General features: G+C 36.8%; 58 protein-coding genes, 1 tRNA gene, 1 other RNA gene, 1 riboswitch and 1 other annotated feature (1 of these 62 running past the window's edge). Of the genes, 14 read left to right on the forward strand and 46 right to left on the reverse strand.

The annotated features are described in order from the left end of the window. Positions 1-196: 196 nt before the first annotated feature. A complete protein-coding gene (locus tag J2R98_RS11425; RefSeq protein WP_307069101.1) occupies positions 197-1,804 on the reverse strand; it encodes an ABC-F family ATP-binding cassette domain-containing protein in 1,608 nt (535 codons plus the stop codon). Between the two features lie 184 nt (positions 1,805-1,988). On the opposite strand from J2R98_RS11425, the gene J2R98_RS11430 reads away from it, so the two are divergent. From J2R98_RS11430 to J2R98_RS11440, 3 genes are all read left to right on the forward strand, one after another. Next, positions 1,989-2,858 carry a DMT family transporter gene (locus tag J2R98_RS11430; protein WP_307069103.1) on the forward strand — a complete coding sequence of 290 codons (870 nt, stop codon included), beginning with the start codon at positions 1,989-1,991 and terminating at the stop codon, positions 2,856-2,858. 109 nt (positions 2,859-2,967) lie between these two features. After that, complete coding sequence (locus J2R98_RS11435) at positions 2,968-4,188, forward strand: MFS transporter (RefSeq protein WP_307069105.1); 1,221 nt, start codon at positions 2,968-2,970, stop codon at positions 4,186-4,188. A 98-nt stretch (positions 4,189-4,286) separates the two neighbouring features. After that, positions 4,287-4,556, forward strand: coding sequence for a YqhV family protein (locus tag J2R98_RS11440; RefSeq protein WP_307069107.1), 270 nt, complete (start codon positions 4,287-4,289; stop codon positions 4,554-4,556). A 2-nt stretch (positions 4,557-4,558) separates the two neighbouring features. On the opposite strand, the gene J2R98_RS11445 is transcribed toward J2R98_RS11440, so the two are convergent. The 6 genes from J2R98_RS11445 to J2R98_RS11470 all read right to left on the reverse strand — a co-directional run bounded on the left by J2R98_RS11445 (position 4,559) and on the right by J2R98_RS11470 (position 8,250). Continuing rightward, a complete protein-coding gene (locus J2R98_RS11445) occupies positions 4,559-5,014 on the reverse strand; it encodes a DUF2512 family protein (RefSeq protein WP_307069109.1) in 456 nt (151 codons plus the stop codon). Between the two features lie 115 nt (positions 5,015-5,129). Beyond that, on the reverse strand, positions 5,130-5,948 hold the full coding sequence (locus J2R98_RS11450; RefSeq protein WP_307069111.1) for an alpha/beta fold hydrolase: 819 nt from the start codon (positions 5,946-5,948) through the stop codon (positions 5,130-5,132). A 215-nt stretch (positions 5,949-6,163) separates the two neighbouring features. Beyond that, a complete protein-coding gene (locus J2R98_RS11455) occupies positions 6,164-6,679 on the reverse strand; it encodes a GrpB family protein (RefSeq protein ID WP_307069112.1) in 516 nt (171 codons plus the stop codon). 21 nt (positions 6,680-6,700) lie between these two features. Further along, positions 6,701-6,961, reverse strand: coding sequence for a hypothetical protein (locus J2R98_RS11460; RefSeq protein ID WP_307069114.1), 261 nt, complete (start codon positions 6,959-6,961; stop codon positions 6,701-6,703). Between the two features lie 17 nt (positions 6,962-6,978). Then, on the reverse strand, positions 6,979-7,470 hold the full coding sequence (locus J2R98_RS11465) for a phosphotransferase (protein ID WP_307069116.1): 492 nt from the start codon (positions 7,468-7,470) through the stop codon (positions 6,979-6,981). Between the two features lie 24 nt (positions 7,471-7,494). After that, the gene (locus J2R98_RS11470) at positions 7,495-8,250 is read right to left on the reverse strand and encodes a hypothetical protein (RefSeq protein ID WP_307069118.1); all 756 of its coding nucleotides are present in this window, start codon (positions 8,248-8,250) and stop codon (positions 7,495-7,497) included. A 112-nt stretch (positions 8,251-8,362) separates the two neighbouring features. On the opposite strand from J2R98_RS11470, the gene J2R98_RS11475 reads away from it, so the two are divergent. Further along, the gene (locus J2R98_RS11475; RefSeq protein ID WP_307069120.1) at positions 8,363-9,397 is read left to right on the forward strand and encodes a DUF2332 domain-containing protein; all 1,035 of its coding nucleotides are present in this window, start codon (positions 8,363-8,365) and stop codon (positions 9,395-9,397) included. 20 nt (positions 9,398-9,417) lie between these two features. Here J2R98_RS11475 and J2R98_RS11480 read toward each other — a convergent pair whose 3' ends face one another. The 3 genes from J2R98_RS11480 to J2R98_RS11490 form a co-directional block, all read right to left on the reverse strand. Further along, positions 9,418-9,786 (reverse strand): nuclear transport factor 2 family protein, encoded by a 369-nt coding sequence (locus tag J2R98_RS11480; RefSeq protein WP_307069122.1) that lies wholly within the window; start codon positions 9,784-9,786, stop codon positions 9,418-9,420. A 51-nt stretch (positions 9,787-9,837) separates the two neighbouring features. Then, a complete protein-coding gene (locus J2R98_RS11485) occupies positions 9,838-12,375 on the reverse strand; it encodes a DUF2339 domain-containing protein (RefSeq protein WP_307069124.1) in 2,538 nt (845 codons plus the stop codon). Between the two features lie 545 nt (positions 12,376-12,920). Then, positions 12,921-13,295, reverse strand: coding sequence for an IolE/MocC family protein (locus J2R98_RS11490; protein WP_307069126.1), 375 nt, complete (start codon positions 13,293-13,295; stop codon positions 12,921-12,923). A 179-nt stretch (positions 13,296-13,474) separates the two neighbouring features. Beyond that, positions 13,475-13,738, forward strand: a binding site (T-box leader). Positions 13,739-13,796: 58 nt separating this feature from the next. On the opposite strand from J2R98_RS11490, the gene metG reads away from it, so the two are divergent. Next, on the forward strand, positions 13,797-15,431 hold the full coding sequence (gene metG / locus J2R98_RS11495; protein WP_307069128.1) for a methionine--tRNA ligase: 1,635 nt from the start codon (positions 13,797-13,799) through the stop codon (positions 15,429-15,431). 99 nt (positions 15,432-15,530) lie between these two features. Here metG and ssrA read toward each other — a convergent pair. Together ssrA and smpB are read right to left on the reverse strand one after the other, a co-directional pair. Further along, positions 15,531-15,890: a transfer-messenger RNA gene (gene ssrA / locus J2R98_RS11500) on the reverse strand. Between the two features lie 87 nt (positions 15,891-15,977). Beyond that, the gene (gene smpB, locus J2R98_RS11505) at positions 15,978-16,436 is read right to left on the reverse strand and encodes an SsrA-binding protein SmpB (RefSeq protein WP_146817742.1); all 459 of its coding nucleotides are present in this window, start codon (positions 16,434-16,436) and stop codon (positions 15,978-15,980) included. A 185-nt stretch (positions 16,437-16,621) separates the two neighbouring features. Between smpB and J2R98_RS11510 the strand changes: the two genes are divergently transcribed. Continuing rightward, positions 16,622-17,488: a GNAT family N-acetyltransferase gene (locus J2R98_RS11510; RefSeq protein WP_307069131.1), complete on the forward strand. Its 867-nt coding sequence runs from the start codon at positions 16,622-16,624 to the stop codon at positions 17,486-17,488. A 54-nt stretch (positions 17,489-17,542) separates the two neighbouring features. On the opposite strand, the gene J2R98_RS11515 is transcribed toward J2R98_RS11510, so the two are convergent. Together J2R98_RS11515 and J2R98_RS11520 are read right to left on the reverse strand one after the other, a co-directional pair. Further along, entirely contained in the window at positions 17,543-17,728 is a 186-nt protein-coding gene (locus J2R98_RS11515) for a short-chain dehydrogenase (RefSeq protein WP_307069133.1), read from the reverse strand. A gap of 27 nt (positions 17,729-17,755) precedes the next feature. After that, positions 17,756-18,178 (reverse strand): GNAT family N-acetyltransferase, encoded by a 423-nt coding sequence (locus J2R98_RS11520; protein WP_307069135.1) that lies wholly within the window; start codon positions 18,176-18,178, stop codon positions 17,756-17,758. Positions 18,179-18,249: 71 nt separating this feature from the next. Here J2R98_RS11520 and J2R98_RS11525 point away from each other — a divergent pair, with 71 nt between their 5' ends. Continuing rightward, positions 18,250-18,705, forward strand: a complete 456-nt coding sequence (locus tag J2R98_RS11525) for a VanZ family protein (protein WP_307069137.1) — start codon at positions 18,250-18,252, stop codon at positions 18,703-18,705. Between the two features lie 85 nt (positions 18,706-18,790). After that, positions 18,791-20,068, forward strand: a complete 1,278-nt coding sequence (locus tag J2R98_RS11530; RefSeq protein WP_307069139.1) for an amidohydrolase family protein — start codon at positions 18,791-18,793, stop codon at positions 20,066-20,068. 32 nt (positions 20,069-20,100) lie between these two features. Here the strand turns inward: J2R98_RS11530 and rnr are convergent, their stop codons facing one another. The 13 genes from rnr to J2R98_RS11595 all read right to left on the reverse strand — a co-directional run bounded on the left by rnr (position 20,101) and on the right by J2R98_RS11595 (position 33,832). Beyond that, positions 20,101-22,260, reverse strand: coding sequence for a ribonuclease R (gene rnr, locus J2R98_RS11535; protein ID WP_307069141.1), 2,160 nt, complete (start codon positions 22,258-22,260; stop codon positions 20,101-20,103). A gap of 25 nt (positions 22,261-22,285) precedes the next feature. Beyond that, positions 22,286-23,032: an alpha/beta hydrolase gene (locus J2R98_RS11540; RefSeq protein ID WP_307069143.1), complete on the reverse strand. Its 747-nt coding sequence runs from the start codon at positions 23,030-23,032 to the stop codon at positions 22,286-22,288. Between the two features lie 164 nt (positions 23,033-23,196). Next, a complete protein-coding gene (gene secG, locus J2R98_RS11545) occupies positions 23,197-23,430 on the reverse strand; it encodes a preprotein translocase subunit SecG (protein ID WP_146817749.1) in 234 nt (77 codons plus the stop codon). 98 nt (positions 23,431-23,528) lie between these two features. After that, positions 23,529-24,782 carry a dicarboxylate/amino acid:cation symporter gene (locus tag J2R98_RS11550; protein WP_307069145.1) on the reverse strand — a complete coding sequence of 418 codons (1,254 nt, stop codon included), beginning with the start codon at positions 24,780-24,782 and terminating at the stop codon, positions 23,529-23,531. A 184-nt stretch (positions 24,783-24,966) separates the two neighbouring features. After that, positions 24,967-26,250: a phosphopyruvate hydratase gene (gene eno, locus J2R98_RS11555; protein WP_307069147.1), complete on the reverse strand. Its 1,284-nt coding sequence runs from the start codon at positions 26,248-26,250 to the stop codon at positions 24,967-24,969. Between the two features lie 22 nt (positions 26,251-26,272). Next, positions 26,273-27,811, reverse strand: coding sequence for a 2,3-bisphosphoglycerate-independent phosphoglycerate mutase (gpmI, locus tag J2R98_RS11560; protein ID WP_307069149.1), 1,539 nt, complete (start codon positions 27,809-27,811; stop codon positions 26,273-26,275). Continuing rightward, a complete protein-coding gene (gene tpiA, locus J2R98_RS11565) occupies positions 27,804-28,565 on the reverse strand; it encodes a triose-phosphate isomerase (RefSeq protein WP_307069151.1) in 762 nt (253 codons plus the stop codon). Before tpiA ends, gpmI begins: the two co-directional genes overlap by 8 nt. Next, on the reverse strand, positions 28,566-29,804 hold the full coding sequence (locus J2R98_RS11570) for a phosphoglycerate kinase (protein ID WP_370871996.1): 1,239 nt from the start codon (positions 29,802-29,804) through the stop codon (positions 28,566-28,568). A 75-nt stretch (positions 29,805-29,879) separates the two neighbouring features. Continuing rightward, entirely contained in the window at positions 29,880-30,887 is a 1,008-nt protein-coding gene (gene gap / locus J2R98_RS11575; protein ID WP_307069153.1) for a type I glyceraldehyde-3-phosphate dehydrogenase, read from the reverse strand. A 37-nt stretch (positions 30,888-30,924) separates the two neighbouring features. Beyond that, positions 30,925-31,938 carry a sugar-binding transcriptional regulator gene (locus J2R98_RS11580; RefSeq protein ID WP_307069154.1) on the reverse strand — a complete coding sequence of 338 codons (1,014 nt, stop codon included), beginning with the start codon at positions 31,936-31,938 and terminating at the stop codon, positions 30,925-30,927. Between the two features lie 174 nt (positions 31,939-32,112). Beyond that, entirely contained in the window at positions 32,113-32,370 is a 258-nt protein-coding gene (locus tag J2R98_RS11585) for a glutaredoxin family protein (RefSeq protein ID WP_307069156.1), read from the reverse strand. Positions 32,371-32,433: 63 nt separating this feature from the next. Continuing rightward, complete coding sequence (locus J2R98_RS11590; RefSeq protein ID WP_307069158.1) at positions 32,434-33,000, reverse strand: MEDS domain-containing protein; 567 nt, start codon at positions 32,998-33,000, stop codon at positions 32,434-32,436. Between the two features lie 40 nt (positions 33,001-33,040). Then, the gene (locus tag J2R98_RS11595) at positions 33,041-33,832 is read right to left on the reverse strand and encodes a helix-turn-helix domain-containing protein (protein WP_307069161.1); all 792 of its coding nucleotides are present in this window, start codon (positions 33,830-33,832) and stop codon (positions 33,041-33,043) included. Positions 33,833-34,144: 312 nt separating this feature from the next. On the opposite strand from J2R98_RS11595, the gene J2R98_RS11600 reads away from it, so the two are divergent. Beyond that, positions 34,145-34,867: an EAL domain-containing protein gene (locus J2R98_RS11600; protein WP_307069163.1), complete on the forward strand. Its 723-nt coding sequence runs from the start codon at positions 34,145-34,147 to the stop codon at positions 34,865-34,867. A 35-nt stretch (positions 34,868-34,902) separates the two neighbouring features. Here the strand turns inward: J2R98_RS11600 and J2R98_RS11605 are convergent, their stop codons facing one another. The 6 genes from J2R98_RS11605 to J2R98_RS11630 form a co-directional block, all read right to left on the reverse strand. Next, complete coding sequence (locus J2R98_RS11605; protein WP_307069165.1) at positions 34,903-36,396, reverse strand: sensor domain-containing diguanylate cyclase; 1,494 nt, start codon at positions 36,394-36,396, stop codon at positions 34,903-34,905. A 322-nt stretch (positions 36,397-36,718) separates the two neighbouring features. Continuing rightward, entirely contained in the window at positions 36,719-37,030 is a 312-nt protein-coding gene (locus J2R98_RS11610) for an STAS domain-containing protein (RefSeq protein ID WP_307069167.1), read from the reverse strand. Then, entirely contained in the window at positions 37,023-39,110 is a 2,088-nt protein-coding gene (locus J2R98_RS11615) for a FapA family protein (RefSeq protein WP_307069169.1), read from the reverse strand. The genes J2R98_RS11610 and J2R98_RS11615 overlap by 8 nt, the downstream gene beginning before the upstream one ends. A 21-nt stretch (positions 39,111-39,131) precedes the next feature. Further along, positions 39,132-39,971 carry a PP2C family protein-serine/threonine phosphatase gene (locus J2R98_RS11620; RefSeq protein ID WP_307069171.1) on the reverse strand — a complete coding sequence of 280 codons (840 nt, stop codon included), beginning with the start codon at positions 39,969-39,971 and terminating at the stop codon, positions 39,132-39,134. A gap of 2 nt (positions 39,972-39,973) precedes the next feature. Continuing rightward, complete coding sequence (locus J2R98_RS11625) at positions 39,974-40,300, reverse strand: STAS domain-containing protein (RefSeq protein ID WP_307069173.1); 327 nt, start codon at positions 40,298-40,300, stop codon at positions 39,974-39,976. Beyond that, the gene (locus J2R98_RS11630; RefSeq protein ID WP_307069174.1) at positions 40,297-41,244 is read right to left on the reverse strand and encodes an ATP-binding protein; all 948 of its coding nucleotides are present in this window, start codon (positions 41,242-41,244) and stop codon (positions 40,297-40,299) included. Before J2R98_RS11630 ends, J2R98_RS11625 begins: the two co-directional genes overlap by 4 nt. A gap of 110 nt (positions 41,245-41,354) precedes the next feature. Continuing rightward, positions 41,355-41,441, reverse strand: a riboswitch (cyclic di-GMP riboswitch). 380 nt (positions 41,442-41,821) lie between these two features. Here J2R98_RS11630 and J2R98_RS11635 point away from each other — a divergent pair. Continuing rightward, entirely contained in the window at positions 41,822-42,154 is a 333-nt protein-coding gene (locus J2R98_RS11635) for a hypothetical protein (protein ID WP_307069176.1), read from the forward strand. Positions 42,155-42,220: 66 nt separating this feature from the next. Here J2R98_RS11635 and J2R98_RS11640 read toward each other — a convergent pair. Continuing rightward, a tRNA-Arg gene (locus tag J2R98_RS11640) sits at positions 42,221-42,292 on the reverse strand. Between the two features lie 207 nt (positions 42,293-42,499). On the opposite strand from J2R98_RS11640, the gene clpP reads away from it, so the two are divergent. The 4 genes from clpP to J2R98_RS11660 all read left to right on the forward strand — a co-directional run bounded on the left by clpP (position 42,500) and on the right by J2R98_RS11660 (position 45,988). Then, complete coding sequence (gene clpP, locus J2R98_RS11645) at positions 42,500-43,078, forward strand: ATP-dependent Clp endopeptidase proteolytic subunit ClpP (RefSeq protein WP_146817837.1); 579 nt, start codon at positions 42,500-42,502, stop codon at positions 43,076-43,078. Between the two features lie 153 nt (positions 43,079-43,231). Then, positions 43,232-44,074 carry an ATP-binding protein gene (locus tag J2R98_RS11650; protein WP_307069224.1) on the forward strand — a complete coding sequence of 281 codons (843 nt, stop codon included), beginning with the start codon at positions 43,232-43,234 and terminating at the stop codon, positions 44,072-44,074. Positions 44,075-44,084: 10 nt separating this feature from the next. Further along, on the forward strand, positions 44,085-45,077 hold the full coding sequence (locus tag J2R98_RS11655; protein ID WP_307069177.1) for a hypothetical protein: 993 nt from the start codon (positions 44,085-44,087) through the stop codon (positions 45,075-45,077). Between the two features lie 140 nt (positions 45,078-45,217). After that, complete coding sequence (locus J2R98_RS11660; RefSeq protein ID WP_307069178.1) at positions 45,218-45,988, forward strand: vWA domain-containing protein; 771 nt, start codon at positions 45,218-45,220, stop codon at positions 45,986-45,988. Positions 45,989-46,392: 404 nt separating this feature from the next. Here J2R98_RS11660 and J2R98_RS11665 read toward each other — a convergent pair whose 3' ends face one another. The 12 genes from J2R98_RS11665 to ppaX form a co-directional block, all read right to left on the reverse strand. Further along, positions 46,393-46,650, reverse strand: coding sequence for an HPr family phosphocarrier protein (locus tag J2R98_RS11665; protein WP_307069180.1), 258 nt, complete (start codon positions 46,648-46,650; stop codon positions 46,393-46,395). Positions 46,651-46,758: 108 nt separating this feature from the next. Next, positions 46,759-47,706, reverse strand: a complete 948-nt coding sequence (gene whiA / locus J2R98_RS11670; RefSeq protein WP_307069182.1) for a DNA-binding protein WhiA — start codon at positions 47,704-47,706, stop codon at positions 46,759-46,761. Between the two features lie 33 nt (positions 47,707-47,739). Beyond that, a complete protein-coding gene (mgfK, locus tag J2R98_RS11675; protein ID WP_307069183.1) occupies positions 47,740-48,696 on the reverse strand; it encodes a gluconeogenesis morphogenetic factor MgfK in 957 nt (318 codons plus the stop codon). Next, positions 48,693-49,577 carry an RNase adapter RapZ gene (gene rapZ, locus J2R98_RS11680; protein ID WP_307069185.1) on the reverse strand — a complete coding sequence of 295 codons (885 nt, stop codon included), beginning with the start codon at positions 49,575-49,577 and terminating at the stop codon, positions 48,693-48,695. The genes mgfK and rapZ overlap by 4 nt, the downstream gene beginning before the upstream one ends. Positions 49,578-49,834: 257 nt before the next feature. Further along, positions 49,835-50,785, reverse strand: a complete 951-nt coding sequence (gene trxB / locus J2R98_RS11685) for a thioredoxin-disulfide reductase (RefSeq protein ID WP_307069187.1) — start codon at positions 50,783-50,785, stop codon at positions 49,835-49,837. Between the two features lie 111 nt (positions 50,786-50,896). Then, complete coding sequence (locus J2R98_RS11690) at positions 50,897-51,910, reverse strand: tetratricopeptide repeat protein (RefSeq protein WP_307069189.1); 1,014 nt, start codon at positions 51,908-51,910, stop codon at positions 50,897-50,899. 402 nt (positions 51,911-52,312) lie between these two features. Further along, on the reverse strand, positions 52,313-53,959 hold the full coding sequence (locus J2R98_RS11695; RefSeq protein ID WP_307069191.1) for a glycerol-3-phosphate dehydrogenase/oxidase: 1,647 nt from the start codon (positions 53,957-53,959) through the stop codon (positions 52,313-52,315). 21 nt (positions 53,960-53,980) lie between these two features. Beyond that, positions 53,981-55,474, reverse strand: a complete 1,494-nt coding sequence (gene glpK / locus J2R98_RS11700) for a glycerol kinase GlpK (protein ID WP_307069193.1) — start codon at positions 55,472-55,474, stop codon at positions 53,981-53,983. Positions 55,475-55,507: 33 nt separating this feature from the next. Next, entirely contained in the window at positions 55,508-56,314 is an 807-nt protein-coding gene (locus tag J2R98_RS11705; protein ID WP_307069195.1) for an MIP/aquaporin family protein, read from the reverse strand. 201 nt (positions 56,315-56,515) lie between these two features. Further along, on the reverse strand, positions 56,516-57,079 hold the full coding sequence (locus J2R98_RS11710) for a glycerol-3-phosphate responsive antiterminator (RefSeq protein WP_307069197.1): 564 nt from the start codon (positions 57,077-57,079) through the stop codon (positions 56,516-56,518). Continuing rightward, positions 57,069-57,620: an acyltransferase gene (locus tag J2R98_RS11715; RefSeq protein WP_307069199.1), complete on the reverse strand. Its 552-nt coding sequence runs from the start codon at positions 57,618-57,620 to the stop codon at positions 57,069-57,071. Before J2R98_RS11715 ends, J2R98_RS11710 begins: the two co-directional genes overlap by 11 nt. Positions 57,621-57,624: 4 nt before the next feature. After that, on the reverse strand, positions 57,625-57,671 hold the end of the coding sequence (gene ppaX / locus J2R98_RS11720; protein ID WP_307069201.1) for a pyrophosphatase PpaX. The gene runs 592 nt beyond the window's last position; only the last 47 of its 639 coding nucleotides appear in the window; its start codon lies beyond the right edge, outside the window — the gene reads right to left on this strand; its stop codon occupies positions 57,625-57,627.

The raw sequence follows: 57,671 nt of genomic DNA on the forward strand, positions 1-57,671 counted from the left end.
AGGATTCCATATGAAAGCATCTTCTTTCATATGGATTAAAAGTTTGCCTTATGAGAGCAAAAACATGTCCAATATATTGACAGAACGTCACTATGCGCCTCTCGCGACATTCTATGAGCTTCTTGAATAATTCTATGCGCCTCTCGCAAAAATTCCCATTAAAAAACCCCGCCGACTAAAATCGGCGGGATTCATTTTATACTGTTGGTGTTTTAATTTCTTTAACATCCTCTAAATACTCTTCATAACTCAATTCACGATCAATGACACCTTCGTCTGTAAGTTCAATAATACGATTTGCGATCGTTTGGATGAACTGGTGGTCATGTGACGTAAAGATCATGGAGCCTTTAAAGTTAATTAAACCTTCGTTTAATGACTGAATTGACTCTAGGTCTAAGTGGTTAGTTGGATCGTCTAACAATAGTACGTTTGCTTCGCTTAACATCATACGTGATAGCATACAACGTACTTTTTCACCACCTGATAAGACGCTTGCTTTCTTGAATACTTCATCGCCTGAGAATAACATACGACCTAAGAAGCCACGTAAGAAAGTTTCGCTTTCATCTTCTGGTGAGTATTGACGTAACCAGTCAATTAAGTTTTTATCATTGCCTTCAAAGAACTCAGTGTTATCTTTCGGGAAGTAAGATTGAGATGTTGTAACACCCCACTTGAACGATCCTTCGTCTGGTTCCATTTCACCCATTAAAATTTGAATTAATGTCGTTTTAGCAACATCATCACCAAGTAAAACAACTTTATCATCTTTGTTCATTCTAAATGTTACGTTGTTTAATACTTTTTTACCGTCAATTGTCTTCGATAAGCCTTCTACTTCTAGTAAGTCGTTACCAATTTCACGATCTGGTGAAAATGCAATATAAGGATATTTTCTTGATGATGGTTTAATATCATCGATTGTGATTTTATCTAAAAGTTTTTTACGAGAAGTTGCCTGACGTGATTTAGACGCGTTGGCGCTGAACCTCGCGATAAATTCCTTAAGCTCGTTAACCTTCTCTTCTTTTTTCTTATTTTGCTCATGTGCCATTTTTTGTGCTAGTTGACTTGATTCATACCAGAAGTCATAGTTACCAACATAAAGTGTAATCTTCTCGAAGTCTAAATCGGCAATGTGCGTACACACATTGTTTAAGAAGTTACGGTCGTGTGATACGACGATGACTGTATTTTCAAAGTTAATTAAAAACTCTTCTAACCAACGGATCGCTTGAATGTCTAATCCGTTTGTCGGCTCGTCTAATAGTAGAACGTCTGGATTACCAAATAACGCTTGAGCTAATAAAGTTTTTACCTTTTCTGATTCAGGTAAGTCTTTCATCTGTTTGTTGTGAAGTGAATCATCAACACCTAAACCTGTTAATAGTGATGCTGCATCGCCTTCTGCTTCCCAACCGTTTAGCTCAGCAAATTCACCTTCAAGTTCTGCAGCACGCATACCGTCTTCTTCAGTAAATTCACCTTTAGCGTAAATGGCATCCTTCTCTTTCATGACTTCATACAGGCGCTCATGTCCCATCATAACAACTTGTAGCACTTCTTCTTCTTCATAAGCGAAGTGATCCTGCTTTAACATCGCAAGTCGCTCATCCTTACCTACTGAAACGTTACCTTCTTGGGGTTCAATTTCACCAGAAAGGATCTTTAAGAACGTTGACTTACCAGCACCGTTAGCACCGATTAAGCCGTAACAATTACCTTTAGTAAATTTTATTGAAACATCTTCAAACAGCTTACGATCTGAAAAGCGTAAGCCGACACCTGTCGCTTGTAACATATTATAAATCCTCCAGAAAATAAAAATTAGCCTTTATCATTATAGCATTTATATAGAGGTTTTGACGAATTTTAACTAAACATGCGAAAACCTCCACTTCACCGTTACCATCATTTACTAATTCTAACACTTTAGCCAAGCACTTATACAACAAATGACAATATATTAAGTATAGGTGAATAACATGCGAGTATACTTAGCATTAATTAGTTTGAGCATTATTTGGGGTCTAACCTTCATTTTCATCAAAATAACCGTCGAAGATACTGGCGTTTGGGGGATGGTGTTTTTAAGATGTTTTATAGGTGCACTTTTTCTTTTGCCCATATTCCTAGTTAAAATTAAACAAAGAGCAACACCAATTCCTTACAAACATCTCATTATTCTCGGAACTATAAACGCTGGCATTCCATGGGGCTTTCTTGCTTGGAGTGAGACTGTAATTATGAGCAATACAACGTCTGTCATAAATGCGTTGACCCCTTTATTTACGGTTTTAATTGGCTACTTGTTTTTTGAAAAGCAACTAATTAAAAGACAATGGATCGGTATTTTAATTGGTTTTTTTGGAATAGTCGTGTTAACCGAGTTTCAAATTCATCAGCTTTTTGGAAGTAACTTTATAGGAATTGGGACGATGGTTGTAGCGACAATCTTTTATGGATTCGGCTCACAATACTTTAAAAAACATTTGCAACACGACGATTTAATCATTACCATTACGATTTCACTTTTCGTAGCATCACTCGTAGGATTAATAATCGCGGTGCCAGTTGAAGGTTTACCAAATATAGCGGCGTTTGACCTTCAAACAATGATTATTGTGTTAGGGCTTGGTGCTATTGGCTCTGGTGTAGCACACTTTTTGTTATACTATATGATTCTTAACGGGACACCTGAATTTGCTGCAACAGTAGCGTATATTATCCCGATTACAGCAATTATTGCGAGTTACTTTATTTTAAGTGAACCAATTACAGCTAATTTAATCGCGGGCATGGTGTTTATTTTTATAGGAATTTATATAACAGGTCAATATCAAAAAAGACATTAAGGTGCTTTCATGCGCCTTTATTTTTTTGCCTTTTTATCCCTCTTATAGAAACTGTTTATTTGCAAAGTCTAAGCAGTGAACACAACGGATCTTCTATGAGGTGGAAGTAATGGAAAGTAAAGTCACAAAAACAAATGATATTTCAATTTGGTGTATCATTACAATCGCATCGATTCCTCTTATCATGACATTAGGGAATTCGATGCTTATTCCAGTGTTGCCTGTTTTTGAAGAAGAGGTCGGCATTTCACCGTTTCAGTCGAGTTTAATTATAACGGTTTACTCGGTTGCTGCTATACTAATTATCCCTATTGCAGGCTATTTATCCGATCGTTACGGCCGAAAAATGATTATGATTCCAGGTTTAATTTTCACTTTCATTGGAGGGTTAATCGCTGGAATTGCATCACTAGTTGTTGATAATCCGTTTGTGTGGATTTTAGTCGGTCGAGTATTTCAAGGCATTGGAGCTGCTGGTGCTCTTCCAATCATACTCCCCTTAGTTGGTGATTTATATAAAAACGACGATGAAAAAGCAAGTAGCTGCTTAGGGCTTGTCGAAACCTCTAACACATTTGGTAAAGTGTTAAGTCCTATTATTGGTGCTTTTTTTGCTGCGATGTTGTGGTATTTACCGTTCTTTTCAATTTCCGCCTTTAGTTTAATTTCCTTAATAGCCGTGATCTTCTTCATTAAAGTTCCAAAGGACAAAGAAGAACCGCTAAAGTTTAAAGAGTTTTTAACAGAAACAAAAAAGATTTTCCAAGTCGAAGGTAAATGGTTGTATACTGTCTTTCTACTCGGGGCTTACACGATGCTTTTACTATTCGGGATTCTTTTTTACTTATCTGACATACTTGAAAAACAATACGGGGTTGATGGCGTACCTAAAGGTGTCGTCTTAGCTTACCCATTAGTCGTACTTTGTCTAACATCCTTTATTACTGGGCGTAAAATTAAAGGTGACTTAAAAACGATGAAGGTCATTATTATGAGTGCTGTCGCTTTACTAGCTGTTAGTATTACAACAGTTGGTTTTTCAACTGATTCTGTTACCTTATTACTCATTTCAACGAGCCTTAACGGTTTAGCAATTGGAGCACTACTTCCGACATTAGATGCAATGATTACAGAAAGTATTAATAAAGAAACACGTGGGACGATTACTTCGTTTTATAGTTCTGCGCGTTTTATCGGGGTAGCTGCTGGACCGCCAATCGTCTCATTACTGATGCCAATCGATATAAACGTTGGCTATATTATGGCTGGTGTTCTCGGTGCACTACTATTCATCCTATCATGGAAGTGGATTAACCCTGATCAAACATAAAAATCTCCGGTTTAACTCCGGAGATTTTATTTTTTAGGACTAGCTCCCTACCTCTTACCATATATTAGATTGAATGATGTTATAGGGAGAGTTCTACTATGAGTTTAGACAAGCTACTGTTAGCGATTATTATGATTCGCGTCTTTTCCGGCACACTTGAAATAACAGCTGCCTATTTAATGTACCGTTTCAATGACCTATATAAAGCCTTTGTCATTAATAGCTTATTAGCCTTCGTTGGACCTGGCGTTTTATTGTTAACCACTTTTATCGGTTTGTATGGGCTTGCAGGAAAAATCTCCTTACTTAAAGCTATATTACTCGTAGCAGGTATTTTGCTTATTATTATTAGCTTACGAATTAAATAACGCTATTTGGGTCGATCTTGCTTTTCAACTGGATCAAGCTCTTCAGACGCTTCTGTTTGTAAGTTCATTGAAGGACGTGCACTACTACCTTTTTCTTCATACTCAGCTCTTTTAAGAGTCCTTTGCATATAAAAGTGATAATAAGCTTCAAACACAGTTAAACCGACTGCTGAAAAAAACGATGCAGCAACAATGTTTGTCACTGGTGCGAATAGATCAAGTAATGCATAAACAACAACTAATGCTAATGCAAAATCTCCTAAAGTCGCTACTGTATGATTGTAACGCTGGTTTAATCGTCGGAAAATTAGCATATCACCCGCATAAGCAAGTGCTCCTAATATTAAAGTAAACATGATAATATTACCGATTCCAACTCCATACCATAAACCTAAAATAACGAATAACCAAGCGAACGTAACAGCGAGCTTAATTGCGATTAATTTAACATGACTCATAACTTTCACCTCCTGAAAGTAGACCATTTCATATATATTTTGGGTTAGAATACAATCGTTATGCGTATTTTAAAACACAAAAAAACTTCCAGCTATTTAAGCTGGAAGTTTAATTTTACGCAATTGTTGATGCGACTTTATCATTTTGACGTGTTTCTTCACACTCAACATGCTTCTTTATAAAGTTAATGCAAACCTCATTAAAAGCTTTAGCTTGATCAATATTGCATACATGACCACACTCTTGAATCACTTCTACCTGAGCATAAGAATCACGCTCTGCAGCATAATGAGCCCCATCTATAAAGACGTGATCTTCATCTCCCATAAGAAAGAGCTTCGGTACTTTATTTTTCATTTCAGTAAATGTTTCATGAATGTTGTTTGACGTAATGAGCAGTTCCGCCCACTTAATAAACTCCGACTGTCCTAACTTCGATGCTTCTCGCACGAACATGTTTCGCGACTTTTTGTGGTTTTTCTTCGGCATTAAAATACCCGCAAATAACTTGTATAGAAACATGTACGGAACAATCGAACGAACGAGGTAAGCAATTTTGAACAAAAGGTCAGTCCAAAACTTCCACTTAATAACAGCTCCACCCATCGTCATCGATGCAATTCGTTCTGGTGTACGACGACAAATCTCTGTCATGACCATCGTCCCTAAAGAAATTCCGACTAAATGCGCTTTCCTAATATTTAAATGATCTAGTACTTCCATCACTTTATTAGCGATGTTTTTACAAGTGTACTTTACATTTAAAGGTTCACTTTCCCCATGTCCTGGAAAGTTTATAAATACACAGTTAAAGTATTTTTTAAACTGTTTTGCTTGTTTATAAAATAAAGTATGGTTTCCTCCAGCACCGTGCAAGAATACAACCCATTCCTTGCTCGTCTCATGCTGATACATCTTATAATCTAATAACATGAATCTCCACCCCAACAACCAAAGCTTTATGGAATTCAAACGACTGCCCGTGTGGCAAGCCTTTCCATTTCAATTCTTAATAAAAATATCCTTAAGAAAATGTAACACATTTGGCCTTCCCTGTCACCTTTTGGAGCATGTCGATTGTGTGACATTGAGGGTGGGGATGAAGCTACTTTATATGAAGAAAGAACTGTGAATAATTGTAAGAAGGATTATCGGTTGTCAGCCCACTTCATAGCTAAACGCTCTATTTCCTGTACCTTCTCCTCCTTGCCATGAACATAAGCTTTAGGGTCATAAGGATGGAGACGTGACAATCGCTCTTTCAATTCTCCATACTGCTCACTCACTTGTGGACTGTGTCTTAAATAGTCACGAAAAGCAAGGTGTCTCTTAATATGAGGGCTACCCGTTTGAAAAATATGAAGATGATGCGAGCGGTTGTCACCACCTTTTTGAAAATAACGCCGACCTTCTATCCCATTTTCACCTTTAGGCATAAATCCAATGCTTATAAGCTGTTCATTATATTGATCAACCGCTTCTATTGCCTTAACGACCATTAAAATATCAATAATTGGCTTAGCTTTTAAGACTAGAACAGAAGTGCTACCAATATGGTGAATGTCTATGTACTCATCACTTAAAAGCGACTTTAGTTTTGTAGACTCTTTTTCATACATTTCTGGCCACCTGTCTTGGTATGGTACGACTTCAATTTTCCTCATGGGTACACCTCATAGTATTTTCTAAAAACCAGTAACAAACACCCCAAATAATAAACCAATTGCCATTAAAATTAAGACAGCTTTACCAAAGTTGTTTATATTAGGATTAAAAGTACCAAAAGCCATCACTAAAAGCGCAATCAAATTAATAAATGGAATTGCTGTTAAAATTAATATAAAGATCCATGTCATAATAGAAACTTCGTCATGGTGATTAGTTAGTGCTTGCTCTTGATGTTGTGATTGCTCTTGTTTATGTTGTTCCATGTAATTGTAGTCCACATGATCCCCCTACCTTTCTAAAAGTTCTTTAACCATTGGTCCACATAAGAATTAACAATTTGTTCTTGATCCCAGTTGTCATTAAAATGTGGCACAATAAACTGCTGATAAATCGTTAAATAATATAAAGGCGCAACCTTTTTTACTAGCATGAATTCCTTCTTTAAATCATCAATACAACCGAATCTAGTCCAATTACCCAAATACTCCTCTAACAAATCATGTGCTACATCTTCAGAGAAAACTTCCATAATTTCATCAAAAATAACTGTCATACTAAAAAAAGGATGCGAAATGGCACAATCTGACCAGTCATAGATGATTGTTTTTCCATCTTGAACTATTATATTTCCACCGAAAAAATCACCGTGATCTAGAGCTGGTGGAACTTGAGTAGATGTTAATTGCTGACATAGTTTATTAGCTTCTAGAAGCGTCTTGCTTAACTTTCCATATGTATTTTCTGAAATAACTTGAGAAGCTTGTAAGTCCTTTAAAGACCTTTCCAAGTATTGTTGTAACGTACTAGAAATCTAATATGAAGGACACCCTAAATTTTTCAACTCATTCAATTGATGAATTGAATGTTTCTGGATCATTGCTAAATTGGTTAAGGCATTCATCCAATAACTTTTTTCCTTCATATATCCTAACAGTTCCCCATTAACTTCTTGCATAATATATTCATTACAATTATGGTCAACTGATACAACTGGTGGAACAACCTCACCGTGATGGTGATATAGGTATTGAGCGATCAGAGGTTCATGTCCAAAAACTTGCGGCACCGTTTTTATATAATAGGCGTTCCTGTCTGTCGACACTTTATGTAATGCCGACTTTTCCCAACTTCTAACTTGCTCAAAATTCACATGGTCAGTTGTAGTGCCGGTAAATGATAAAACCCGTTTTTTAAAAGATTTTCGCCACCCCAACTTGAACCAACTTGGATAAACTGTATTTTTAAAACTTACCCGACTTAGGAGTTTTAAATCTTCATGGTCTAAGTTTTGTTTAACATCATCAAAACGTTTAAGCCACTTATGTTTTCTACCTTTTAAAACCTCAACCTCGTAGACACGATATTGATCATAAACAAAAGCACATCTTAAAACTTGTGTCTCTAAATTGTACGTTTGTCGGAAATAATCATTAATATGTTCAGTTATAGCAATATGCTTTGGTTGAAAATATGTATGTGGAAGTGTCCATTCCTTCTGTTCATTGATCAACAAAGAGTCTGCACCATGGGAATAAACGAGAAACTTATGGAGTGTAGCATTTTTCATAAATTAAACCCTTTCAAAACTTAAAACGAGTTAGTCTAAAAGTGATTATGTTATCATTAGACTATGGTAAGTTATGGAATTATAGTTTTATTATACATTGGGGGAATGCTTCATGGAACAACGTGTAGCAAATATTTTCGAAAAATTTGCAAAAGAAGAATGTGAAGGCTATTGCGAACTTTACGAACACCTTTCCTTAAAGATCGCTGAAGATGAAGAAGTCCTACAACTAGCCGCACACGCAAGAGAAGGACAACCCATTCCGAATTTGTTATTCGGTGCAGTCCATGCCCTGTTATTAAAAGGTAAAGAACATGAATTAAAGGACTTCTATCCAAGTATTGTTTCAGAAGCTAAAAATGTAGAAGGCTCTTATCCGTATTTCAAAGACTTTTGCGAGAATTATCGTGATGAAATTATAGAAATCTTACAAACGAAATTAGTCCAAACAAATGAAGTAAGACGATGTACATATCTTTATCCCACTTTCAGTTACATATATGACATCGCGAAAAAACCGTTAGCCTTAATTGAAATTGGGACTAGCTCAGGTCTTCAGCTACTATGGGATCAGTACAATTATTCTTATGGTTCAGCGCAAGTTTACGGTAACCAACTTTCAAATGTACATCTAACTGCTGAGATCAAAGGTAATCATGAGCCCTTCCTTCCAGTAGAAGCTCCACCAGTTGCAAAACGAATCGGCATAGACCTTAATGTGTTGGACTTAAATGATGAAGAAGATGAATTCTGGTTAAATGCGCTAATTTGGCCAAATCTTCATGAACGAAGAGAAACGCTTCAACAAGCTGCTGAAATCGTAAAACAACACCCTCTCACTTTAATTGAAGGTGATGGTGTGGCATTGCTTTCAGATATAGTAAGCGACATTCCAGAAGACTATGCAGTTTGTGTTTTTCATACACACGTTGCCAATCAAATGCCGCAACAGACTAAAGAGGATTTGCTTGAAGAAATTAAGAAGGTTGGCTCAAATAGAGATATTTTTCACGTTTACAACAACATTCAAGACCGCGATTTACACTTAGATTATTACCTAAACGGCCAAGAAGCTCTAAACACCATTGCCACAACAGCGGGGCATGGGAAATGGTTTACGTGGGAAATTCCAAAAGAAAAAGCATAAGCCGAGGTGGCTTATGCTTTTTAACCTAAATCCTCTAGCTCTAAATCCGTAAGCGTCCCTTGATGAAAATAAAATTGCCACCTGCCATCGATATATTTCCAGATCGAGCTGCGTAAAGTTTTCCTTTCACGCGTGTGATCAATAAGATAGTAAGTCGACAGGACGACATCAGATGCTAGATGTCGGATCTCATAATTGTGAAGGGTCATTTCTGTTAGTACTACACCATCTTCTAGACATTCCTTTTTGCCATACATCTTCCCCGAACTACTTATTTCTAAAAAATCATCAGCTAATATATGATCAAGCTCTTCATTGCTTTGGCGAACTTCTAAATTAATATGGCTTTCCTCTAATTGTTGTAAATGGGCCTTTAAATTAAAACTCATCATAACCTCCTCAGCTCCAACTATTTCATACAATGTTATTTATCAATAACTTTAACTAACTTTTTTCTCTTGATCATTTTCCTCTTGATAACTAGCCATCTTCTGATAAATATATGAAATTCCTAACAACGCCAAACCAAAACTAAAGTAAGCTAATATTTTGTTACCTTCTGTTAAAAATGCAAGATCAAAAAATACTAACTTTCCAGTAGTCAATAAGGTTAACCCAAGTCCGAGACGCCTTAAATAAACGAACTTATTTTTAAATCCGTAAACAATGTAACTAATTGCAACGATCAAATAAATTGAACTAACAACAAAACCAACATCACCTAATTGAAATTGTACATGTAAAAACGCAGTTAAAACGGATATAAAATAAACCGCTATAATAGTTGGATAAAGTTCCACATTTTTATGTTGACCACGAATATAAGCCATTAAAAGGTCCCGTCCAGTAGCGTAAATTAAGACATTGAATCCAACCAGTATGCCCAATGTTACATAGTCAATAACTGTATCCTGCTCACCACCCAAAATAGGCATCGTGGCTGTAACAAATAAACCTACTAGAATTCCAATGAAGTATAAAACTAAACAGAAATACTTAACGATCCGATCATAAAGTATAGTGATTTTCTTTAGAACATACCCTAATGCAACTGACAAGAACGAGAATATTAATAACTGATAAAGTATAAAATGTTCAAAACTAGTGTCAACCATTTGACCAAACCAATAAGCCGCTTCAGTTACGATGTAAACCCAAACGTTTACAAGCGTGAAATATTTCAACCCTTGTATAAATTGTGGAAATCCATTAAATAAATGTGTACGATTTGTCTTCGTTTGGTCATAAACATAGTAAAACATCACTAGAACTAAACCAGTTATAACAGCAAAATACTTAAAGTGAAAATAGTCAGGTGTCATGTCTGGCATTCCACCTGTGTATTTTAAAGCTTCAACTGCAAATGTAACAAGCGTTAAGCCAAAAATAACCCAACCAGCCTTTTCAAGTAGTGCCAACTTATGACGATTCGCATATAGCATGATTACAACACTTTCGATCAACCACCCAAGTGCAAGCCACTCGACTCCAAATTGAAAAGGTACTACTAAAACTAAAAACGTAATTGACGTACCATAAAATAAAACCATCATTTCTTTTTGCTCATTCATTTTTTGATCAACGAATCGTCCTAGACCGAAATAGATTAGACAGAAAGCTACAGCTAATAAACCTCTAAAGTCTTCCCAACCTAATGCGTTAAATAGTTGGTATATTACTGTGCAACTTATTGCTGTGTTAATGGCTAAAATTGACACGTCCAACCACTTAAATGAAACTTTCTTCGCCAACGGATAACCTAGTGTTAACAATAAGTATAGAAGGAAAATGGAAGTCGTATATAACAAGCTGCCACCGTAAGTTGGTGACAAATAGATTAAAATAAAGAAAGACGGAAGATTTAACAAATAGCTAATATAATGAACAATATTCCATTGTTTTTGAAAAGATATCCATAATATAGATAAGTTTAGGATAAGTATGTAAACCATTGCGGCATAGACAGACATGCCCTCAAGCCCAAATGAAATCAAGTATGAGTAAAATGGAATATATCCTCCAACTAAACCAAACGTACATACTGTTTTGGATTGATAATGTAATGACAACGCTATAGCTGTGAAAGTCACTAACACCGATAATAATAGGGCTGTTATAAGTCCAATAATTTCTAATAAGAAGTAGCTAAAAAAGATGGAACCGTATAGTACAGCTACTCCACCACCTATTAAACCAAGTGAAAAGACCCGCTTATCCTTTCGATATAACCATTCACCGCCGAACAACATGATGAATCCAAGAAGTGAAAACAAACCTCCTTTAGCATAATCGTTGAACCATGTTGAATATGAATATCTAAATGCAGCCGCTACACCAAACAGAATGAGTAAGATCCCAATCTTGTTAATCCAACCTAAACCGATTTTCATTTCGACTTGGTTTTGCTTAGCCCGTTTCTGAATGACATCTTCTGTTAATTCTTCATCAGCTAACTGGTTATATTCCTTAGAATAAGAGTTTAATAATTCCTTCTCTTGTTTGGCAAGAAGTTGTCTTTCTTCATGAATCATCTCATCCAGCTCAGCTTCTAAGCTGTTTAACTTACTTAAAATTTGATGTTTATTTTCTTCGACTGACTGATCAGCCTTATGTTTAAGCTTCTCAATCTCTCTTCTCGAATTCTCTTCTAAACTAGTTAGTCGGTTATGTGTATTGTCTGTATTGAAGCTGAAATAAGTGTCTAGTTTCTCTTTTGACACTTTAAGAAGGTTCGTTTTTTCATCTAACATTTGTTCTTGAAGTGCATATCGTAATTTTTGGTTCTCCTTCTCGATTTGCTCAAATTGCTCATTAAGTTTATGTAATTTCTCTTGGTACTCCTCATTTTTCTTTCGGAACATCTCATTTTCCTGATGAACATCACTTGATTCATATTCTTTAACGACATCATTAAACTGTTCTGTTAATTTTACCTGTTCGTCTTTTATTTTGTTTAATTGGTTTTTTATTTGGTCCATTGAACCACCCACCCCCTTGAAATTAATATTAACACTGAATTAAGGTAGCTATGTGTGCAACACATCCTCCCAGTCACTACACTATTTCGACAAAAAGAGCGTCAATACCTTTTTTGTATGACACCAACCTCTAAAACAAATAGAACAATAAAAGTTGTAATATAAAAACAACCCACAAAATGCTGTATCAACACTTTATGGGTTCTAGGCTTTCAGTTCACAGTATTCACTTTTTAAATTGATCTTTTTGCTTTCGCTCAGCTTCTGCTTTTTTCGATTTTGTATAATGCAGTATATAAAAGGTACCTATAATTAATGCAAGAAAAGCGATTAGAAACAATAATTCATCCAAATGTATAACCTACCTTTCATCGTGTAAACTCATGTAGAGTTAGTGTTTGTAGAAAGATAAAGTATAAATCTAAAAACTGTAGAAATTTTTATACATTTGTCTGTTTATTTTTCGGTCTTAGAAATATTGAGTAATCAAGTAATGCAGATATGTCGATTAAAAACATAATTGTTAACTAATAACGAATTAACAATTAATCAGACGCAATTTCTAGATCTTCACCTTTCAACTGGGTAGCTTCATACAATAATCCATCGTCGTAGCTTTTAATATCAAAATATCCATTATAATAGTCCCAAACGTCTGGTTGGTTTGAATACTCAATGATACTTTCAAAGATATCATCCATTAATAAAGCCGCTTCATCTTCTGTTATTTGTTCTTCAACCATTAACCTAATTTTGATATTTTCCTCACCATCAAACGAAGCTGCAACTACTTCTACACTTTCAAAGCTCTCTCTCCATTCATCAAGTGTCTTACTCACATCGATATCAGGCTGTTGACTGCAACCAACAAATACTATCATTAATACAAAACTAATAGGTAACATAACTTTTCGGTTCATATTTACCCTCCTCATTTTCACTTAGCGCACCGAAATCAGCTGTATGATCTTGTCTAATTTAACTAAACCACTGCTCATTTTATCCTCTTTCACCATACCACAAATAAGAAAAAAATGGAATTTGAGTATTGTATTATTTTTATTAGAATGTAATACTAATAATAACTAAATAATTGAAATACAAGGCAATGATGAGAAGAGTAAATTAGTTCATTCTTTCACAGAGAGCTTCAGTCGCTGAAAAGAAGCATTGAATAACTGATTGAATATGGTCTCTGAGCTGCATGGCCGAACTCAATAGTAGTAAGGTTATGACGAGATTTGGCACTCGTTATAAATGTCAGAGTATAAGAACATTTCTTTGTTCCGTACTTATTGAGGCTAATCATGTGAGTGGTTAGTGAATTAAGGTGGTAACACGAGTATAAAACCTCGTCCTTAGACAATTAGTTTTGTCTAAGGACGAGGTTTTTTATTTATATTTTAAAGGAGGAAAAGCGAATGAATGTATTCATAGGAGGCGCTTGGCCATATGCAAATGGATCATTACACCTTGGTCATATTTCTAGCTTAATTCCAGGAGATATTTTAGCTCGTTATTATAGAATGAAAGGAGATAACGTGCTTTTCGTTTCGGGAAGTGATTGTAACGGAACTCCAATTACAATTAGAGCGAAACAAGAAGGAGCAACACCTAAAGAGATTGCAGATCACTATCATAATGAATTTCTTGATTGCTTTAAAAAACTTGGATTCACATATGATTACTATACCCGTACAGATTCAAAACATCATCATCAAATCGTACAAGAAATCTTTTTAAACCTTTTAGATCACAAAAAAGTTTATAAAAAGGAAGTTGAGCAAGCATACTGTAATACTTGTGAACAGTTTTTACCCGACCGATTTGTTGAGGGGATTTGCCCTAACTGTAGGAAGGAAGCACGTGGTGATCAATGTGATCATTGTTCAAAAATCTTAGAACCATTAGATATTCTAGAGAAGAAATGTAAGACATGTGGTGACTCACCAACAACAAAAAACACGGAACATTTTTATTTTAAGTTAAGTACATTCCAAGCAGAACTACAACAATATGTGAAAAACGCAAAAACAAATAACTTGTGGCGAGAAAATGCAATTCAACTGACTGAGCGGTACTTGAGCGAAGGCTTACATGACCGAGCTGTCTCACGGGATTTACCAATTGGAGTTCCAGTACCTGTAGATGGATATGAGGATAAGAAAATATATGTATGGATTGAAGCTGTTTCGGGTTATTATTCCGCTAGTAAGAAATGGGCATTAGAAAACAATAAAGATAATTCTGGCTTTTGGAACCAAGATACAAAGTCATATTATATACATGGAAAAGATAATATCCCATTTCACTCTGTAATATGGCCATCAATTTTATTGGGCATAGAGAATCAATGCTTGCCTACTCATATCGTTTCAAATGAGTATTTAACCGTTGAAAAGAAAAAGCTATCTACAAGTAAAAACTGGGCAATATGGGTTCAAGATATCCTTGAGAATTATCATCCAGATTCGATTCGTTATTTTTTAACTATAAATGCACCAGAAAATAGAGATTCAGATTTCTCTTGGAGAGAGTTCATTTACAGTCACAACAGTGAATTATTAGGAGCGTACGGAAATTTCGTTCATAGAACTTTTAAATTCATAGAAAAGTCTTTTGACGGTAAGTTACCAGAGGGGAAGATTAATGAGCATATAAAGAATGATATCCAAAATTTTTATCCAAAAATAGGTGAACTTATAGAGAAAACGTATTTTAAAAATGCTTTAGAGGGTATTTTTGAGTTTGTAAGGTATGGAAACAAGTATTTCGATCAACAACAACCCTGGGTTCAAGTAAAAGAAAATGTTGATGAGTGTAAGAAAACATTAGCAACATGTGTATATATTATCGCAAACCTAGCCCAATTACTAAGCCCTTTCCTCCCGTTTTCTAGTAATGTAGTAAAAGAAAAATTAGGAATTACAGAATCCCAGTGGAAGCCAATTGATCAATACACTACATCTATTCGAAATGTTCACCCCCTATTTGAAAGGATTGATCTTAAGCAAATTGACATTGAAGTTGAAAAGTTAAATGAACAATCTTCATAGAATAATGACTGAGAATAACAAAAAAATAAAGCATAAGCTTCCCAAAAGGAAAACTTATGCTTTAAGTCACATACAAATTATTTAATTATATCCATAATATTATGGAGATGGCGGGAATCGAACCCGCGTCCAAAGATATCGCCACTCAAGCTTCTACGAGCGTAGTCAGTATATTGTCATTCGCCAATTCTTCAGCCTACTGACAGGCTTCTGAATGGCTAGTCTGATTATTCTCTTCTAAAGACCTCAGACGGTGGCCTTCAGCGTAGCCCGCTTCATTTGAGACCCTTCGATCTACCACACGGGCGATGGTAGGAAGGATCCTGTAGCACTGCTTACGCAGCTACAGCGAAATCGTTTTGTTTGCCAGTTATATTTAACTGAAATGACGTTTATCGAGTCGTCACCTCGGCTCGCTACTTAAGCTCGACCTATCCCTGTCGAATCCAAAACATCCCCGAGTAAAAGAATGTTTCTTCACCAAAATCATTTGGTAATACATATTATAACATGGCAATAGTACTTTGAAAATGTCATTGTTTGGTATTAATAATCTTTTAATGCGCGTTCAACATCACGCTTCATCGCTTTTTGTTTTAAGTCTTCACGCTTATCATATTTCTTCTTACCGCGACCTATACCAATTAAAAGTTTAGCCACACCATTTTTAATATACATTTTTAGCGGTACTAATGAGTAGCCTTTTTGTTGAGTTTGGCCAATTAATTGGTTGATCTCTTTACGATGAAGCAACAGCTTTCTTGCTCTTGTCGGTTCATGGTTAAACTGATTGCCTTGTGTGTACTCTGAGATGTGCAAGTTATGAACGTAAGCTTCGCCTTTATACACACGTGCGAATGAATCTTTCAAGTTGACACGCCCTGCACGAATGGATTTAATTTCAGTTCCTTTTAATACCATTCCCGCTTCAAACGTCTCTTCTATATGAAAGTCATGTCTTGCTTTTCGATTTGTTGCAATGGCGCCTGGATCTTTTTTTGCCATGGTCTTTCCTCCTCACTGCAAAGGTTATTTTACCAAAAAAGACGGTGCTTTTAAACTGTGATGACTAATTACGACAATATTACCTCAATAAATTCAAAATTTTAGTACAGGATAATAGACAGTCAAACCAATTTTATGGCATTCTATGTAATTAGGGAAACGAAATAAAGGGAGGAACTGCTAAGATGATTGATACCATTCAAATTAGACCTTTAACAATAAATGATGAAGAAAAGATAGCGAATATGCAAACAGGCATTGAAGAAGATTACGTCGTTCGTATATTTGAACGTTTAATTACGAGTGATGAACACGCATTATTTGGCCTATTTTCAGATGACCAACTCGTTTCAGTTGCTGGATATTCTGTCTTTAAAGGACAGTACGGTATGTTAGGACGTCTAAGAAGTGACCAACGTTATTTAGGTAACGGTCTTGCAACAACGATTATTGAATACATCATTGAACAATTAAAACAAGATGACCAAATTAAATGGATTGGTGCTAATACACAATTGCATAACTTCCCAGCTTTACGTGTGTTAGAGAAATTACAACTACCAAGACTTGAGCTACTTCACCCAGCAGTATTAGTCGACCAAAATAAAATGCCAGAACCTACTGGTGACGTGTGGACGAAGCTTGAAACGTTAGAAGAAAAACGTAAATGGATTGATCCGCTTCAACAAGATGATTCAGTCATTTTCCCGTTAGAAGCTTACTATCCATTCCCTACTAGTCCTGAACTTTTTAAAGATGAAGACCTTGAAAAGTGGTCGCTCTTTGAAAACGAAGCTCAAGACCGTTTTGCTATAGTGAAGTTTGATCAAAAACGTGATCAATATGCACATGTCGTGTATTTATGGAATGACTTATTCGAACAACCGGGATTGATGAAGACGTTATATAAAGAGCATGAAGAGTTTAAAAAGCAATATGGTGATGAGACATACATTCGCTTTGACCTTCCAGATGAAACACGTAACAAAATACCAAATGACGATGCATTTAAATTCCAAGACCCATGGATTTTACACGGGTATTGGAAATAAAACGATTAAACCAGGACTTCTACTTTGGAGGTTCTGGTTTTTTACTATGAGACCTCAGTTTTTTAAAGCCATAAGTGTATCAATCACCCATTCATTTTTTTCTAATATAAAATGACTTACGATCATCGAAAGTAGAAAAGTAATGGCTGGCGCTTCTGTTTCAAATATACTTGTCACAATAAAAAAGAGTATAATAGATATTACTATAAGAACGAACAAATATGGCATTCCCTTAGCCATCATATTCACATCCTTTCTTAAATAATATTATTCTTCTTTCAACTTCCTAAAACCATAAAAAGGGCGAAAATTAAGCCCTTCATAAAATGAGCGAGATGACTGGTTGGCCAATAGCTCAAGTCTTGTATCTGGATAAACCGAGTGTATATAGTGAAGCAGTTCTTTTCCCAAACCTAAGCCTCGAAACTTTTGATCAATAAGCATTTCACAGATAAATAAAGTCACCCGTGTATCAGTAAGCCCTCTGACATAACCGATTACTCCTTGACCTTCTAATTCAACTACATAGGCAACATTCGAGTTTTGCCATGCTTCTTTTGTAGCTGAATGGTTCTCGACTAAATTTGTCCACCCTTCTTCTTTATTTAATTGTTGTATTTTACTAATGTCTTTGTCTTCATATGAGCGAATAACTATATCCATATTAAAATTCTTACCTTTCTTTTTCAATTCTTGCCTACGCTATAGTTGAATATAAATATTGTTTGGACATACCGTTTACTATGGAGGTGTTGCCAGTTATGAAAAGACTACTAAAATCAATCCCAATTGTTAATATACTATTTTATAGCTATATAATCCTTTTATTAATGATCAATTTAATATTTTATAGTATGAATATAAACATAGAGCATAGAACATTTGCCTATTACGATGATGCTTCACACAATATAGTCCCTTTTAGTAGCATTTCTAATTACTTTGCTAATTTCACTCACTATAACTTTAACACTTGGTTTTATAATACATTAGGAAACATTATAATGTTTATACCTTTAGGCGTTTTGATTCCTATTGTTTATGACAGATCAAAAAGATTATATCAGGTAGTTCTTTTATCTTTTCTAATCAGTCTAATAATTGAAGGTATGCAATTTGTAACTGGGTTAGGTGTTTTTGATATTGATGATATTATTTTAAATACTATCGGAGGGGTTATAGGATTTACAATTTTTAAGTTTGTACGAATTCATTAAAAAAGTGATATAGAAAACATGTTAAAATCAGAATATAAACAATTTCACACTCGGTTCTGTGCCAATTAAGTGAGGAGCATACAAAGTGATTTTGAAAAACGTAACGTTTTTAAATAAAAACATGAAGTTTGAAACACGAGACATTGAGATCACTGATGGTGAAATCTCATTTAATATTGATAGTCACACCAATAACAATATGGACTGTGAAGATTACATTGTGATCCCAGGGTTAATAAACGGGCATTTTCATAGCTACTCTTCATTAGCTAAAGGATTAATGAAAGAAATGGCTTTACCAGATTGGTGCAACGACTCTGAGCAAGGAAAGGTTCAACAGGCTTTCTTTGAATACTTAGATGAAGTCATTTCTGAAGAAGATTTTGTACATATAGCTCAAAAAAGTTATTTGGATATGATGAAACACGGAGTAACCTTTGTCAGCGATTCTGATCCAGGAGAAGCACCACATTTATTACATGATGCGATGAATGAGATTGGTATTCGTGCAATGATTGATGTTTATGAGGACATCGGAGATTACGTTCAACAAACAGATAGCAACGTTTCATTTGGCTCTCATCTATTGGAAGAAGAGGATATAACGAATGAAGAGCTACTTAAAGTTAAAGAGTTAAAAGATCAGTATAACCCGATTATGATGACCCATTGTCTAGAAAATGAATGGAGAAGCAATTTAGTTCAGGCTAATTTTGGTAAATCTAGTATTAGCCTTTATGATGAACTTAATTTACTTGATGAAAAAACAGTACTCTTCCATACCGTTTACGCTTCAAATGAGGATTTGGATGTCATATCTCGAAATGAGAGTTCCATCGTTCACTGCCCGTTATCAAACTTAGATACAGGTGCTGGAGTTGCAAAAGTTAATGAGATGCTAGAAAGAAATATTAACGTTTGTTTAGGTACTGACTTTGTTCATACTAACATGTGGGATTTAATGAAATTAACTTATTACTTACTGAAGATTAACCAACCCGTTAATCAATATGCTGCTGAAGATATTTTCAAAATGGCAACAGTGAATGGTGCTAAAGCTTATGGGGTTCATGAAGAGATTGGCCAAATACAAGAAGGGTATAAAGCTGATTTTGTCTTTTTAAAGAAAAGTTCACTAAAACCTTTGATTCATCAGAGGAACTTTTCAACATACCTTCATAATTTACTTTTTAGTGAACAAACCGACTTAGTCCAACACGTCATGATCAACGGTAATTGGGTGGTGAAAGACCGAAAAGTATTAACAGTGAATGAAGAAGAGATCAATGAAAAGTACAGCCAGATCGTGAATGGCTTCCTTAACCATCTTAAACAGTCAACTTTACATAAACAAGAGCATTGAATTGAACCTCAACTCAATGCTCTCATATGGTCTTAAGCCTTTTTTTTCTTTTTACGTTCTTTCATACCGACAACTTCAAAATCAACAACACGTTCTTCAATATTTGTCCCAATGACCCGTACTTTTATTTCCTCACCAATTCTAAATATATTACCTGTACGCTCACCAATCATCGCTTGAGCATTTTCATGGTAATGGTAATAGTCATCGGTTAAGTAGCTAACGTGAACTAAACCTTCAACTGTGTTCGGTAACTCGACGAACATACCAAAGTTCGTAACAGAATTTATAATACCTTCGAATTCTTCACCAATTTTATCTGACATGAATTCAGCTTTCTTAAGGTCATCTGTTTCACGTTCGGCATCAACAGAGCGACGTTCCATTTCTGACGTGTGTCGTGCTATATCTGGTAGCTTCTCTTCCCACTTTTTCGTCGTTTGAGCACTTATATCACCTTCAATTAAGTACGTACGAATTAATCGGTGAACGATTAAGTCTGGGTAACGTCTAATTGGTGATGTGAAGTGTGTGTAAAACTGTGTGGCTAGTCCAAAGTGACCAACACTTTCAGGTGAGTACTTCGCTTGTTGCATCGAGCGTAACATCAATTTTGATACAACTAAATCTTCCTTACTTCCAGAGATTTGATCTAAAACTTTTTGTAAAGCTTTAGGGTGAATGTCATCTGTTGTTCCCTTAATCGTATAACCTAAGTTGGCAACAAACTCAAAGAACTTCTGTAACTTGCCTGAGTCTGGATCTTCGTGAATACGGTGAATGAATGGCACGTCCATCCAATGGAAATGCTCAGCGACTGTTTCATTGGCAATTAACATGAATTCTTCAATTAAGCGCTCAGCTTCTCCGCGCTCACGAAGGATAACATCTGTAGGCTGTCCTTCTTCATCGACTTCGATTTCTGCTTCTTTAAAGTCAAAGTCAATTGCTCCTCGACCGAATCGTGTAAAACGTAACGTTTGGGCTAACGTAGCCATCAATTCAAACATTGGTACGAGTGATTTGTAGCGTTCACGGACTTCTTGATCACCTTGTAAAATAGAGTTAACGTCTGTATAAGTCATACGCTCTTCTGTTTTTATTACAGCTGAGAAAATCTCGTGGTTAACAACTTTTCCTGAGCCATCAATCTCCATCTCACAGCCTAGTGTTAAACGATCCACATGTGGATTTAATGAACAGATCCCGTTTGATAAGCGATGTGGAATCATCGGGATTACTCGGTCTGTTAAATACGTACTTGTACTACGTTCAAGCGCTTCTTTATCCATTGGTGATCCTTCTTTAACGTAGTTAGTGACATCAGCAATGTAAACACCTAATAAGTAGTTGCCATTATCTAATTGTTCAACTCGTACGGCGTCATCTAAATCTTTCGCATCAGCTCCGTCGATCGTTACGATTTGTTTATCACGCAAATCTCGACGGCCTTCTAAGTCAGCTTCATCGATTGTTTCTGGAATACTGTTCGCATGTTCAATCGTTTCTTGATCAAACTCTGCTTTAATACCATGTTTATGAATAATCGCTAAAATATCAATGCCTGGATCATTTTTGTGTCCAAGAATTTCGGCTACTTCACCTTCAGCACTTTTAACGCCTTTAGGATATTCAATAATTTTAACGATTACTTTATGCCCGTCTACTGCACCATTTTCATTACCTTCTTTAATGAAAATATCACCAGGAATACGTTTATCGTCTGCAATAACGAAACCGAAACGCCCATTGTCTTGATAAGTACCGACAATCGGTTGATCATTACGTTCAATGATTCGTACAACGATCCCCTCAGGACGGTTGCCTGCATAAGACTCATTTTCAACACGGACATGGACAATATCACCGTTCATAGCTGACATTAAATCAGACTGGTGAATGTAAACGTCTGAATGATTTTCGTCTTCTGGAATTAAAAAGGCAAACCCTTTCGCATGCATTTGAATGCGTCCACGAATTAAATTCATTTTCTCCGGTAAGCCGTACAAGTCATTACGGTTACGAATTAACGTACCGTTATCTTCTAACGTGTTTAAAGCTTTCATCAACTGAATGAGCTCATCACTGTCCGTTATTTCTAACATTGTTTGTACTTCTTCGGTGCTTAACGGTTTTGTTGCCTCTTCTGTGAAAAATTGTTCTAATCTTTGTTTCATTTGTTCAAAATCCATATTATCTCACCTCTTGTAAAACCATTTATTCAGACCAATCTAGCTTTTCTAAGTATTGATGAACATCAACATGCACTTGATCTTTGTAATCACTTAATGTAATGACGTGAGGTGCTCCCTCATACCATTTCAAATCTTTTTCATCACATTCAACATTGTCATAAATATAATTCGCACTATCTTTATTAATCATTTCATCTTCTTCTGCTTGTAATACATAAGTTGGCGCATAAATCGTATCTAAGTCTTCTCGAACGGAATTAATCAAGTTTGCTAATGAATCAAATGTGTCATCTGATTGTTCCATTAATTCATTAACTTCTTGTTCGATTGTGTCTTTGTCCTTTTGTTGTAATTGCTTATACTCTTTTGCCTTAAAACGGAAGCCTGCTGAAAGCTCTTCTTTATTATCAAAGAAAATCGGCGTACAAATAGGAATAACGCCTTTAATTGGCCTATTCATCGCTAATTTCAAAGATAGAACGCCGCCTAATGATAAGCCAGCAACTGCGATCTCATCGTAGCCTAACTCTTTTAGATGATCATAAGCTGCTTCAACATCTTCCCACCATTCTTTTGCTGTCGCTTTAGTCAGTTCTTCTGGTGGTTTACCATGTCCACGATAAATCGGTGCATGGCTTGTATATCCTTGTTTTTCTAAATAACGGCCTAGCATACGAACATCAGCTGAATGGCCAGTAAATCCGTGTAATAATAAAACTGCTCGGTTTCCTGCTTCGAATGTAAATGGTTTTGGTTCTTTGATTTTCATCTGTTTCGTTCTCCCTTTCTACTCTACTCTCTGTTACGTTTCCCCAATTTGATAGGGTTTAATCATTTTGTCATTAACACAACATTATGCATTTATTTTCCATCATTATAAAACATAAAAGAACAGTAAGTGTAACACTTACTGTTCTCTTAACGTTTATTGTTTTACGTTACGATGTAACCTAATAAAAATGTAACAACCATGAATGATACACCTAATACAACGGTTACACGGTGTAAAATAGCATCCATGCCACGTGCTTTCTGTTTTCCGAAAAGATGTTCAGCTCCACCTGAAATCGCTCCAGATAAACCAGCACTCTTACCTTGTTGAAGTAATACAACCGTAATTAACGCAATCGTATTAAGAAATAAAATAGTAGCTAGAACTCCATACATAGCTATGACCTCCTATTGCGTACGCACAATTCCATAACATTAATGTAGCACACTTTTCAGAACAATTTCAAGCTAATTTTAACTAAATAGCTAATCTATTAGCTTTGACTAACAGAAGGTCGATCGTCTTCTTCTGTATCTTCTTCTGTTTCATTCACCCATAACGCACAAGCTGCATCACCTGTAACGTTAACTGCAGTACGTGTCATATCAAGTAGACGGTCGACACCTAAAATTAAGCCAATTGCTTCTACTGGTAAACCGACTTGGTCTAATACCATGGCTAGCATAATCAGACCGACACCTGGAACACCTGCAGTACCAATTGAAGCTAACACCGCAATTAACACGACTGTAATCATTTCAGTAAATGTTAAGCTTTGGGCGTAAACTTGAGCGATAAACACCGTTGCGACACCTTGCATGATTGCAGTTCCGTCCATATTAATTGTCGCACCAATTGGTTGTACGAAACCACTAACCGATTCACGTACACCTAAACGTTTCTGAGCTGTGCTCATCGATACTGGTAGTGTTGCACCACTACTTGCCGTACCAAAGGCAACACTCATAACTGGTGCAAAGTTTTTAAAGAACCAGATTGGGTTTTTCTTGGCTAAGAATTTTACAACAGCTCCATATGTGATTACAGCATGTAATAATAAGACAAATAGCACAACGAAGAAGTATTCAGCCATTGCACCAATAGCATCGATTCCTGCTCCACCAACAGCTGATGCAATTAAACCAAATGCACCAAATGGCGCTGTATACATAATGATTGTGATCAAGAACATCACTAGCTCAAATGCTTGCTCAAATAGTTTGTGTATACGGTCTGTCTTCTTACTTAATAACGCTAAACCAAAACCGACGAATATAGAGAAAAAGATGATTTGTAACATTTCACCTTGAACCATTGCATCGATAGGGTTAGTCGGAATAATATTCACTAGTGTATCAACAACAGAAGGTGCTTCTTCCGCTTCAAAACCGCCTTCTGCTTCAACAATATCAATAATGCCTGGTTCACCAGGTTGTACGACTAAAGCGACTGACATCGCAAGTGTCAAAGCAATCGTTGTTGAAATTAAGAAGAAACCAACTGTCTTACCACCAATTCTTCCTAACTTTTTAGGATCACCTAGACCAGCTGTACCTAGGACAATTGATATAAATACAATAGGTACTACCATCATTTGAATGAGGCGTAAGAAAATATCTCCTAATGGTGCAAATAAATACGTGTCGACTGGCTCAAATAAGTCTGGTAAAAAGACATTCATACCAAGACCAACAGCCAAACCTAAAACTAACGCGATGATAATGTGTTTCGTTAAGTTACCTTTCATCTATATTCCCCCCTAAGAAAGTTACTATATTGCTATGTGATCGCTTTCTAATTTATAAAATAGTTTTTTCTGTGTTTATGATTATATAATGGAAATGCTTATTTGGGAATTAGTTTTAACAATTGGAAAAAATTAATCCCTAGAATTGAACATCCTAGGGATCAAACTCAATCAAATCATTAAGTTATTTTAAGTTGTAAAATGCTGTTTGTCCAGCATAAAACGCTGTTGTCATTAAGTCGTCTTCAATACGTAGTAATTGATTATATTTAGCGACACGATCTGTACGTGATGGAGCCCCTGTCTTAATTTGCCCTGCATTTGTCGCAACAGCAATATCAGCAATGGTTGCATCTTCAGTTTCACCCGAACGGTGAGAGATTACGGCTGTATAGCCTGCACGTTTTGCCATTTCAATTGCTTCAAACGTTTCAGTTAACGTACCGATTTGGTTCACTTTAATTAGAATCGAGTTACCGATTCCTTTTTCGATACCTTCTTCTAACTTCTTCGTGTTTGTTACGAATAAGTCATCTCCTACTAACTGAACACGATCACCGATACGTTCTGTTAGTAGTTTAAAGCCGTCCCAGTCATTTTCATCTAAGCCGTCTTCAATACTTACAATTGGGAATTTATTAACTAGCTCTTCATACCAGTTAACCATTTCTTCAGCCGTACGCGTAACACCTTCACCTTTTAGCTCGTACTTACCGTCTTTGTAAATTTCTGAAGCAGCAACGTCCATCGCTAGCTTAATGTCTTGATCAATTGTATATCCAGCTGCTTCTACAGCTTCAACAATTGTTTCTAACGCTTCCTCATTAGACTTTAAGTTCGGCGCAAAGCCACCTTCGTCACCAACTGCTGTGTTATAGCCTTTGTCTTTTAGTACTTTCTTAAGCGCGTGGAAAATTTCCGCACCTTGACGAAGTGCTTCTTTAAATGTCGGTGCAGTAACAGGCATAATCATGAACTCTTGGATATCCACATTGTTATCAGCATGCTCTCCACCGTTTAAAATGTTCATCATCGGTGTTGGTAGTGTATGAGCAGAGAAACCACCTAAATATTTGTATAATGGTGTGCCACTAAAGTCAGCTGCTGCATGAGCGACAGCCATTGATACACCTAAAATTGCGTTTGCACCTAGGCGGCCTTTGTTTTCTGTACCATCTAATTCAATTAACGCTTGGTCAATAATTAGTTGTTCTGTTGCATCAAAACCAACTAATTCTGGTGCGATAATTTCATTTACGTTTTCTACTGCTGTTTCGACACCCTTACCTAAGTAACGGCCTTTGTCACCGTCGCGTAATTCAACGGCTTCATATTCACCTGTTGAAGCACCGCTTGGAACCATAGCTTTACCGAATGCACCTGATTCTGTTGTTACTTCTACTTCTACTGTTGGATTACCTCTTGAGTCTAACACTTCACGTGCGTACACATCTAAAATGTAAGGCATTGTCTTCACTCCTTAGATTGATTTACTTATTGATTAATGACTGTCCTGTCATTGCTTCTGGTTGTTCAATATTTAATAACTGTAAAGCTGTCGGGGCAAGGTCGCCTAAGACCCCATCCTCACGTAGCTCTACTCCTTCTTTCGTTACAATGACTGGAACTGGATTAACCGTATGAGCAGTCATTGGGCTTCCATCTTCATTTAACACTTCATCTGAATTACCATGGTCTGCCGTAATAATGGCTGTACCACCGAGTTCAATGATTCGATCAACTACTTTACCTAAACATTTGTCTACTGCTTCAACCGCTTCAATTGTCGGTTGTAGTTTACCTGAGTGTCCAACCATATCAGGATTTGCAAAGTTTAAAATTGTTAAGTTTGGTGGATCCTGATTGAACCTCTCAAGCAATGCATCTGTCACTTCGTATGCACTCATTTCAGGTTTTAAGTCATAAGTAGCCACTTTCGGTGAATCGATTAAAATGCGATCTTCACCTTCAAAAGTTTGCTCTAAACCACCATTCATGAAATAAGTCACATGTGGGTACTTTTCCGTTTCGGCGATACGAAGTTGGGTTAATCGATTTTTAGAAATGACTTCACCAATCGTATCTTCAGGTGTATTCGGTGGATAAGCGACATCGACATCTAGCTCTTCACTATATTGCGTCATCGTCACCATATGAATACGTTCAATTGGATCATATTCACCTTCAAAGTCTTGCAAGCGATTATTAACAAACACATCCGTCAATTGTTGTGCACGGTCAGGACGGAAATTCGCAAATAAAATCGCATCTCCATCATTAACTGGCGCAACCGGTGTTTCACCATCTTCGCTTAATACGAAAGGTTCAACAAATTCATCAACGACATCTTCATTATAAGATGCTTCAACCGCTTTTACAGCATGTTTAACTCTAGGAGCGTCACCTGTTCGTATGGCACGAAACGCTTTTTCAACACGTTCCCAACGCTTATCACGATCCATTGCATAATAACGCCCTGAAACGGTTGCAAGTTTCCCAACACCGATCTCATTCATCTTTTCATCTAAACGCTTTAAGTACGTTACAGCCGTCTTCGGACCGACATCACGACCGTCTAAAAAGGCGTGAACATAAACATCTTGTACACCTTGTTCTTTAGCCGTCTCTAACATCGCATGGATGTGTTGTTCATGACTGTGAACACCACCGTCAGATAACAAGCCGAAAATGTGCCAAGCGCCATTTGTTTCTTTTACGTGATTAGCTGCGTTTTTTAAGCTTTCATTTTGATGAAACTCACGATTTTTAATCGCTAAATTAATGCGCGTTAAGTTTTGATAAACAACGCGACCTGCACCAATGTTTAAATGGCCGACTTCTGAGTTACCCATTTGCCCTTCAGGTAAGCCGACTGCTTCACCTGATGCTTTTAATGAAGTATTTGGGTACTGAGTCCAATAACGGTCAAAATTCTCTGTATGCGCTTGTTTAATCGCATTACCAAACGCTTCATCACGAATAGCATAACCGTCTAAGATGATCAAGGCTGTGATTGGTTGGTTAGGCATTCGCACCAGCCTCCACTAACTTTAAGAATGAATCTTCTTCTAAGCTAGCGCCACCGACTAATGCACCATCAATATCAGACATGCTAAGTAGTTCATCAATGTTCGCTGGCTTAACACTACCGCCATACTGAATACGTACAGCTTGGGCGACGTCTTCTGAATAAGTATCTTTCAACACTTGGCGAATGTGAGTACATACGTCATTCGCTTCTTCACTCGTAGCTGTTTTACCCGTACCAATTGCCCAAATAGGCTCATAAGCAATGACAACTTGCTTTAACTGCTCTTCAGTTAATCCATCTAACCCATTTTTAACTTGCTGTTCAACAAATGTGAATGTCTCATTGTTTTCACGTTGTTCTAACGACTCACCAACACAAACAATCGGGGTTAGTTCATGGTTGAATGCTGCTTTCGTTTTCTTATTAACCGATTCATCCGTCTCACCGAACATTTCACGACGTTCTGAATGACCGATGATGACATACTCCACTAGAATATCTTTTAACATTTCAGGACTTACTTCACCTGTAAAAGCACCGCTATCTTCAAAGTGCATGTTTTGAGCGCCAACTGAAACAGGGAAGTCACGCGCTGCTTCTGTTAGTAATGGTAGATGAATATAAGGTGAACAGACGACTGTGTCAACCTTCTCTGCTTCTGGTAATTTCTCACGCAAATCCATTAAAAATCTAGCGCCTTCTCCAGCTAACTTATGCATCTTCCAGTTTCCTGCAATAATTGGTTTACGCATTTATTTCACCTCTTCGTCTAATTCATTAAGTGCTGCAACACCTGGTAAGACTTTACCTTCCATAAACTCTAATGATGCACCACCACCTGTTGAGATGTGGTCCATCTGTTCAGCATAATCAAACTTCTCAACCGCAGAAGCAGAATCGCCCCCACCAATAACAGTGAATCCTTCTGTTTCAGCTAAAGCTTTAGCAACACTTTTCGTCCCATTGGCGAAAATTTCATATTCGAATACACCCATTGGCCCATTCCAAATAACGAGCTTAGAATCTTTAATAATTTGGCTAAAGTTTTCAACTGTGTTAGTACCAATGTCTAAACCTTCCCAATCACTTGGAATTTCTTCAATCGGTACGACTTTCGTATTAGCATCACGAGCGAAGTCATCCGCTACTGTTACATCAACTGGTAAATGAATGGATACACCTTTTTCAGCTGCTTTGTCGATAAAACCTTTCGCTAAGTCGATTTTGTCTTCTTCAAGTAAAGACTTACCGACTTCATGACCTAACGCTTTAATAAACGTATAAGATAATCCGCCACCGATTAATAAATGGTCGACACGATCAAGTAAATGGTCAATGACACCAATCTTATCTTTAACCTTCGCTCCACCGATAATCGCTGTAAAAGGACGGTCTGGATTATCTAACGCTTTACCTAATACTTCGATTTCTTTTTCTAATAAATAGCCTGAAACAGCTACAGGAACATGGTGAGCAATACCTTCTGTTGAAGCATGAGCACGGTGCGCTGCTCCAAAAGCATCATTAACAAATACATCTACTAAAGAAGCAAATTGTTTCGCTAACGTTTCATCGTTTTTCTTCTCACCTGGTTCGAAACGCACGTTTTCTAGTAATAAAACGTCACCATTTTCTAGTTCACTAACAGCGTTTTCGACATCTTCACTATATACATCATCTGTTTTGAAAACAGGTTGTTCTAAGTAATTGCTTAAATGTTGTGCAATTGGATCTAAGCGAAGCTCATCATCAGGCTGTCCATCCGGTCGACCTAAATGGCTTGCTAATATCACTTTTGCACCATTTTGAATTAAGTACATAATCGTTGGTAGTGCTGCTTGAATGCGTGTATCATCTGAGATTTCACCTTTTGACATCGGTACGTTAAAATCTACACGACAAAATACACGTTTACCTTGTAATTCAACATCTCGTAAATTCATTTTTCGTTTCACTCGAATACCTCCAACGCTAAATTTAAGGAGGGACATAATCAGTCCCTCCTCCTATTTTAGAACAAGTCCTTCAATAATGAAACTAAAGATTCGTCATGAACCTTCAATTTTTTATAGGCCTTGCTCTGCCATATAAACAGCTAAATCAACACAACGGTTGGAGTAGCCAGACTCATTGTCGTACCAAGATACTACTTTAACCATGTTATTTTCCATAACTAATGTTGAATCACCATCAATTACAGAAGAATGTGGGTCGCCGTTGTAGTCAGTTGATACTAATTGTAAATCACTATATCCAAGAATTCCTTTTAGTTCACCTTCAGCTGACGATCTTAGTGCTTCGTTTAATTCTTCAACCGTTACATCTTTGTCTAGTTCCGCTGTTAAGTCAACTAGAGATACGTTTGGTGTTGGTACACGCATTGCCATACCTGTTAACTTACCATCAACTTCTGGAAGTACTTTACCGACTACTTCTGCAGCACCTGTTGATGTTGGAATAATGTTCTCACCTGCAGCACGCGCACGACGGTAGTCTTTGTGTGGTAAGTCTAAAATTTGTTGATCGTTTGTGTAAGCGTGTACTGTCGTCATAATACCGCGGTTAAGTCCAAACTTGTCGCTTAACACTTTCGCAACTGGCGCTAAGCAGTTTGTTGTACAAGAAGCGTTTGAAACGATTGTGTGCTCGTCCTTGTTGTAATCTTCATGGTTTACACCCATTACAACTGTTAAGTCTTCTTGCTTAGCTGGAGCCGAGATGATCACTTTTTTCGCGCCTGCATCAACGTGCTTTTGCGCATCTTCACGCTTCGTAAATAGTCCTGTTGATTCAATAACAATCTCAACGCCTTGGTCTCCCCAACCTAAGTTAGCAGGGTCACGCTCAGACATAACGTTGATCTCTTTGCCACCTACTACAATGTTGTCACCTTTAACTTCTACTTCTTCAGGTAGTTGACCATGTACTGAGTCATACTTAAGTAAATGTGCTAGCATGTTTGCATCTGTTAAGTCGTTAATCGCAACCACTTCAACATTGTCGTTATTAAGAGCCGCACGGAATACGCGTCGACCTATTCTTCCAAAACCGTTAATTCCTAATTTTACTGTCATAAAAAATGCCTCCTATAATTAACTTATAATTTATATATTATTGAAGTAAATGACGAGCAATTGCTTCATCAATCACTAATACATCACTTTCTCCCCACTTCAAATAAGCTGAAATGGCATCGCGCTTTGAGTAACCGCCTGCAACGGTTATAAACTGACTCTTTCCTTTTAACTGATCCAGAGATAACCCAATCGAATTGACTCTGTGTACAGTTTTCCCGTTTTTGTCGAAGTAATAACCAAAAGATTCCCCAACAGCATTATTTTCGACAATTTTTTCGAACGTCGATTCAGACGTTTTGCGCCTTTTCGCCATCGTTAAGGCATCACCAATGCCGTGAATGACAAAGTCAGCTTGATTCATTAAATCCAACACTTCTAAAATCGATGGTTCTTCTTGCATTTTTGCGTGTAATTCTTCGCCGATCGAATCTGGGACATATAATAGGCGATACTGGCCATTCGCATTGTCCGCCATTTTGACGCAAATCGAATTGGCTTGATATTCATGCAAATCACCAAGCCCACCTCTTGCTGGGACAAATAGTGGACGCGTCTGATCAACAGGTTGCATATGATCAGCAACAGCTGCCATCGTTGAACCACCCGTTACTGTAACGACAGATTCCTCTTTGAATGAATCAATTAATAGAGTAGCCGCTTCTTTACCTAATAGTTGCTTAACTTCTTTTGATTGATCGGCATCTCCAGGTACAACTTTAACTTGATTAACAGGCAGTTTTTGAACGAGTTGTCTTTCCATATAATTTAAGTCTGAACCTTCTTTTAACATTTGGTGATAGCTATCGATAATCCCTTTGCCTTCAGATGTGACGTACATCCCTCTTGAAGTGACTTTCACTAAATCATGTTCATCTAAAAATTCTATTTCACTACGAATTTGACGTTCCGTTTTATCGAGTCGTTCTGCTAAAGCTCGACGTCCAAGAGGCTCAGTATCTGTAATCGCCTTTAAAACGTTATAACGAGCATCCATTTTACGTAATAAGTCCGGAACTAACTTTTGTTGAAATTCAAATATTCGATGCAAAGACACATCACCTTCCCACAAGACAGTCACACTTATTTAAGACAAAGCGTGTTCAAACAGACGACAACTATTCACGGACATTTAACGACCATTGGTTAGTCACAAAACGTCCCACCTAAGTCAAAAAAATATTCTACATAAAGATTAGCAAAAACAAGAACATTTAGCAAACATTTAAGTTAAATGTTCTTGTAAAAATTGCTCTAACGTCGCAAACGAAATCTCTTCAGCCGAGATCTCCATGTCACCTGCTTTTACAACTGGAATGTGTAAAAAGTACTTCTCTAACAGATCATCATTTTTATAAATGTTTTGCTCAACAATCGTGAACTGATAATTCATTTGTAAAATTTGCAGTAGTTGTTTGACGTCCTCGCAAAGTTTGCAGTTGTTTTTCGTGTAGAAGTAGATGATGGTTTTTTTCTTGCTCATGTAGACCAACCTTTCACTGTTCAGATGAGGTTTAGTTTTATTAGACGTTCCAACTAAGGAATTTTAAGTTGTTGAATAATAAAAAGATGACCTTACAAACTCTGTATCTGTCATTAAGTACTCGTGAGTTTTCATAAGTTCAGTTTGAATATTGGCGGGCACTTTCTCTCCTGGATACGCACATACTGAAACTAATTCCATTTCACCAACGCTATGATTAGCTTGATTCTCAAAATCTATAATCTCCTGAAAAATATAATCTTCATCTTTCCAAACAACATTAGCCCATGTACGTACAGTAAGCCCCTTATCAAATAAAGGTGTTAAAATTTCACCGAATTTTTTTACAATATTATGAATGTGAAATCCTTCATTATAAAAATAGAACTCCTTGTTGTCGTGAAAATGCAATTTAGTTAACTCTTCTTCAGTAAAAGTCTCTTCTGCATGTACTTTAAATGTTTCATAAATAGCTGGGTTTTCTATTATTAATACATGCTGATCGTGCTCAACACCAGCTTTTGCGTATGCCAATAAGTTATTAACATAATCCTCCTCACACTCATAAAAAAAAATGTGTGCTCCCTTTGGTACTTCCACGTGTTTCGTCAACTGAATTGAATTGTTCATAAATGTCCCCTTGATTTTCCGATTTACTTAACACTATTAATTATATATTCTCTTGTATGAAAAGGGAAGGTAAAACTGTTTTATTATTAGGGTCGTAAAGAGGTGATTCAACTAATTCCAAATCAGTCATAATATAATGAAAATGTCTCATCATATTAATATGCTCACTTGCTGAAATAACTGATGAGTCAAGCGCACTAACATATAATATTTGCTTCCCTAATAAACCTTCTCCGATATTTACTAAATCTTTTTCTTCATTTGCAAAGGTCTCTGTAACATCTTTAGGAGACCAAATTCGAATTAAATCTTGCTCGCTATACTGACTTAATAACTCTTTAAAATGATCGACAGCTTCTTGTAGGCTAAGCCGTACCATATAAGACTTGTCTACAAAATGAACATAACGTTTTATATCTTCTTCTGGTAAAATAGCTAAAAGCTTATCTTGGATAATTTCTATTTCTTCATAATAATCAACTACATAACAATAGCTCCCTTTTTCAATCCCTTTAATTATAAAGGTCAAAAGGTTATAATAGTAGATCTCTTTTTCTTGATACAAGTAAATGGCTTTACCGTTCTTTAAGTTTTTAAAACGATTCGATATCGTATACGGCTGTTGTTCATGATCAAGTTGTTGAACTTGAAAGAATTTCATTGGATCAAAATCTAATGCTTTTGCTATATTATAAGCGACCTCAGGACTTGGGTTGCGCTTTCCTGTTTCGATTTGTGAGTAATATCCTCGGTCGATGAATGCTAATTTTGCTACTTTTTCCTGGGTTATTTTTCGACTCTTACGTTTATGGATTAACCACTCTCTTTTCATTAATTTTCCACCTCAATAATTTTACAAACAACTAAAGGTCATCGACCCCAATCACCTAACTTATAAGCGATTTAAACATATTTAAAACAAAATATATATGGTAAATGTTGTTTATTTTTTCATGTTATTTAATAACTAAATATGAACTTCGATTGTACAGGAAGATTCAGGCGATGTGGCTAGTTGCCACGCTATAAGTCTTTTAACCTAATACTATTGATTTACACTACATAAATGTTGCTATAATAACAATAATTAGAATTGCAAAACTTCAAAATACTAAATAAACAAATTAGAAATGAGTGAGACACAATGAACAATCATCTATCTAAAACGATCAAAAATGAAATGTTCAGCCACCATTATCAATTGTTATATAACTTAAATGACTTTAAACCATTTGGAGTCGAGATACTTTTTCGCTCTAGTCTTTTTTCAAATCCACAACGTGCTTTCCAAAAAGCAAAAGAGCTTAATAAACTTTATGAGTTAGAGACAACTTCTATTTCAAAAGCAATAACGGACATTCATTTAAACTCAATCCAGGGACAAATTCCCGATCATCTATTTATCAATGTCTATCCATCTACTCTTATACATGATGACTTTGTAAAAACGATGAAAAATCTTATTGAACAGACATCAATTTCTGCATCAAACATCGTTTTTGAAATTAATGAAGAAGAGCTTATAACAGACCATTACTCCTTACACAATGCCGCTTCTAATTTAAAGGAAGAAGGATTCCACATCGCTGTCGACGACTTCGGTAAAGGGTATGGCTCTATTCAGACAGTCATTGAAATTGAACCCTCATATATAAAGATGGACAAATTCTTTGCTGATGAAATTGAATACTCGACACACAAACAAGAAATGCTCAAATCGATGGTTACTTATTGTGAAAAAATTAAATCAAACATTGTTTTAGAAGGTATTGAAACACCAGAACAATTTTTTAAAGCAAGAGAATTAGGAATTAAGTTAGGACAAGGTTTTTTATTAGCTAGGCCCTGTCCATTAGAAGACCTTTAAGGTGACATTCTAGGTTAACCTAGAATGTCATATCCTTACTTCATAAGTTGGTTAAAAAGCTTAGAGATAGGATTTTTACCTATATCTTGTATCTCTGGTAATTCCTCGTGATATACTTGGTACAACTCTTTTTTGTCATGTTTAGCATAATACATTGCATGGTCCGCTTTATTTAGTAGGTCTTCAACATGATCGCCATGGTCGGGGTAGGTACTCACTCCGATACTTGGAGAAACTTGTACTTCCTCCTGCCCAATTGTTATAGGCTTTGAGATATGATTATGGAGTCGTTGCACTACACTTTCTATTTCCATGTCACCTGTTTCTTCTAAGAAAATGACAAATTCATCCCCACCTAACCTAGCAACAACATCTTCTTCGCGAACACAATTCAAAAATCGTTCTGCTACAATTTCTAGTATTCGGTCACCAGCATCATGTCCATGTTGATCATTTATTTCTTTAAAACCATTAAGATCAATAAACATAACTATTATATTGTGCTCGAACCTTCTAGCACGTGATAAAGAACTTTTCAAAGAAGTTTCTAGCATTTTTCTATTCGGTAAATTAGTTAGATCATCGTAATAAGCCATTAACTTCAATTTATCCTCTAATGCTTTACGTTCAGAAATTTCTCGTGAAATGATTAAGACTTGGTCATCCTGGTTTTCATTAAAAACTTTAATCATTTCTACTTCTAACCACGTTTCATTCTCATGATCATTAAGACGACAATCAATTCTTTTTCCTGAATTCAAGTCTGAAGTTAATAACACTTCTTCCAGCACTTTTTTAAAATCAGCTTGATCATTTGGGTGGATCGAATCTAGAATGAAATTATTTTGACTTTCATCAATTTGATAGCCTAGTAACCTTTCATGAGACGGTGATGCATATTCTATAACGCCTTTGGAACTAATTACGGCGATGAAATCATGCATATTATCAGTAATCAATTCATATTTAGCTTGTACTTCTTGAAGTTCTCGTTCATAAATCTTCTTCTCAGTAACATCTCGGTCAATCGTTAATATACATTTTTCACCTTTATAAACAATTGGGACACCTGTTACTTCTACTTCAATTTCTTCACCTTGTAAATTCACTAATGTTTGTTCAAAAAATTTGGGTGGTTCATTATTATTACTGACCAGTTTATTATGTGTCGCTAAACTTTTTTCATCACCTTGGTTAATGAATTCATAAACTGATTTTCCTATAATGTCGTTCTCGTTCTTGCCACCTAACATTTTAATACTTCGTTCATTAGCGCCTACAATTTTTTGATCTTTTTGAATCACCACTCCATCCGGAATATAATTAATAAGATTAACGGATTCTTCTTCTCTTTTTTGCAATGTAAAAAAGAGGTATAAAATGATCGGACCAATTATAAGTAATGAAAAGAACAAATCAAACATCAACTTTGTCATTCGATCTAAAGACAATATAAAGCTGCTAATAAATGTTGGCAGTAACCCACCGATGACTGTGATAACCAGTATTATAATTAACTTCTTGCTCACAACAATCTCATCCCCTTTTTCCTTCTACTAAGCTATACCCGTGTTTAATTTGTATAAAACACATTAAACAAACTTTATATTATTCTGAATATTATCTATCAAAAAAACTACCCTAAATTATAATTAGGGTAGAAAGGGTGTTCTCTATTAAATTATAAATATACTAACAACCATACTAGACAAGGCAATTATCATTATTAAACTGAATAAATAGTGATTCTTATAAAGAAGCTCATTTTTCTCTTGAGCGGAAATAGAAACAAAATTCGTATACCCTCGATCATGTTTAGGTTCCATAACCTCACCTTCTTACTTTTTATGATTAGACAAACACTTCTTCGCCTATGATTTCTGATAGCTGTAATAGCTCAAACACTTCATATACCTCATCACGAACATTGGATATCGTAACTGTATTACCAGTATTCTTTATTTCATCTACCATATTAATTAACAGACCCATTCCCGAAGAATCAACAAATGGGACTTCCTTAAAGTCAATGTTCACTTTTGAATAACTCGTGATTTTAGGTAACAACTGCTCATCTACCACTTCAGTACCTTCTATATCTAAATCACCTTTTAACCAAACTTGCAAAGCGTCATCCTCTTCAATAAATGTAAACTCAAGCATAAGACTGCTCCTTTCCGTACGGTTCAATTACAATCTCGTCATTATGATTTAACTTAACTATTACATTGTCCATTGTATCGTTCACTTTATAAGAAACAGACCCCACTTTTAAAATAGTACCCTCTAGGGCTTTGTTAATGAATATCGTTTGATCAGCTGGTACAGAAATAAGTGTTTTAGTACCACTTCTCGATCCGACTTCATTGATTGTAACCCCTAACCTTCCATAAATTTCTCCACCTCTTAATATACCTTTTATGTGTAAATGACCACCTGCATGCACTTTACTGTTAATGCACCCTTTACCAATTACACTGATATTTCCGCTACAATAAAGGCTACTATTGTGTGCTTCTGAAATGGTAATTTGCGCATTCGGTTCAACGGGTATATCACTTATATCAGCTAGCTCTTTCATAGACATCATAATACGGTTTAAATGTTCCATTTTTATAATTTTATTAGATAGTGATAAAAATGTTTGATTAAGATCAATAGCTAATCGACGCCATTCTTCATCAAGGTTCGACTCACCTTTACTTACAATATCTTTATACTGTTTTGCTTGAGTGTAAAAACCTTTGAATCTTTTTTCTAACAATATTTTTATTAATGGCTGCAACCCATTTATTGAAAAGTCACTTGATTTAAAAGCTGACGTTTTAGTTAATTGTTCTATAACTATTAACATCTTTCCTAGTTGCTGATGTAAGTTTCTTAATATGTGACCCAATTCAATAATTAACATATTGTGCTTCCCAGCTTCTAAAGTAGAACTTGTTATATTTCCTTTAACTAAAATTGAACTTAAAGTTGTTAATGACGCATAGCTTACGGATTGATGAATGAACAGATCACCTTCTGCATCAACTGTCATATTCTCTTCAACTTCACCTATAACTTCAACATCACCATTAAATTTAATATTGCCAGAAGATAAGTTTACATTTTCGTGATGAGTTAACTTAGGTATAATTGATGCCTTCATAAGTAATCCTCTTGTCTCTATTGATGGTCTTCCTGACTCAGTTGCTACAAGTTGGTTCTCAACTTCAATCACACCGTTTCCTGTCTTCACAACAACAGGGTGAGACTGTTTAGCGGGTAATGGTTGATTCATAACATTAAGACCGGGGATACCTAGTTTCGGTAAGTGGATTTTGGCTAGTATCTCACCTTTTTCAACTGATGGTATGGACTTTGACTCTCTAAAATCAATAGTGCCATCCTCATTCTCGACTAATGTTTTCTTTGAGCTAGTCTCAACTTTATACTCCACCCAACCATCTTCACCTAGTTGTGGTTCTCGGCCAGTTGCAATGACAAAAGTACTTTCTTCTAAAGTTTCGGTCGCTAGACTAATTTCATCTTGGTCAACCCCGTATATAACGCCAAATTCCTTTAGTTTTAACATAATGTCTTCAAGTTTAAGTGTGTTCGTTTTTTCAATAGTTTCTTCTGCCATTAACTCAACATGTTCATTTGGTTCTTGATCTACAATATGTTTATAAATTGTTTGTCCCGGTTGTACATTTAAAGTAACCTTTAAACCTTGTTCTTCAACTTTGATGTTCCAATCTGTTTCCTTTATTATTGGCTCTTCAACTTTTATTTTAACTTCATCTTCTTCAGTCAAAATCGTATTTTGATTAGTTATCTCTTCACCGTTTTTAATAAGAAAGACATCAGTACTAATTGAAACAGACGGATATCGTTCAGATGAGTTTTTTACACCAATCTTACCGTCTTCAATCCATGCTTTACCTTTTAGAGCATCTTCTTTTATAACATTTTCTTGTGGTTGAGCTATTCCGTCTTTTTCATAAGTTGTTATTTCTTCGGATAGGGTTTCAACCCAATCTTCTAAGTTAAAATGCGACATCTCTTGATTTTGAGTAACCGAATTTTGATTATTTAACGTCAATTTGACGATTGCTGGCTTCTTGCCAACGCCGAAAAACCCCGATGTGTCCGTTTGTATGATTTCAATGTTGACTTGTTCTTTAGAGGTATTAAGTAAATTTAGCCCATTTTGCACTGCTTCATCTAAACTCTTCCCCTTAGAAACAATTTCTTGCATTGACCTCACCTCTTCTTAAGGTTATATTACCGGAGAATTATAACTCGTAATATCCGTCTGATCATGATTAACCTTTAATAGCACCATAGTAATGTCATCTCTTTGTGCGCAATCACCTGTAAATTCACTAATTGAACGAGTTATACACTCTTCTATGTCTTTAACGTCTATTCCTTGATTGCAGTTGCTCAATAAACAATCATTTAAACGATCTAATCGATACAATTCACCAGCTTTATTTTGTGCTTCGGTAATTCCATCTGTGTAAAAACAGACTAAGTCCTCTTCTTTTAAATATAAGGATTCTTCTTTATACACCGTGTTAGGTAACCCACCTAACATGACACCCTTAGCTTTAGGAGGGTCTCCCAATAGATTTTCAGGATGTACAATGATTGGTAATGTGTGACCAGCATTCGCGTATGTTAATTCTTTCGTAGCTGGATCCCAATCTGCACATAAGACCGTTACAAATGAACTTAATTTTCGAAGGTCTTCATACATTGCACTATTCATAGCTGTTAATGTTTCGCCTGGCCCTTTAGTACTTTCAGCAGCACTTCGAAATGCACCACGTGTTAAAATCATAAGCATTGCCGCAGGGATTCCTTTACCCATTACATCGCCGATAATTATTCTTAACTTACCATTAGGAAGAACGTAAAAGTCATAATAATCTCCCCCTATTAACCTAGCAGGAATTGACAGACCCGTAACTGAACTATTCTCGACCGTAGGCTCATGACCATTTAATAGTTGTGTTTGAATATTTCGTGCTAGCTTTATTTCACGTTCTAACGTTTTCGTTTCACGATCATTTGCTGAACCGTCATTTTCTAATGAAAAATGTCTTCTGTACAAAACTACTCACCAACCTCTTGAAGTGACTCAATTATTTTATAAACACCCACTGTTTCAAATAAATCATTTATTTCTTCGTTTATACCTTCCAGAAATACATTAAACTGTTTATCACTTGCTTCATGAACTAAATTAACAATTGAACCAAGCCCTGTAGAATCTATGAAACTAAGATTCTCGAAATTCACAACAACTTGTCTAATATTGCAGTCTATTGAACGAATTTCCTTGTCAAAAGGGTCCATCGTTGAATAATCTAAAACTCCATTAACATATAAAGTACAGATTTCACCTTGCAATTGTTTCTCAACCCTTATAAGGTCATTCATTGTGCCTCACCTACTCTTAATTCATCTTGATTCTCTTGGGCTTGACCTCTAATAGCTTCAATAATGACTGTTGAACCAGTGGAAGACGTTTCTAAAAATATGCGATCTGCCAGTTTCATCATTAGAGTAAACCCTTGACCTAAAGATCTTTTAGTTGAATAACCAGACATTAAAACCATTTTTGGTAGTTGCTTTAATGGAAAACCTGGTCCTTCATCTTCTACTACAAACCTCAGTTGAACACCGTCTTTGTAAATTAGTAGCCGTCCATGTAATGCATGCTTCAAAACGTTCGTAACTGCTTCAGAAATTAATAAACTATGTGTCATCATTTCAGATACTTTGTACCCTTCGTTCTCAAACACTTGTTTTGCTAAACTTCTAGCCTTTGGAAGGTCTTCTTTACTTGTAATACTGACTTCACATAGTAGTTTACCTTTCTTTAGATGGCCAACTTGGCTCTTATTAATTAACACGAGCGAACCATTGGTAGCCGAATAAATTACATCTTTATACACTTCCCAGTTATCTTCTGATTTTGGTTCTGGACTGATTGAACTACTACCTTCCACTTCTTTCAATAGTTGGATAAACAGTTCTTTATGCTCCTGAGGAATGCTTTGTAATTCACTTATTCTTTCTTCAATATCCTCACCTTGCTTAATCCACTTGACACCTGTTTCAGCTAATTTTATTAAATATTTAACGGTCTGATCTTCAACTTCACGTTCATCATCTATATTGAATGCATGATTAAATAACTTTTCCTTATCATGATCATTAATAGAAAATAGCTCTGACAGATGATAAACAATCCATGCAATAATAGCTCTTTCCTTCATGATCGAATAAGAATCAATTGGTACGGAGCTTAATGACGCTGATATCGTGTTTTTATTTATTTTAATCGTATCTTTTTTAAACCTTGTAATAAGACTCTTCATAGCCCTCAGCCTTTCTGTTCAAGTTTTCTTTAGTTAAAAAAATACCCACCAAAAAGTCTGGTGGGTCACTGTAGCAAAGAAACTTAGATAGCCACAGTTTTACCATTCTTTTCGGTAACCCGGCGATCATAGTCAATCATGACTTTAGACCCGTGGCTTTGCGTCCTTACTTTTCAGTAAGTTTGCCATTATCGAAGTTTGGGGTTTTTATAATACTTTTTACTCATAAACTTCTTATAACTTTATAGTACTTTATATTCACGTATTTTCAATAACCTAAACCTGAAAAACGCATAATGTGGCAAATAGCCACTTTTTTTGACACTTCACATAATGCGTTTTATATAGTTTTCAATAACCATCTTCTTAACGATCACAAGTGTGGCTTTGGAAGGACTAGTGTGAAGAATGAATTAAATAGAAAAACATCTATGAGCAAAGAGAGTTAGTTGGTGAACTTTCTATCATATACGAAGTAAAAGTAGCATCAATGGAATTTATGAGGGGTTTAGTGACCAGTGAGGTTGGTATATTATGGAAGTGGAGAAGGGCATTTTAAAAGGTAGTGAGACTAAAGATGTTAATCAAAAAAAGCACAATCGTCATAACCATATTAATAATAGTTGTTATAACACTAACCATTCTATTTTACTTAGAAACTAATAAAACAAAAAATTCAGGTCAACTGCTAGAAGACTTGTTAGTTAATGGAGAACAAGTTGATCACAATGAAGAAGTCAACTTTGGGGAAATTTCTGAATTGAGTAGTTATATTAGAGAACATAGCTTTCACTTTACTAATGTATTAGAGATCTATGACGAGAATAATGAAAATATTATTTATCAAGTAGAGTATCGTTATGATGGAAATGATGAGATTGTTATTACTGATATTGAGAGAGTGGAATGATATTACAAAACACACTGGCCAGCTCACTAACCAGTGTGTTTTCTTATCTCTTAATTGATTTAGTTACGCCCTCGAAGGGAATCGAACCCCTATCGCAAGAACCGGAATCTTGTGTGTTATCCGTTACACCACGAGGGCCTATGATCAAGTGCTGACGCATTAGTCATTATACTGTTTAACTTTGTAAATTTCAACATTTTATCAATGGAATGACATGTTTAAATCACCATGTGAATGGGAAGAGTGGAAATGGTAAAAGGTTTATGTTTTTCGTTTGACCTTTATTGACCAAAGATGTATCATTAAATTAGAAAAAATATTAAAAGTAATAAGGAGTGACGTGAAATGAACTTAATTCCTACAGTTATTGAACAAACTAATCGCGGTGAACGTGCTTATGATATTTACTCTCGTCTATTAAAAGACCGTATTATCATGCTAGGTGGTCCGGTTGATGATAACATCGCAAACTCAATTGTTGCGCAAATGTTATTCTTAGCTGCTGAAGACCCTGATAAAGATATCTCATTATACATCAACTCTCCAGGTGGTTCAATTACAGCTGGTATGGCGATCTATGATACGATGCAATTCATTAAGCCAAACGTTTCAACAATTTGTGTTGGTATGGCTGCTTCAATGGGAGCATTCCTACTTGCAGCTGGTGAGCCTGGTAAGCGTTACGCTTTACCAAACAGTGAAGTGATGATCCACCAACCATTAGGCGGCACTCAAGGTCAAGCTTCTGACATTCAAATTCATGCCAAGCGTATCGTTGAAATGCGCGAGAAGCTAAACAAAGTTTTATCAGAGCGTACTGGTCAGCCTTATGAGGTTGTAGAGCGCGACACTGATCGTGACAACTTCATGTCTGCTGAAGAAGCTAAAAATTACGGCTTAGTCGATGACATTATGCAAAAATAAATATTAACCATCCTACTCCCTCATGTTCACGCATGGGGGAGTTTTTATGTGAGTTTAATCTTTCAATATTACATGATACTATGGGTAGATGAACTAAAGGAGTGAACTAGATTGAACAACATTGAGACAAACCTACCTGAAACGATCCAAAAAATGATCTCACAATATCAAAATAAAACAGAAACATCATTTGACCATTTAAAGCCTGATGGTGGTTATATTCCATATGACGTAGATCTTTTAACAGATGCGATTGTCGCTTTAGCACAAGGGAAGAACATTTTACTAAAAGGTCCAACAGGTTCTGGTAAAACGAAGCTTGCTGAAACGTTATCTAATTTGTTTAACCAACCGATGTTTAGTGTAAATTGTTCAGTCGATTTAGATGCTGAAAGTTTTCTCGGGTTTAAAACGTTAGATTATGATGAAAACGGTAAACAGCAAATCAATTTTGTCCCAGGTCCACTCGTTCAGTCGATGGAACATGGCCATTTTCTTTATATTGATGAAGTGAATATGGCTAAGCCAGAAACGTTACCTTTAATTAACGGCGCGCTAGACTATCGTCGAACGGTTACGAATCCGCTTACGAACGAGCTCATCCAGGCAAAAGAAGGATTCACTGTCATTGCCGCGATTAACGAAGGTTATATCGGCACGACTCGGCTGAACGAAGCGTTGAAAAACCGTTTCATCGTCTTTGATGTTTCTTACATTGAAGGTCAGCAGCTTCGACACTTAATTGAAAACAATACAAATTTAGAAGATGAACAGCTGATTAAGCAGTTTATTCAACTATCAGCAGATTTGATCGAAGCAGCTGAACAAGGGAAAATATCTGAAGACGCGGCTAGTATTCGTGCTTTGCTTGATGCTTGTGACTTAGCATCAATTATTCCAGCTAAAAGGGCGATTACCCGCTCCATTGCCGATAAGTTAGAAGATGAACGTGAAAAAGAAGTCGTCCATAATTTAGCTAGTACGTTGTTTGAATGAGGTGTCTTAAGTGAAATTTAACGACAAAGTCATAGATACACAACTTTTAGCTGAACTAAAAGATTTTGTGACGATTTTATCCAAACAAGAAGACTTAGAGTTCGATTATCATTTCGGTGCCACAATTCATGTTGATGACAGACAAATTACCGCTAGTCACTTTTGGGATCATCGTGATGAACAAGTGCGCTCGATTGGCTATAAGACGGATATTTTATTAAGGTCAATTGGCACGATGCACTACACCTCTGTGTCTGAGTTGCAAAGGTTGAAGCATGAAGCTCAGCAAGGTCCTCTTCCCTACTTTTGTGAACAGTTGTTTACAATTTTAGAAGATGTTCGCTTAGAAGAAATCATTCGCACTGAACGACGCGGGACGATCAACTGGTTTAGACAAAGGTTAAACACTTACCGTCACTATTTTGAAACTCAGCTTAATACGAATATTACCCGTAGTTATACGCTTGATGAGTTATTTTGTATGATTTTTCTTACGGTTACGTCTGAATCACCTTTTATAACGTTTGACCAGGCAAATGATCAACAACGTGAAACGTTAAAACGGCTACAACCTTTACTTCAATCGATTTATGAAGCGCGCTCGACTAAAAATGTCGTGAACATTACCCTTCATGTTAAAGAAGCTTTAGAAGAAGACTACTCTGATATGATTAACCGTTATTTCGTTTATCCGATTCAACATCAAGCAGCGATGACGGAAGAAAAAGTTGTCGATGAGCTGAAGCGTGTTGATCCTTTAAATAATGCTGATGAAGAAGATATTAGTGATGACGACGAAGTCATTAGTGAAACCTTTTCGACGTGGCATCGTGAAAATGAAAATAGTGACCGGAACCAAAGTTTTATGCAGTTCGAACTTGAGCAAGGAACGAAAACGAATTTAATTGGTGATGGCGCGCGTCAAACTGAGGAAGGCGACCAAGCGATGGCGAGCGTTCAAGGAATGTCAGCTCAAACGGACCAAAGCGATACGAGCATTTAGAAAGTCTTGATGAACAGAAAAATAAAGAAGCTAGTGAAAGCGAGCAATACGGGAAAGAAAACCGAAATACAATTAAGCTGAATCGCTATCCGTCAAAACCGACTAAAGAGGATCAAGCTCACTATAATGAACTGACGAAGATGATTGATCCTATTAGAAGAAAACTTTCGCAAACGATTGACCGTGCTTTAGAGCATAAACAAAATGCAACGAGGCAAAATCTAATTACCGGTCGATTGTCTAAAAAGCAGTTACTTCCCCTTGTGATCGATAATGAACCGAGAGTTTTTTATAAAAATGATTTAGAGAGTCACGAGTTTGACGCGGTCTTCACATTATTAATTGACTGCTCAGCGTCCATGTTTAACAAAATGGATGAAACGAAAAAAGCAGCCATCCTCTTTCATGAAGTGTTAAAAGAGTTGAAAATCAAACATAATGTGATCGGCTTTTGGGAAGATGGATTTGATGCGAAGGACGATGAACAACCTAACTACTTTCATCGCGTTATTACGTTTGATGAATCACTTCAAGCACATGCAGGCCCGGAAATTTTACAGTTAGAACCTGAAGAAGATAACCGCGATGGCTATACGATTCGTGTCGCGACAGAAGAATTACTAGCTAGACAGGAGAAAGACCGATTTTTACTCGTTTTCTCTGATGGTGAACCTTCTGCATTTAATTATAGTGAAAATGGGATCATTGATACTCATGAGGCTGTGTTAGAAGCTCGAAAACAAAATGTCGATGTCGTCGGAATATTTTTAGGTGAAGGGGAAATTAAAGAACATGAAGCAATGTTAATGCGTAACATTTATGGTCGTGAGCATATGCTCATACCCGATTTAGAAGAACTACCTGATTCCTTTTCTTATATTTTAAAACGGTTGTTGTTAACGACGATTTAAGTTGGTATATTTTTTGGCGTTCGAGGATGGTTTTGGGCGTTGGTGAGAATTATTTGGCGTACGTGTAAGCTTTTTTGGCGCTCACGGAAATTTATCAGCGCTCAGCCTATCTTTATCGGCGCTCACAAATTTTTATCAGCGCTCAGTCTACCTTTATCGGCGCTCGAGAAAAATTATCAGCGCTCAGCCTACCTTTATCGGCGCTCGCAAATTTTTATCAGCGCTCAGTCTATCTTTATCGGCGCTCGCAAATTTTTATCAGCGCTCAGCCTATCTTTATCGGCGCTCACAAATTTTTATCAGCGCTCAGCCTACCTTTATCGGCGCTCGAGAAAAATTATCAGCGCTCTCAACTATATTCAATAAAACAAAAAACGAGCGTAGATTGTACGCTCGTTTTCATTTTACTCTTCTGTTTCCATTAATGAAGCTAATGTGTTAATTGCTTGCTCTTCATCGGCACCTTCTGCTTGTAGCGTTACATCTTCATTCGTTCCGATCGCTAAGCTCATGACACCCATAATACTTTTCGCATTGACGCGTTTGTTTCCTTTTTCTAGAAATACCTCTGATGAGAAGCGGTTTGCTTCTTGAACAAATTTTGCAGCTGGTCTAGCTTGTAAGCCAGTTTCTAAATTGACAGTCACTTTTTTCTCAACCATGCTGACTCTCCTCTCTATTACTAATCGTCTCAGTTATAAATACATGTTATGATGACAAATGATTAAAATGTATTATAGCATAAATGTAAATATTGGTACAACGAACACCTATTTTTCAAGGAGATCGCCTTTTCTCAGTTTTTCAGCGTATTCGTCGATTTTACGGAAACGGTGGTTCAATCCGGATTTACTAATTGTACCTGACTCCGCTAAATCGACTAGCTCTTTCAATGATACTTCTTGATGCTTCATTCTTAGCTCTGCTGCTTCTCTTAACTTCTCTGGTAATGATTCGATGCCAACGACTGCATCAATATAGCGAATATTCTCCACTTGTCTAAAAGCAGCACCGATCGTTTTGTTTAAGTTAGCTGTTTCACAGTTAACAAGTCGATTCACCGAGTTACGCATATCGCGCATAATTCTTACGTCTTCAAACTTAAGCAAAGCTTGATGAGCGCCAATTAAAATAAGTAACTCAGTAATCTTCTCCGCTTCCTTCAAATACGTAATGAAACCTTTTTTACGTTCATGTGTTTTGGCATGTAGATTAAAGTCATTCATTAAGTCAACGATTGCTTCATTATGCTCTTCATAAAGTGTAAAAATCTCTAAATGGTATGAAGACGTTTCAGGGTTATTTACGGATCCTCCTGCTAAAAACGCCCCTCTTAAATAAGACTTTTTACAGCACTCATTTTGTAAATATTGTTCAGATATTTGGCGTTTAAATGTGAAAGGTTCTTCTAATATGCCAAGCTCAGTTAAGACGTGTTTGACCCCTTCATTCATTCGAACGATATATATATTGTTTTTCTTTAATCGCATTTTTTTACGTACAAGTAATTCGACACGCATATCATATAGGTTCTTAATTAACGTATAAATTCGCCTTGCGATCGCTGCATTTTCAGTTTGCACATCCAGAATGTATAGACGGTTAGAAAATGACAGTGAACCATTCATACGAATAAGCGCAGACAGTTCCGATTGTTTACAACAATCGTCTGTTTGAATGCCTGTTAGTTCTTTTTTAGTTTCTGAAGCAAATGACATAGTAATTCCCCTTCAATTCAAAACTCACTTTCATTATAACAAGTTATAGAGAAGTTTAGCGATTTTATGCTCATGGTGTTTTAATGTTCCATCAGAATGTAAATCAGCTATATCTCCTTCAATGACTTGCACTTTCATATCATTTAATTGCTCGTAATCACAAACAACGGGTTCCGCCAATTCTTTTTCGTACTCTTGTTTAATAGTACGCTCAATTTGCTGACCGTGAACAACAATTCCATCAACAAATGAGCTACCGACATGGCCATGGAGCGCTTCAACATGTTCAGAAGCTAAATATCCACGCGTTTCACCGTACTGGGTCATGACGTTACACACATAGACAGTTTTCGCGTTTGTTTGACGTAATGCGTCTTTTATTTCCTCGGAAATCAAATTTGGGACAATGCTCGTATACAAACTTCCCGGTGCTATGACAATAAGTTCGGCTTGCTCAATTGCTTTTACCGCTTCTGGCAAAGGTTGAATTTTCGGTGGGTCATAGAAAACACGCTTTATTTTTTTATTCACTTTAGGAATATTTGATTCTCCACGGACGACTGTTCCGTCTTCGAATTCTGCTTTTAAGTACATATTTTCATTCGCGATTGGATAAATACGCCCTTTCACGTTAAATACGCGTGAAATCTCTTTTATTCCTTTATAAAAATCGCCTGTAATTGACGTCATTCCAGCTAAGATTAGATTACCTAGCGCATGACCTGAAAGACCATCTCCACTATCAAAACGGTGTTGAAACAACTTTAATAAAGTCGGCTCAACATCGGACATCGAGGCGATCACTTTTCGAATGTCTCCTGGGGCTGGAATATCTAAATCTTCTCGCAGACGCCCAGAACTACCACCATCATCTGAAACTGTAACAATTGCTGATAAGTTGATCGGGAATTTCCTTAAACCACGGAGTAGTACAGGCATTCCTGTACCACCACCGATCACGACTACTTTAGGTCCGTTCACATCTGTCATGATTTCTTAACCTTACCTTTCCCAATATCACGGTGATAAACGTGTGCTGTATAATCTTTTTGGACTATTTCAGAAATTTTCTGCGCTAAGGCTACTGAACGGTGTTGACCACCCGTACACCCAATACCAATCACTAACTGACTTTTACCTTCTCTTTGATATTGTGGCAGCATAAATTCTAATAAATCCGTTAGCTTTCTTAAAAAGTTGCGAGTTTCTTTCCATTTCATAACGTACGAAGAGACTTCTTGATTTAAGCCCGTTAACTCACGCATTGATTCGACATAATGGGGATTTGGCAAGAAGCGAACATCAAACACTAAATCGGCATCAATTGGAATACCGTGTTTGTACCCAAATGAAACTAATTGAATTGAAAAGACGTGCTGTTTTTGTTCTTTATATTGACCAATAATTTTCTCGCGTAGCTGTCGAGCTGATAATTCTGACGTATCAATAATTGTTTGCGAACGTCCTTTTAATTCATCTAAAATTTCCCGTTCTTGATTGATCCCATCTAAAGGTAATCCATTTGGCGCTAACGGGTGAGATCTTCTTGATTCTTTGTAGCGTTTGACGAGTGTTTCTTTGTTCGCATCTAAGAATAGTATATGCTCTGCAATATCTTCATCAGTTGTGAACTGATTTAAATTGTCGTATAACGTATCGAAAAACTCTCGCCCTCTTAGGTCCATGACGACTGCGAGCTTTTTGTTCTCTTTATTTTCTTTCATTAATTCGAGAAACTTTGGAAGCAATGTAGGTGGTAAGTTATCGACACAAAAGTAACCTAGATCTTCTAAGCTTTGAACTGCTACAGTTTTCCCAGCACCAGACATGCCTGTAATAATAACTAATTCGACTTTATTACCGTTCCCCATGACCATCACCCTCACGTTCGAAATAAGTTCTACTTATCATTATACATTGAAAAGGAAGTGATGACTATGAATGGATGTTGAACAGTTTTGGTATTTGGTAGAAATTTTAAAGAAGGACAGAAAAGACACAGGCAGAAAAATCTACCTGTGTCCACAGAAGCTCTATATAGAATAAAGGGGGTCAATTATTTAAACCCATTATAACGTATCATTGTTTCATCCGTGTTACAACGCTATTAAAATGGAGTTACGGTTTATTATTGTTTAATTTCTAGCTCTTCTAATAGGTCTTCAATGTAGTGCTGTGCTGATTGTGCAGCGATACTTCCATCACCTGTAGCTGTTACGATTTGGCGAAGTTCTTTGTCACGAATGTCACCAGCTGCAAAGATTCCTGGTACTGATGTTTTCATAAGTTCATCTGTTTGAACCCAGCCTTCTTCGTTCGTAATTCCAAGGTCAGTGAATGCATCATTTAATGGCAACATACCGATGTAAATAAATACACCCCCAATTTCTTCTTCACGCTTTTCACCTGTTTGGTTATCATAAAGAACAGCACTTCCGACTTTTCCGTCTTTTTCTTTAATTTCTTTTAACTCTGTGTTCCAATAAAAGTCGATCTTGTCGTTGTCAAAAGCACGATCTTGTAGAATCTTTTGTGCACGAAGCTCATCACGACGATGAACGATGGTTACTTTTTTCGCAAATCGTGTTAAATAAATACCTTCTTCAACAGCAGAGTCTCCTCCACCAATGACGAATAGTTCTTTTTCTTTAAAGAATGCACCGTCACATACAGCACAATAAGAAACACCACGTCCACTGTATTCTGCTTCACCAGGAACGCCTAGCTTTTTGTATTGTGCACCAGTCGTAATAATAACAGCACGTGCTTTATATTCTTTTGCTCCAGCGATCACTGTTTTATATTCTTTCCCGTCAATAATTTGTTTAATATCGCCATAAGCGTATTCCGCACCAAACTTTTGTGAGTGTTGGAACATTTTAGTTGATAAATCTGGTCCTAATATATGATCAAAGCCAGGGAAGTTTTCTACATCTTCTGTATTAGCCATTTGTCCACCTGGCATACCGCGTTCTAGCATTAACGTATCTAAGTTAGCTCGAGATGCATAAACTGCAGCTGTCATACCTGCTGGTCCAGCTCCTGCAATAATGACATCATAAATTTTTTCTTCTGACATTAATCTCAACTCCTTTAAGTCTCTATCTCTTTTACCTCTTATATCATATTAAATTTACGTTGAGACGACAACTTTTCTGCTTATATCATATTGTCCTCTGAAAAGGGGTGCTTATACCCATCCGTGTGTTTTTAGCAGCTTGTCAAAAGAAGGATGATGTTCTTTAGCTTCTTCCCATAAAAAAGAGGCCTGTTTAGTTTTATTTATGCAATTTAAGGCATAACCGTACCATAAGTAATAACTTACATAATTCGTCATTTGCTCTTTGTTTAATTTTTTAAATCGTTCGATCGCCTCATTATAAGCATCGACTTGTGCAAGGGTGACCGCAAGCTTTAATTTTTTCTCATTATACGTTGGATAGATATTAAGAAGTTGATTTAAATAAGCCTCAAATTCTTCTTTGTTCCCCATGTGATAACTGAAATATGTTAAATTCATGCGACTGTTTAATGAAAGTTCATCTTGCTTTAACCATGCTTCTTCTAAAGCGACGGCTTCTTCATCGTGTCCAAGCTGAAACAATGCATACGCATACTCATGTTTAGCTGGCAAATATTCTGGATAGTAAACAGTCATTTCTTCTAACGTTTGGAGTGCTTCAGCCCACTCTTCATGCTCTAAGTGATAAAAAGCTGTCTCTTGATATAGCATGAGCTCGTCTTCTTCATCAAACTCTATACCGTCGTCTTCAGCTTGTTCAACCATGACTTGCTCTAATAACTTGAGAAGTTCATTCGTCTCCTTAACGAAGTCACCTTCTGGATCTTCTTCAAGATACTTCTCTGCATTTTTTTTCGCTTCGTAAAAAAGTCCGAGGTGAGCATAGTTATTAGCTAGTAAATAATACGTATCAACATATGGTTGATTACTGTTTAACACTTGCTGCAATAAGTCATTGGAACGATGATACTGGTGAACTTCTGTATATAAAACTGACATTTGGCATAAGTATAGCGTATTGTCAGGTTCGATTTCTAATGCTTTATTAAACCATTTCTCAGCTTTTTCAAAGTCTTTTCGTTTAAATGCTTTTACGCCATATGTAAAGTAAAAGTCACCATCATGACGAAAAGTCGCTATATTGTTTGGCATTTCATTTTGTCCATGATGTGTCGTTTGCATAAAAGCCTCCTATAGTCCTGATGAGCTAAGTATAACACACTATAATCCGACAAATCGAACAACAATTTGACATAGTTTTGAAAAAAATGACTGTTTCAGGTTTTAGAGGAGTGGTTTAGTTTATTCATTTTCGCTTTTGGTTTTGGCGCTTGTTGTGGGCTTTTTGGCGCTTGTGAAAACTTTTAGGCGTTCGATGAGAGCTTTTGGCGCCCATGAAATTTTATTGGCACTCACCAAATTTATTTGGCGCTCGCATCTTTATCAGCGTTCACGGCATTTTATCAGCGCTCTCAGTACTTTTATCGGCGTTCGCGGATTTTTATCAGCGCTCACAGTAATTTTATCAGCGCTCACCTTCTCAATAAAAAAGAAAAGTCGCCAAGGGGCGACTTTTCCACTACATCATGTTTGCTCCAACCGTGTTTCTTCCATCGTTTTATTTAACTCGGCTTTATATTGCTCGAATTGTTCATTTGTCCAATCGAAATAGCGAGCCATTTCTTTCATGATCGTTTCTTTATAAGTTTCGACCCAATCAATGTCGAAAAACAGTCCGCTCGTTCTTCTAATTAAGAAGTCTGTTGGCTTGTAAACCATCTCGTAGTCGAGGCAGTATTGTAATTCGGCTAATACGTCTTTCGGTAAGTCGGTTTCGTCAGTTAACGCATAATAGTTGTCCAACACTAGGCGGGTATTTGCGCCATAGCGGTTTACCCAGCGTAAGACCATCTTTTTATCCAGTTCGTTTTGCTCTGCTTCACCAATCATCTCTTGGATGAATTTCGAAAATCCGACTGATCCACCCACTTCACCGCCTGCTAATGGCAAGTGTTTCGTTTTACTTTTTTCAAATGTGTAGGCTAGCTCTGAATTTAGACGTTTTGCAACAAGGTCCATTACGTGTTCTGCCATTTTACGGTAGCCTGTTAACTTACCACCTGCAATGGATAGTAGGCCTGAATCTGACTCTAGCACTTCATCTTTACGCGATATTTCTGAAGGGTCTTTTCCCTCTTCGTGAATGAGCGGGCGAATGCCAGCCCAAGAAGACTGTATATCATCATGCGTTAATCCAACATCTGGGAACATGAATTCTATTGCATCCATAATATAGTCGCGATCTTCATCTGTTGCTGTTGGGTTTACTAAGTCTTCTTCATAATGTGTGTCCGTTGTTCCTACGTAAGTTTTGCCATCTCGCGGGATCGCAAAGACCATTCTGTCATCTGGTGTGTCAAAATAAATCGCTTGGCTTAATGGGAATTTTTCTTGGTCAAAAACTAAGTGAACACCCTTCGTATGGAAAAGTTGTTTACCTTTTTTCGATTGATCCATCGTACGAACTTCATCAACCCAAGGACCTGCAGCATTAATGACGTGGAAGCCGTGAATGTCATGCTCTTGGTTGTCAGTTAAGTCTTTTACTTTAACACCATAAACTTTTCCATCGTTGTAAAGCAGTTGTTCAACTTTCATATAGTTAAAAGCATGAGCACCGTTTTCGACAGCTTTTTTCATGACTTCGATCGTTAATCTCGCATCATCTGTTTTATATTCAACGTAGTAGCCGCTACCTTTTAACCCGTCCTCTTTAAGCAACGGTTCACGATCTAGTGTCACGTCTTTTGATAACATTTTACGGCGTTCAGTCTTTTTAACACCTGCCAAAAAGTCATAAACGCGAAGGCCTACACTCGTTGATAACGGACCAAAATTACCGCCTTTATAAAACGGGAGCATCATCCATTCTGGTGTTGTAATGTGTGGACCGTTTTCATATACAATCTCACGTTCTTTTCCAACTTCAGCGACAAGTTTAATCTCGAAATTTTTCAAGTAACGTAAACCACCGTGAACGAGTTTCGTTGAGCGGCTTGACGTTCCTGCTGCGAAGTCTTGCATTTCTAATACAGCTACTTTATAGCCTCGTGTAGCAGCATCTAAGGCAATTCCTGCTCCAGTAATACCACCACCGATGACAAGCACATCAAATTGGTCTTTCAATACTTGTTTATGTTCTTGACGTTGTTTGTTTGTAAATGTGCTCATTTAAAACATCCTTTCTAATCCTTACGATGTAAAAGCTTGTGTTGCCTTTACTGCTCGTTTCCATCCATCATATTGATCGTTTCGTTGTTCTTCATCCATTTCTGGTTGGAATGTTCTCTCTACATTCCACTGATTAGCTATATCATTTTTACTATTCCAAAAGCCTACTGCTAAACCGGCTAAGTAGGCCGCTCCTAAGGCTGTCGTTTCGTTGACGACTGGGCGCTCAACCTCAACATCAAGCATGTCGCTTTGGAATTGCATTAAGAAATTATTTCTCACCGCGCCACCGTCAACGCGTAATTTTTTCAGTTCTAATCCTGCATCTTCTACCATCGCGTGGACAACATCTTTCGTTTGATATGCTAAAGATTCTAAAGTTGCGCGAACGAGATGTTCTTTTTCAGAACCACGCGTCAGTCCAAATACGGCACCGCGCGCTTGGCTATCCCAATAAGGTGTACCTAATCCGACGAATGCTGGTACGACGTATACTCCGTCTGTTGTATTAACTTGGAGTGCAAGGTCTTCAGTTTCAGCCGCTGTTTCGATTAGATGTAGACCGTCACGCAACCATTGAATCGCTGAACCAGCAACGAAAATGCTACCTTCGAGTGCGTAATGCACTTTGCCATCAACACCCCATGCTAGTGTCGTGAGTAAGCCGTGTTCTGATGCGACGGCTTCATCACCTGTATTCATCAACATAAAGCAACCTGTGCCGTATGTATTTTTCGCCATGCCTTTTTCAAAACAAGCTTGACCGAATAATGCTGCTTGTTGGTCACCACACGCACCACCGATCGGAACATTTTCACCTAGAAAATGATAATCGACTGTATGGCCGTACACTTCTGATGAATCTTTCACTTCTGGTAACATTGCTTTTGGAACCGTTAAGTAGTCTAATAGTTCATCATCCCACTTCAGTTCGTGAATGTTGTACATTAACGTGCGTGACGCATTGGAATAATCCGTTACATGAACGTCACCACCTGTTAGTTTATAAATTAACCACGTATCGATCGTGCCAAACATTAACTCGCCATTTTCAGCACGCTCACGGACTCCTTCTACGTGATCTAAAATCCATTTCACTTTCGTCCCTGAGAAATATGGGTCTAAAAGCAGTCCTGTCTTTTGCCTAAATGTTTCTTCTAACCCTTGTTGTTTTAAATCATGGCAAATATCTTCTGTCTGACGTGATTGCCAGACAATCGCTTTATAGACAGGCTTACCTGTTTCACGATCCCAAACGACTGTCGTTTCACGCTGATTCGTTATTCCAATGCTAACCACTTGAGAAGCTTCAACATCTGCTTTACGCAACACTTCTGTCATACAATGCTGTACAGAAGTCCAAATTTCATTCGCATCATGCTCAACTGAACCTGGTTCTGGGAAGTACTGTTTAAATTCTTGCTGGGCCACTTCGACAATTTCCCCACTATGATTAAACAAAATCGCTCGCGAGCTCGTCGTTCCTTGATCTAAAGATAATACGTATTTTTCCATTTTCCAGTTCCCCCTAAAAAAAGACTTGTTAAATTAGTATTCTAATTGAGCTTTTTTAACCTCAATTTTCGCTGCTGAATAAAAAATTGCCATGATTAACAGTGATAGTAACCAAAATGCTAATGAAAACTGTTCTTTAAAAATCGCCATGTAAAATGCTCCACCATATGCGCCACCTAAAAGCGGCCCAAACAACGGAACCCAAGCGTAACCCCAATCAGATGAGCCTTTCCCTGGAATCGGCAAAAAGGTGTGCGCCAATCTCGGTCCTAGATCACGTGCTGGGTTTATCGCATAACCCGTTGTTCCACCAAGTGACATACCAATTACTACTATTAGTAGCCCGACAATGACGGGATTTAACCCTTCTGTAAATTCATTTGCTCCTATAAACAATAATCCCATAACGAGCATAAATGTACCAATCATTTCGCTTACTAAATTTGACAAAGGACTACGAATGGCTGGATCTGTTGCAAACACCGCTAACTTTGCTCCTTGGTCGTCAGTTGCTCCCCAATGCGGTAAGTAGTGAAAGAAGACGACAATCGCACCAATGACCGCTCCAATCATTTGCGCCACTATGTATAAAGGTACTTCACTCCATGGGAAATCTCCTGCTGTTGCAAGTCCTAAAGTTACTGCAGGATTTAAGTGAGCATCACTAATTTGCCCAACAGCATAAACACCCATCGTAACAGCAATTCCCCAAGCAATTGTAATGACGACCCAACCAGAGCCTTCTGCTTTTGATTTTTTCAATACGACGCCACCAACAACTCCTGCACCAAAAATAATCAAAATCATCGTGCCAATGACTTCACCCATAAATTCTGTCATCGTTTCTCCTCCTGATGTTATTCCTTTATTACAAAAATTTGAAACATAGACAGTGGCGAGTTTAAACATAAAAAATCCACACGTACTTAAACTACACCCAAAAAGGTTTGTAGTTTAAACACATGTGGATCTCCTAAACTCCGCCACGACAATATTAACTTATCTTTAAATTTATCAAAGCTTGTAAACGCTGTCAATGAATTAAGATAAGTTGAAATCCCAAAGCTCTTTTAAAGACGTTGAAATTGCTGTCGCACCAGCTTGGATCGCCTCGTCAACATCTTGTTGTGTTCGAATTAAACCACCAGCAATAATTTTAATGTTATGCTCATCCAAGGTTGATTTGATGTCTGAAATCACGTGAGGCATAACGCCAGGTAAAACTTCAACAAAGTCTGGCTTTGTTTGTTCAACTAGATTTAAATTGTGCTCAATCGCTTGACTATCAATTAAAAACATCCGTTGAATCGCTGTTAATTTATACTTTTTAGCCAATTGAATGACGTTCGTACGTGTCGAGATGATCCCATCTGGCTTCACATCTTGTCCGAGATATTCCATTCCGTAGTTATCCGTTTTTAATCCTTGAATTAAATCAGCGTGTACGATCACTTTTTTATTTGCCCGCTTAGCGTACTTCACCATCGATTTTAACGATGAAATTCTCGTTTCTAGTAGGACGATGACTTCTGTATCACTTTCTAACAACTTATCATAGTCTTTCATTTGTTTAACAGCTGGTAAAATGCGTTGATTATGTAACATCTCGGTTGCTCCCTTCTGTTTCAAGGTGAGATTGTGTACGCATTTTTTCTTCGCGTTCTTCTTTCGTATAAATTACGCGCATCGGATTACCGCCAACGAACGCACCAGCTGGCACATCTTCATGGACTAACGTTGCTGCTGAAACGATCGCACCATCACCAATTGTCACACCAGGTAAAATCGTCGTATTCGCACCAACCATCACTTCATCACCAATGATCACATCACCTAAGCGATACTCTTCAATTAAGTATTCGTGGGCTAAAATCGTCGTGTTATAACCCACGATACTATTTTTACCGATTGAAATTTTCTCAGGAAACATGACATCAGGCATAACCATGAGCGCTAATGCAGTTTCGTTATCGATTTTCATTTTTAAAAAGTTGCGGTATAGCCAATTTTTTAGCTTCAGTGAAGGCGAGTAACGGCCTAACTGAATGACGATAAAATTTTTACACACTTTTAATAACGGGACGGTTTTATAAATTTGCCATAGCGAATTTGATTTTGTAACCGGGTAACGCTTCGTTTTCCGCATCCGATCACTCCTTAATAATATCAATTAAGTCAGATATATGGTTTAACACAT

Source organism: Alkalibacillus filiformis (genome assembly GCF_030814115.1).
In the GTDB taxonomy this organism is placed as follows: Bacteria; Bacillota; Bacilli; order Bacillales; family Alkalibacillaceae; genus Alkalibacillus; species Alkalibacillus filiformis.

Bases quoted from the DNA above. Each gene is read 5' to 3' on its own strand.
- J2R98_RS11430 (WP_307069103.1), top strand. From the start codon at position 1,989: ATGCGAGTATACTTAGCATTAATTAGTTTGAGCATTATTTGGGGTCTA.
- eno (WP_307069147.1), bottom strand. From the start codon at position 26,250: ATGCCTTACATTTTAGATGTGTACGCACGTGAAGTGTTAGACTCAAGA.
- J2R98_RS11690 (WP_307069189.1), bottom strand. From the start codon at position 51,910: ATGCAAACGACACATCATGGACAAAATGAAATGCCAAACAATATAGCG.
- gap (WP_307069153.1), bottom strand. From the start codon at position 30,887: ATGACAGTAAAATTAGGAATTAACGGTTTTGGAAGAATAGGTCGACGC.
- secG (WP_146817749.1), bottom strand. From the start codon at position 23,430: ATGTATGGAGTTCTAGCTACTATTTTATTTCTTAATACGATTGCGTTA.
- J2R98_RS11585 (WP_307069156.1), bottom strand. From the start codon at position 32,370: ATGAGCAAGAAAAAAACCATCATCTACTTCTACACGAAAAACAACTGC.
- smpB (WP_146817742.1), bottom strand. From the start codon at position 16,436: ATGGCAAAAAAAGATCCAGGCGCCATTGCAACAAATCGAAAAGCAAGA.
- gpmI (WP_307069149.1), bottom strand. From the start codon at position 27,811: ATGCCTAACCAACCAATCACAGCCTTGATCATCTTAGACGGTTATGCT.
- metG (WP_307069128.1), top strand. From the start codon at position 13,797: ATGAATGTATTCATAGGAGGCGCTTGGCCATATGCAAATGGATCATTA.
- J2R98_RS11440 (WP_307069107.1), top strand. From the start codon at position 4,287: ATGAGTTTAGACAAGCTACTGTTAGCGATTATTATGATTCGCGTCTTT.
- J2R98_RS11510 (WP_307069131.1), top strand. From the start codon at position 16,622: ATGATTGATACCATTCAAATTAGACCTTTAACAATAAATGATGAAGAA.
- J2R98_RS11650 (WP_307069224.1), top strand. From the start codon at position 43,232: ATGATCTCACAATATCAAAATAAAACAGAAACATCATTTGACCATTTA.
- rnr (WP_307069141.1), bottom strand. From the start codon at position 22,260: ATGGATTTTGAACAAATGAAACAAAGATTAGAACAATTTTTCACAGAA.
- J2R98_RS11490 (WP_307069126.1), bottom strand. From the start codon at position 13,295: ATGAACCGAAAAGTTATGTTACCTATTAGTTTTGTATTAATGATAGTA.
- J2R98_RS11625 (WP_307069173.1), bottom strand. From the start codon at position 40,300: ATGAATGACCTTATAAGGGTTGAGAAACAATTGCAAGGTGAAATCTGT.
- mgfK (WP_307069183.1), bottom strand. From the start codon at position 48,696: ATGACAGATGTGAACGGACCTAAAGTAGTCGTGATCGGTGGTGGTACA.
- J2R98_RS11660 (WP_307069178.1), top strand. From the start codon at position 45,218: ATGATTGATCCTATTAGAAGAAAACTTTCGCAAACGATTGACCGTGCT.
- J2R98_RS11715 (WP_307069199.1), bottom strand. From the start codon at position 57,620: ATGCGGAAAACGAAGCGTTACCCGGTTACAAAATCAAATTCGCTATGG.
- J2R98_RS11615 (WP_307069169.1), bottom strand. From the start codon at position 39,110: ATGCAAGAAATTGTTTCTAAGGGGAAGAGTTTAGATGAAGCAGTGCAA.
- J2R98_RS11635 (WP_307069176.1), top strand. From the start codon at position 41,822: ATGTTAATCAAAAAAAGCACAATCGTCATAACCATATTAATAATAGTT.
- J2R98_RS11445 (WP_307069109.1), bottom strand. From the start codon at position 5,014: ATGAGTCATGTTAAATTAATCGCAATTAAGCTCGCTGTTACGTTCGCT.
- J2R98_RS11485 (WP_307069124.1), bottom strand. From the start codon at position 12,375: ATGGACCAAATAAAAAACCAATTAAACAAAATAAAAGACGAACAGGTA.
- J2R98_RS11665 (WP_307069180.1), bottom strand. From the start codon at position 46,650: ATGGTTGAGAAAAAAGTGACTGTCAATTTAGAAACTGGCTTACAAGCT.
- clpP (WP_146817837.1), top strand. From the start codon at position 42,500: ATGAACTTAATTCCTACAGTTATTGAACAAACTAATCGCGGTGAACGT.
- glpK (WP_307069193.1), bottom strand. From the start codon at position 55,474: ATGGAAAAATACGTATTATCTTTAGATCAAGGAACGACGAGCTCGCGA.
- J2R98_RS11525 (WP_307069137.1), top strand. From the start codon at position 18,250: ATGAAAAGACTACTAAAATCAATCCCAATTGTTAATATACTATTTTAT.
- J2R98_RS11425 (WP_307069101.1), bottom strand. From the start codon at position 1,804: ATGTTACAAGCGACAGGTGTCGGCTTACGCTTTTCAGATCGTAAGCTG.
- J2R98_RS11595 (WP_307069161.1), bottom strand. From the start codon at position 33,832: ATGAAAAGAGAGTGGTTAATCCATAAACGTAAGAGTCGAAAAATAACC.
- J2R98_RS11540 (WP_307069143.1), bottom strand. From the start codon at position 23,032: ATGAAAATCAAAGAACCAAAACCATTTACATTCGAAGCAGGAAACCGA.
- J2R98_RS11435 (WP_307069105.1), top strand. From the start codon at position 2,968: ATGGAAAGTAAAGTCACAAAAACAAATGATATTTCAATTTGGTGTATC.
- J2R98_RS11480 (WP_307069122.1), bottom strand. From the start codon at position 9,786: ATGAGTTTTAATTTAAAGGCCCATTTACAACAATTAGAGGAAAGCCAT.
- trxB (WP_307069187.1), bottom strand. From the start codon at position 50,785: ATGTCAGAAGAAAAAATTTATGATGTCATTATTGCAGGAGCTGGACCA.
- J2R98_RS11455 (WP_307069112.1), bottom strand. From the start codon at position 6,679: ATGAGGAAAATTGAAGTCGTACCATACCAAGACAGGTGGCCAGAAATG.
- J2R98_RS11695 (WP_307069191.1), bottom strand. From the start codon at position 53,959: ATGAGCACATTTACAAACAAACAACGTCAAGAACATAAACAAGTATTG.
- J2R98_RS11470 (WP_307069118.1), bottom strand. From the start codon at position 8,250: ATGAAAAATGCTACACTCCATAAGTTTCTCGTTTATTCCCATGGTGCA.
- J2R98_RS11475 (WP_307069120.1), top strand. From the start codon at position 8,363: ATGGAACAACGTGTAGCAAATATTTTCGAAAAATTTGCAAAAGAAGAA.
- J2R98_RS11450 (WP_307069111.1), bottom strand. From the start codon at position 5,948: ATGTTATTAGATTATAAGATGTATCAGCATGAGACGAGCAAGGAATGG.
- J2R98_RS11600 (WP_307069163.1), top strand. From the start codon at position 34,145: ATGAACAATCATCTATCTAAAACGATCAAAAATGAAATGTTCAGCCAC.
- J2R98_RS11630 (WP_307069174.1), bottom strand. From the start codon at position 41,244: ATGAAGAGTCTTATTACAAGGTTTAAAAAAGATACGATTAAAATAAAT.
- J2R98_RS11515 (WP_307069133.1), bottom strand. From the start codon at position 17,728: ATGGCTAAGGGAATGCCATATTTGTTCGTTCTTATAGTAATATCTATT.
- J2R98_RS11550 (WP_307069145.1), bottom strand. From the start codon at position 24,782: ATGAAAGGTAACTTAACGAAACACATTATCATCGCGTTAGTTTTAGGT.
- J2R98_RS11570 (WP_370871996.1), bottom strand. From the start codon at position 29,804: ATGTCCCTCCTTAAATTTAGCGTTGGAGGTATTCGAGTGAAACGAAAA.
- whiA (WP_307069182.1), bottom strand. From the start codon at position 47,706: ATGTCATTTGCTTCAGAAACTAAAAAAGAACTAACAGGCATTCAAACA.
- tpiA (WP_307069151.1), bottom strand. From the start codon at position 28,565: ATGCGTAAACCAATTATTGCAGGAAACTGGAAGATGCATAAGTTAGCT.
- rapZ (WP_307069185.1), bottom strand. From the start codon at position 49,577: ATGGGGAACGGTAATAAAGTCGAATTAGTTATTATTACAGGCATGTCT.
- J2R98_RS11610 (WP_307069167.1), bottom strand. From the start codon at position 37,030: ATGCTTGAGTTTACATTTATTGAAGAGGATGACGCTTTGCAAGTTTGG.
- J2R98_RS11590 (WP_307069158.1), bottom strand. From the start codon at position 33,000: ATGAACAATTCAATTCAGTTGACGAAACACGTGGAAGTACCAAAGGGA.
- J2R98_RS11710 (WP_307069197.1), bottom strand. From the start codon at position 57,079: ATGTTACATAATCAACGCATTTTACCAGCTGTTAAACAAATGAAAGAC.
- J2R98_RS11705 (WP_307069195.1), bottom strand. From the start codon at position 56,314: ATGACAGAATTTATGGGTGAAGTCATTGGCACGATGATTTTGATTATT.